Below are 52,472 nucleotides of genomic sequence, written 5' to 3'. Positions count from 1 at the left end.
GCGAGAACGATCATTGCGCCGACTCGCGCAGGCGATCCAGTCGCTGATCGTGCAACTGTATGATTGTCGCCGAAGCCTCTTCGATCGATTTACGAGTGACATCGACCACCGGCCATCCCAAACGGGTAAAGAGACGCCGAGCGCTTTGCACCTCTTCCTTGACCCGTTCGTACTGGGCGTAATCGGCTTCTTCGGTCTGATTAAGAAGACGCAGCCGCGCCCGCCTGATATCGGACAAGCTTTTGGGATCCTTGGTCAAACCGACCACCAAGGGATTGACCGCATGCTCTAGTTCATGAGGAATCGGAACGCCCGGAACCAGAGGATAGTTGGCACATTTCAAGCCACGGTTGGCGATATACATGCTGGTCGGCGTTTTCGAGGTGCGCGAGACTCCGACCAAAACCACATCGGCTTCCTCAAGCAGTTCGATCAACTGACCATCGTCATGAGCCAGGGTGAATTGCATCGCGTCGATACGGCGAAAATATTCGGCGTCGAGCTGATATTGCCGACCAGGCAGTGCATTGACGGTGGTACCGAGAAACGCCGACAGCGCTGCCATCACCGGATCGAGCACCGAAATACACGGAATCGAGCGACGGCGACAGGCGTCTTCGAGCTTCAAGCGGACAGTGCGATCGACCAGCGTGAAGAGGACAAGACCGGGATTTTCCTGAATTCCAGCAATAACCCGCTCGATCTGGCCCTGAGTACGGACCAGCGACCAATTATGCTGAACCGGATGCACCGATTCAAACTGCACCAGACAGGCGCGAGCCATCGAGGTGATGGTTTCGCCGGTGGCGTCGGAAACGAGATGAAGATGAAGGTCAGCCATGCCAGTGGAAAAGTTCCAATCATGGGGATAACCGGGGTCTGGACGAGACTCGCTGGATTCGCTCCCCGTTGGCTCATATTCCATGCGCCGACCGATGAGTCTGTCCATAACTTTTATGCCCTTAGGCGAGAATAACGTGAATTAGCCTTGCGGCAACGAGTTTTCCCCATTATCCACAGCTTTATCCGCAAGGCTTTGGACCGCTTGGAATCAAGGACTTGGCTTTGAGCATTCCCGAAATTCCCACGATCCGCCGGACCGAACCACGCCGACCGGACAAGCCTGGGGATAATTTGGGGAGAGAATCTAATCCCCATCATCCACAGGTATCCTCTACACACTGCCTTCTTTTCCTTAACTCCTAAAGAAGGTAAGAGAGGGGAGACCACTCGAACCAAGGCTGACCCAGTGTCCAACTCAACCAAACGCTTCCTCCGCGCCCTTTCCGGCGAAACCCTCACTCCTCCGCCATTCTGGCTGATGCGTCAGGCTGGTCGGTACCTTCCGGAATATCGTGCCACTCGCACGCAGGCCGGCAGCTTCCTCGATCTGTGTTACACGCCGGATCTGGCGGTCGAGGTGACGTTGCAGCCGCTGCGCCGCTATGGTTTCGATGCCGCCATCCTGTTCAGCGACATTTTGGTCGTTCCCGATGCGCTCGGACAGAAAGTCTCCTTCAAGGAAGGCGAAGGTCCGGTACTGCCGCCGATTCGCTCAGCAGCAGACCTTGACCGTCTCAACCTCTCGGGCTTCCACCAGCACCTCGCGCCGGTCTATGCCACGATGGCAGGTCTGGCCAAGTCGATCCCCTCCACGACCGCTCTGATCGGCTTTGCCGGTGCTCCGTGGACGGTGGCGACCTATATGATCGAAGGCAGTGGCTCGAAGGACTTCCCCAACGCCAAGGGGATGATGTTCTCGCAGCCGGAGCTGTTCGCCCGCCTGATGGCTCTGCTGACCCAGGCTACCGGCGATTATCTGATCCGTCAGATCGACAACGGTGCCGAAGTCATCCAGATTTTCGACACCTGGGCCGGCGCTTTGCCCGAAGAGCAGTTCGACGCGTGGGTTATCGCCCCCACCCGTGCTCTGGTCGAGCGTATCCGCGCCGAACGTCCCGGCGTTCCGGTGATCGGCTTCCCGCGTGGAGCCGGCGTTCTGTACAAGCGTTATGTCACCGAAACCAAGGTCAATGGCGTTTCGATCGATTCGTCGGTCCCGCTGGATTGGGCCGCCGCCGAATTGCAGCCGCATTGCACCGTTCAGGGCAATCTCGACCCGCTGTTGCTGGTCGCGGGCGGCGAAGCGCTTGATGCCGGTATCGATCGGGTCCTGACCAAGCTCGGCAAGGGTCCGTTCATCTTCAATCTCGGGCATGGTATCGTCCCCCCGACCCCGCCGGAAAATGTTGCCCGGCTGGCAGAGCGGGTTAAAAACTGGAAGGGATGATGACCGACGCAGCGGGCAGTAGAACAGCCGTCGTGCTGTTCAACCTCGGTGGTCCTGACAGTCCCGAGGCGGTCGAGCCGTTTTTGTTCAACCTGTTCAACGACAGGGCGATCATCGACGTCCCGGCCCCTCTGCGCTGGCTGATCGCCAAGATGATATCCAAGCGGCGGGCGCCCGCTGCGCGCGACATCTATGCCAATCTTGGGGGAAGGTCTCCTCTGGTCGCCCAGACGGAGGCCCAAGCCCGCGAGCTGGAGCAATTGCTTGGCCCCGGCTACCGTTGCTTTATTGCAATGCGGTATTGGCATCCGTTTACCAGTGAAACGGTTGAATCCGTTAAAGCCTGGAAAGCGGATAAGGTTGTTCTTCTGCCTCTATACCCGCAATTTTCGATGACCACGGCGGGATCTTCCTTGAAGGAATGGAAATCGCAGGCAAAAAGACTGCGGTTACGCATTCCGTCGCGGCTGTCCTGTTGCTATCCAACTCAGCGTTATATGGTCGAGGCTTTGGCCGATCTGGTTCGCCTCGGTTATGAAGAAGCAAAAGCGCAGGGCACGCCGCGGATTCTTTTTTCGGCTCACAGTCTGCCGAAAAAGATGATCGATAATGGCGACCCCTATCAGGCTCAGGTCGAGCAAACGACTCAGGCGGTGGCAAAAGCCACGGGAATTCCCGATCTCGATTGGGCGTTGTGCTACCAAAGCCGGGTCGGTTCGATGGAATGGATTGGGCCTTCAATCCAAAGCGAGCTTGAACGCGCCGGCCAGGATCACGTTCCAGTTGTGGTGGTTCCGGTTGCCTTCGTCTCTGAACATTCTGAAACGCTGGTCGAACTCGATATCGAATATCGTCAACAGGCTGAAGCGCTGGGGATTCCGGGATATATCCGGGTGCCTGCGTTGGGCTGTCATCCCTTTTTCATCAAAGCTCTGGCCGAAGTTGTGCGTGATCCAAAGTCTGGGTCTGGAAAAGGTGGATGCAGTTCTTTGGGCCAAACCTGTTTAGGAAGAGGCTGTCAATGCTGAGTGGTGAAGGCTATCTTTGGGTTAAATCCGTTCACGTCATCGCGGTTATTTCGTGGATGGCGGGAATGTTGTATTTACCGCGTCTGTTTGTCTATCACACTCAGGTCCAACCCGGTTCCGAATCCTCGGAAAAGTTCAAGGTGATGGAACGACGCCTGTTGAAGGCGATCATGACGCCAGCGATGATTCTCAGCTGGGTGCTGGGATTGTGGATCGCGATCGACATGGATATGTTTTCCCAGCCCTGGTTTCATGCGAAACTGGCTTTCGTGATTTTGATGACGGTCTCGCATCTGTTCCTGATACGCTGTAAGAACGATTTTGCCGCCGATCGCAATACACGGCCGGAAAAGTTCTTTCGCGTTCTGAACGAAGGGCCGACCCTTTTGATGATCGCAATCGTCATTTTGGTGATCGTAAAACCGTTCTGATCGACCGATCCCGGATCGGCCCCTCGGTCCGGGATGTTCTCTTTTATGCTAATCCCGTTTGACAGCAGACGACACTTTGGCTAAAGGTGAGCAAATATTCCGGGTTTGCTCTTTACCCCGGCTGAATTTACCCGTCCCGCCCCCTTGCCGGATCAATTCTGACCGGCCTTGCTTTGGCCCGTGGCCCGAGACCGTATCCGGTCAGCGCCCGTCGGACCGATGATCCGCTCCAAGGCATTTGAACGGATACCTACTCTATGCATCTTCAGGACCTGAAAAAGAAGTCTCCCGCCGAGCTATTGGCATTTGCCGAAGAGCTTGAGGTTGAGAACGCCAGCACGCTTCGGAAGCAGGACATGATGTTCGCTATCCTGAAGCAGCTTGCCGATAACGATACTCCGATCTACGGCGATGGCGTTCTTGAGATCCTTCAGGACGGTTTTGGTTTTCTGCGCAGTCCAGAAGCCAACTATCTTCCCGGTCCCGATGACATTTATGTCAGTCCGAGCCAGATGCGCCGTTTCGGTCTCCGTACCGGCGATACGGTCGAGGGGCAAATTCGGGCTCCGAAAGATGGTGAGCGTTATTTCGCGCTGTTGAAGGTCAATTCGATTAATTTCGAGCCGCCGGAAAATGTACGGCACCGTATTAATTTTGATAATTTGACCCCGCTTTATCCTGACGAAAAGCTTCGTCTTGAAATTGACGATCCGACCAAGAAAGATCTTACCACCCGCGTGATTGATCTGGTCGCGCCGATTGGCAAGGGCCAGCGCGCTTTGATTGTCGCGCCGCCGCGTACTGGTAAGACGGTGATGTTGCAGAACATGGCTCATGCCATTTCCGCTAATCATCCCGAAGTTTATTTGATCGTATTGCTGATTGATGAACGTCCCGAAGAAGTCACCGACATGGCGCGTTCGGTGAAGGGTGAAGTGATCAGCTCGACTTTTGACGAACCCGCATCACGTCACGTTCAGGTTACGGAAATGGTGCTGGAGAAGGCCAAGCGCCTTGTCGAGCATAAGCGCGATGTCGTGATTCTGTTGGATTCGATTACCCGTCTTGCCCGTGCCTACAACACGGTTGTTCCCAGCTCTGGAAAAGTGCTGACGGGTGGTGTCGATGCTAATGCCCTGCAACGTCCTAAGCGCTTTTTCGGTGCTGCTCGTAATATCGAGGAAGGCGGTTCATTGTCGATTATTGCTACCGCTTTGATCGATACTGGTTCTCGTATGGACGAAGTTATTTTCGAAGAGTTCAAGGGAACTGGTAACTCTGAGATTATTCTCGATCGTAAGTTGAGCGATAAGCGTACGTTCCCGGCGATTGACATCACGAAGTCGGGCACTCGTAAGGAAGAATTGCTGGTCGAAAAGGGTACCCTGTCTAAGATGTGGGTGCTTCGTCGTATTCTGATGCCGATGGGTGTTGTTGATGCGATGGAATTCCTTGTCGATAAGCTGAAACACTCGAAGAATAATGCTGACTTCTTCGATGCGATGAATTCGTAGAGATTCGTTTTTTCCGGCCCTCTCCCCGAAAAGCCATCGGCTTTTCGGGGAAGGATTGGAGGTCAAGGAGGCGAGCCTCCTTGCGGGTGCAGGGCGGAGCCCTGCTAATTTTATTCTCCGGTAAAGACCGGAGCGCGTTTTTCCCGAAAAGCGCGGACACCTTCAACATAATCGTGGCCGTCATAGACCTTGCGGCGTAGACCCTGGACCCGTTCGAACATCCGGGGGGTAATCGCGTGGGCCGAGGCGAGGACGCGCAGTTCTTCCTTCATCACCGCGATGGATAACGGCGCTAGTTTGGCGATTCCACGGGCCATTTCAGCGCAAAATTCGGTGATTTTGTCGGCCGGTTGCAGATGATTAACAATCCCCAAGGTTAGGGCACGATCGGCGTTGACCGGTTGAGCGCAAAAGGCCATTTCTTTGACCGCATGCAGATTTGTGGCGTTGATGAAGGTCAACAGGCCGACGATATTATAGGGAATACCCAGTTTTGCCGGGGTGATGGCAAAGCTGGATTCCGGTGTTGCCACCAGGATATCGCAGGCCAGCACCATTTCGAAGGCACCACCCCATACGCCGCCTTCAATCAGTGCAATAATCGGAGCAGGGAATTCTTCCAGTGCCCGGATCACGACCCGCAATGGATCGCTCCAGCCCAGCGGATCGCGGTGGCTGTGCGGCAGTTCCGAGATATCATGTCCGGCCGACCAGACCCGGACGCCAGGTTCGGCCCGCAAGATGACGGCGCGTGCTTTAGCGGTGCGCGCTTCCTCCAATCCGCTGAGAATTTCCTCAATCATCGCCTCGCTAAGGACGTTGCGCCGCTCCTGGTTGGTCAGGGTGATGGTCAGCACGTGTCCGGTTTGCTCGATTTTGGTCAAGCTCATCGTGGCCTTCTTTCCTGGCAGTGAAGGGGAGGGCTGGACCAAACGGAAATCAGGTCCAGAGGGAAAAGAATCAAGCCGCACGGAACTGACTGCATTTTCCGTCTGAACAGTGTCAGGGAGAAAAATGGCCTAGTCGTGGCGGCTTTTGCTGCGTCGATGATAGCGGCGACGGTAGGAAGACGAATCGGCCCATTCGTCGTCATCCGCGCTGTCGTCGTTGTCGCGCCGCCGTGACTGCAAATTCACTGCGCCGATCAGCAATAGCGGCGGCAGGACCACAATGACGATTCGCCCGACCATATTCAGAAAAGTCATCCGGTCGGTTTCAATGACGATGCTGTTTTTGCAATCGTAACGCTGCTGAAAGTTTCCGGCGCAGTCGCTCATCCGCTCCTTGACCGACAAAGAGCTGTGATTTTCGACTTCCCCGTTTGGCATCGTCAGAAATTGGGTCCACACCGCCCAGCAGATCCAAACGCCACAGGCGGTGAAAACCCCCGCTTTGCGCAGGGACGATCGCCTCACCTTTGACCTCCGTTCTCCAGTTGCAGCAGCGCTGCCTTGGTTTCTATTCCGTCGATACCGGAATAGCCGCCCAGACTGCCATTCGCGCCAAGAACGCGGTGACAGGGAACGATGATCGGGATGGGGTTGCGGCCACATGCTCCGCCAACGGCGCGCGGGCTACTCCCTAGGGCCAAAGCGATCTCTCGGTAGGTGGTGGTGACACCAAACGGAATCGCCGTCAGAGAGGCCCATACGCGCTTCTGGAACTCTGTTCCCGATGCAGCCAATGGCAAATCGAAGCCGCTCCGCAGGCGCCCGTCGAAATAGGCTTCCAATTGGTCGCGGGCGCGCAGCAGCAGCGGCGTTTCCTCTGCTTCGGGGAGCCAGCCCCAATCGAGCGCGACGATTGCGCCGTTCTGTTCGAACAGCGCTAGCGGACCAACGGGAGAGTTAAAAGACAAATGAGCCATATCAACAGAGTACCTCAGACCATCGGTGTTCTGAAAGACTCCTTTTTTCGACTGAGGGCAAATGCTTTTACCCTTGGTAGATGTAGAAATGGCCTTTAAAATTTAATGGTTCAAAATTTCCTCAAGCGCGCTCGGATTGTCGATCGGGGCAAGACAAAACGGCCCCCGACAAACGTGTGCTCTGGCAGAATCCGGACCGTGTTCACGGATGATCAGCGGATTTTGTCCACTGGTGATCGCGGTACGAAGCAGAATAGCCGCAGCGGGATCGTTGGCAGGGCCGAAAATCGTTACTTTTAGGGGATGGTCGAGCAGATGACGCGCATCGAGGAACACCGCCATTGTCGTTCCCTGGTCGGGCAGGGCGGCGGAGAAGGCGGATAAGGTCGCTTCAGCGCGGTCATGCCACTGGGCTTCGCCACTGACCAGATGCATCAACGCTAGAACTTCGGCCATCGCGCCGTTGCCGGAGGGGACAACGGAATCAAAGAAGGGTTTGGTTCGTATCGGTACGTCGGCGGCATCGTCTGCCGACAGGAAGTAGCCGTTACCATCCTGGTCCCAATGATGGTCATGGGCGCTGTTGAGCCATAATTGTGCCTGGTCGAGATAGCTTTTGTCTCCGTCAGTGGTATAGAGCGCGATTGCCGCCGCTGCCAGGTGGGCGTAATCGTCGATCACGCCGACCGGGCCAACCCGGCCCGCGCACCAGACATGAGCAAGACGGCCACCGGGAAGAGTGGCCCGTGCGGCGACGGAGGCAAAAGCAGCTCGCGCTGTTTCAATCCAGTCGGGCCGGTCGAAGGCCAATCCTGCCTCGGCCAGGGCGCGGATCGTCATTCCGTTCCAGTCGGTCAGGATTTTGTCGTCGCGGGCAGGGCGAGGGCGGATGGATCGTTTGGCCAGCAACAGCGCTCTTGCTTCGTTCAGGCCGGTTTCGTCGTCGTTCCCATGGGGATGATTGCGATGAAGAATCGAGCGGCTTTCCCAATTGCCGCCGGGGCGAATATCGTAAAGTGAACGGATGCGCCCCGCGAGAGCAGGGGGGAGCGCGGACTCGATCTCCTCGACGCTCCAGGTATAGAACGCTCCTTCCTCGCCATCGCTGTCGGCGTCGAGCGCGGCAGCGAAACCGCCGGTTTCGATCCTCATCTCGCGTTGGAGCCATTCTATGGCTTCGGCCACGGCCTGGCGATACCGCGGGCTGCCAGTCCGCCGCCACACCTCAGTCAGCAAACCGATCAACTGGGCATTGTCGTACAGCATCTTTTCGAAATGCGGGACGATCCAGGCGGAGTCGGTGGCATAGCGCATGAAACCGCCCCCCAACTGATCGCAGATGCCGCCCCCGCACAGACGGTCAAGAGTCAGGATCACCTGTTCTCCCAGACGTTGATCGGCTCCGGCCAAATGCGAACGCCATAAAAAACGCAAGAGCGCCGGTTGAGGAAATTTCGGCGCGGCTCCAAAGCCGCCATGGACCGGATCGGCCAGAGGCAGACACGCTTCCGCCACTTCGCGCCCCAGTCCGGGGGCGATCCCGTCGCCACCGGGAGATAAAGTCAGGGGGGCGAGGGCAGTTCGCATCCGTTCGGTCTGGGCGACAATCGCAGTGTCGTCCTGATTCCAGGCGGTGGCGATCCCGTCCAGCACTTCGGCGAAAGACGGACGGCCATAACGCCGCATCGGCGGAAAATAAGTTCCGCCCCAAAATGGTATTGTCTCAGGCGTCAAAAACAGCGTCAGCGGCCATCCGCCCGGCTGTCCCATCATCGCCAAGGCATGTTGATACACACTATCGAGATCGGGCCGTTCCTCGCGGTCAACTTTGATCGCAACAAATCCATCGTTGATCCGGGCGGCGATGGCGGGATCGCGAAAGCTTTCGTTGGCCATCACATGACACCAATGACAAGCCGAATAGCCGATTGACAGCAGGATTGGCCGGTTACGGGTTTTTGCCTCGGTCAGGGCTTCCGCTCCCCACGTCTGCCACGCGACCGGGTCGGTGGCATGATGGAGGAGATAAGGGCTGGTCTCTGCGGCGAGACGATTGACCGGCATATCCTGCTCTCCCTGGGACGTCTCTGGTGTTGGCGTGTCCGGCTTCCCATCTCATCGGTCTGGGCTGCGATTGCGCCGTTTGGGCTCTAGGCTTAGTTTGGGTGTCGGGCCGCCGGCGACAAGAGCGGCCATCCCTCGACCCGGCCGGATCGGAGCCAGCATGAAGATCACCGTCGACGTGGAGTGCACCCCGGAAGAATTGCGCACCTTTCTCGGTCTGCCCGATGTCAAACCGATGCAGCAAGCGCTGATGACTCAGATTCAAGAGAAGATGGAATCGAGTCTGAATGCCGTTGACCCGGAAACGATGTTCAAGGTCTGGCTTCCGGCCGGGGTTCAGGGGATGGAGCAATTACAAAAACTGTTCTGGTCGCATTTTGCTACGTCCAGCGGCCGTCCCAAGGAGAGTTGACCCGTGACTTCGTCCGCCGATTCAGAGCTTTATTTCCGTCTTCATGTTTTTATCTGCACCAATCGTCGCCCGGCTGACTCCGCCCGTGCGGGCTGTGGCGGCCATGGCGCCGAAGCTGCCCGCGATCATCTGAAAAGCCGGGCCAAGGCGCTCGGTCTCAAGGACGTTCGGGTCAATAGCGCCGGCTGTCTGGGGCGTTGCGAATTGGGGCCGGTGCTGGTGGTCTATCCCGACGGTGTGTGGTACCGCTTCGAGACCATTGCCGACATCGACGAAATTCTCGACACCCATCTCGGTCGTGGTGGCCGGGTCGAGCGCTTGTTGCTCGGACCCGATGCCCGCCCCGTGCTGACGGCGTAACCCCACGATGGCCGATACGATTTATGCCCTGGCCAGTGGGGCGGGCCGAGCCGGAATCGCCGTGTGGCGTCTGTCGGGGGAGGGCAGTGGTTCTGCCCTCTCGTCTTTGACCGGATGCCCGCTTCCCCCGGCGCGTCGAGCGGTACGAGCGGTGCTCCGCGATCACGACGGCGAGCCAATCGACGATGGGCTGGTACTGTGGTTTCCTGCTCCAGCCAGTTTTACCGGCGAGGATGTCGTCGAGCTTCATCTCCATGGCGGCCGCGCCGTCGCTCAGGCATTAGGGCAAGCTTTGGCCCGGCTTGGCTTGCGTCCGGCCGAACCGGGCGAGTTCAGCCGTCGCGCTTTTGCTGGTGGCAAGATCGATCTGACCCATGCCGAGGCGATTGCCGATCTGGTTGCGGCTGAAACTTCGGCGCAGCGACGGCAGGCGTTGCGGCAGATGGATGGCAGCCTCGCCGCTTTGATCGAGGAATGGCGGCGACGGCTGGTATCGATTCTTGCCCGGCTGGAAGCGGCCATCGACTTTGCCGAGGAAGACCTTCCCTCCAGTCTGATCGATCTGACCCGTACCGAAGCGGCGGCATTGTCCGCCGATCTGGCGCGGCATCTGGCCGATAATCGCCGGGGAGAAATTCTTCGCGATGGGCTGCACATCACGTTGCTGGGGGCACCGAATGCCGGCAAGTCCAGCTTGCTGAACCGCCTGGCTGGACGTGAGGCGGCGATTGTTTCGGCTGAGGCCGGGACGACCCGAGACGTGATCGAAATTCATCTCGATCTGGCGGGCTGGCCGGTGATCCTGGCCGATACCGCCGGTCTGCGCGAGGCGGCCGGGCAAATCGAGGCGGAAGGGGTGCGCCGCGCCCTGGCTCGGGCCGAAGCGGCCGATCTGAAACTCGCGGTGTTCGACGCCGCTTTGGTCCCGAATCTGGACGAAGCGACCTGCGAAGTGATAGACGACGCCACCCTGGTGGTGTTGAACAAGCGGGATCTGTCCTCTTCGCTTTTACCCGAGACCGTCGCTGGTCGTCCGGTCGTTGCGGTATCGGCGAAGACCGGTGACGGTCTCGACGATCTTTTGTCATGGATTGGCGAAGAGGTTCAGCAGCGGTTCGCGGTTGGGCCGGCGCCAGTTCTGACCCGAGCGCGACATCGGGCGGCGGCCGAAGCGGCGGAGCGGGCTTTGTCAGGCTTCGATCCCTCTGGCGATCTTGGCCTTGCCGCTGAATCGTTGCGGGCGGCGGCAACTGCTTTGGGGCGGATTACCGGCCGGGTCGAGACCGACGAGGTGTTGGAGGCGATCTTCCGCGAGTTCTGCATCGGGAAGTAATTTTTCAGAAAGGTGTGTTTCACGTGAAACAGACGCTCGAACGAGGCCGGGTTGATGTCGTGGTCGTCGGTGCAGGTCATGCCGGATGCGAGGCCGCTGCCGCTGCCGCTCGGGTCGGAGCCGCGACCGTGCTGGTGACGCAGCGGCTCGCCACTATCGGCGAAATGTCCTGTAATCCGGCGATTGGTGGGCTGGCCAAAGGTCAGTTGGTGCGCGAAATCGATGCGCTCGATGGGGTGATGGGGCGGGTGATCGACCGTGCCGGCATCCAATTTCGCATGCTCAATCAGGCTAAGGGACCGGCTGTTCGTGGTCCACGTGCCCAGGCTGACCGCGCTCTGTATCGTCGGGCGATGCGAGATGTGCTGAACGAGGTCGAAGGGCTAACCCTGCTCGAAGGATCGGTCGAGGATCTGATCGTCGAAAAGGGGAGGGTGGTCGGCGTCACTTTGGCCGATGGACAGGATATCGCGTGCGGTGCGGTGGTGATTACCACCGGGACTTTTTTACGCGGAATGATTCATATCGGGACCAAGATCTGGCCTGCCGGTCGGGTCGGAGAATCTCCGGCGGTCGGTTTGGCTACGGCGCTGGACCGTCTGTCTCTGCCGCTGGGGCGGTTAAAGACCGGGACACCGGCGCGGCTGGATGGGCGGACGATCGATTGGGCCTCGCTGGAAATGCAGGCGGGCGACACGCCGCCTCGACCGTTTTCCTTCCTGACCGAAGCGATTACCACCCCGCAAATTTGCTGCGGCATCACGGCCACCACGCCCGAGACCCATGCGATTATCCGGGCCAACCTTGACCGCGCACCAATCTATTCGGGCCAGATCACCGGGACCGGGCCGCGTTATTGTCCCAGTATCGAGGACAAGGTGATCCGCTTTGCCGACCGTGAGCGGCATCAGATATTCCTTGAACCCGAGGGACTCGACGACCCGACCGTCTATCCCAACGGCATTTCGACCTCTCTGCCCGAAGACGTTCAGAAAGCAATGGTCGCCAGCATCCCCGGTCTGGAACGCTGTGTGATGCTGCGGCCTGGCTATGCCATCGAGTACGATTACGTTGATCCCCGTGCGTTGCATCGGTCCTTGGAAACTCGGGATGTGCCGGGTTTGTATCTTGCCGGTCAGATTAATGGCACCACCGGCTACGAAGAGGCTGGCGCGCAAGGGTTGATAGCAGGTGTTAATGCAGCACGTAAATGTAGCGGTCAGGAGCCGCTGATCCTTGACCGTGCCGATGCGTATATCGGGGTGATGATTGACGATCTGGTCAGTTTGGGCACCAGCGAACCCTATCGGATGTTTACCTCTCGCGCCGAATACCGCCTGCTGCTGCGGGCCGACAATGCCGACCAGCGTCTGACTCCCAAGGGGCTAGAGGCTGGCTGTGTCGGGTCGGTACGGGCACAGTCGTTTGCGACTCGCTTTGCCGCGTTGGAACAGGGGCGGGCGCTGCTGAAGGGGCTATCGGCTTCGCCGACTCTGCTGGCGAGAGCTGGTCTTGAGATCAATCAGGACGGAGTGATCCGTTCGGCCTGGGATCTCCTGGCCTATCCCACGCTTGATTTAGCCCGTCTGGCGGAGGTGTGGCCGGTCCTGGCCGACCTTGATCCAGCCTTGGCCGAGGTTCTGGAATCCGAAGGAACCTATGCCGGGTATGTCGAGCGGCAAGACGCCGATATCCGTGCCTATCGTCGGGAAGAGGCGATGGAGCTGCCTGCCGATCTTGACTATGATTCGATCGGCTCGCTTTCGACCGAGGTGCGGTTAAAGCTAAAGGCGGCGCGTCCGGCCAGTCTGGCGGCCGCGGCCCGGATTTCCGGGGTTACTCCGGCGGCGGTGACGGCGTTGCTCGGTCACGTCAAGCGCCAGTCCGGTGAGAGGAAAAGCGCATGAGCGATCCCCGGAAGAGACTAAGCACTCTCGGCGTTTCACGTGAAACAATGGCGCGGCTGGAAATCTATGCCACATTGTTGACCCGTTGGCAGGCCCGAATCAATCTGGTCGGACCTGACACGCTGCCCGATTTATGGACCCGCCATATCCTCGATTCGGCGCAACTCTGGCCGATGATTCCATCCGAGGCCCGTCGCCTTGCCGATCTGGGGAGTGGAGCCGGATTCCCCGGATTGGTTCTCGCCATCCTGGGGGCACCCGACGTTCATCTGGTCGAGAGCGATGCCCGCAAATGTGCGTTCCTGCGCGAGGCGGCTCGACTGACTGAAACCCCGGTCACGATTTTGAACCGCCGGATCGAACAAGTGGAACCGCTATCGGCGGATATCGTCACCGCTCGTGCCTTGGCTCCGCTGTCGCGTTTGCTGGATTGGGCGGCACCGCACCTCGCTTCTGGGGGGCAATGCCTGTTTCTCAAGGGGCGAGGAGCGGAAGACGAATTGACCGCGACTGCGAAAGAATGGAAGATCGGCCACCGCCGGATTCCGTCGCTGACCGATTCGGAGGGGGTTGTCCTTCAGCTTCGAGAGGTATGTCGTGGCTCAGCCCAGCACTAGCAGCGCCGTCCCACCGGCGGCGCGGGTTCTCGCCATCGCCAACCAGAAGGGCGGAGTGGGCAAGACCACCACCGCCATCAATCTGGCAACGGCCTTAGCGGCAACGCGGCGCAATGTCATGGTGATCGATCTCGATCCCCAGGGGAATGCCAGCACCGGTCTCGGGATCGACCGGGCGGCGCGCACGACCAACATTTATCATGTCCTGATGGGCGAGGCCGCGTTGAAAGAAGCGGCGATTGTCACCGATATTCCCGGCCTTACCGTGGTGCCATCGGGAGTCGATCTGTCGGGGGCCGAGATTGAGCTGATCGATTTCGATCGCCGCGAACACCGGCTGCGCGAAGCTCTGGCTGGTTCGCTTGAAGCGTTCGATTACGTTCTGATCGATTGCCCGCCCTCACTGAACCTGCTGACGCTGAACGCCCTGGTCGGTGCCGACGCGGTCCTGGTGCCGTTGCAGTGCGAGTTTTTCGCGCTGGAAGGAATCACCCATCTGGTTAAGACAATCGAGCGGGTGCGCCAGGCGTTCAATCCCGATCTGGTGCTGCAAGGCATCATCTTGACGATGTTCGATAAGCGCAACAATCTGTCCGAGCAGGTTGCCACCGATGTTCGCGATTTTTTTGGCGACAAAGTCTACAACACCGTGATCCCGCGCAATGTCCGGGTGTCTGAAGCACCGAGCCATGGAAAGCCGGTTCTGCTGTATGATGTGAAGTGCAGCGGCTCGGAGGCTTATCTTCATCTGGCCTCGGAACTGTTGAAACGCGAGCGGGATTTGAGGACGTAAGAATCGTGGCCGAGGAAAGAAAAAAGGGTCTGGGACGCGGACTGTCTGCTCTTCTGGGAGACAATGCCGCTACTGCCGTCGCTGCGGTCAGCACTGCCGTTGCCTCTGGGATGGAAGCCGCCCCGGCGTCGATTGGCTTGCGTTCGATTCCTGTCGAGTGGTTGCAGCCGGGGCGGTTCCAGCCCCGTCGTCATTTTGACGAAGATCATATTGCCGATCTGGTCGAATCGATCCGGGACAAGGGAATTCTTCAGCCGCTGCTGGTGCGGCCGTTGCCGGATCATCCGGGCCGGTTCGAGATTATCGCGGGCGAACGACGGTGGCGTGCCGCTCAACGGGCGCGCTTGCATGAGGTTCCGGCGATTGTCAGCGAGTTATCCGACCGCGAGGCGCTGGAAGTCGCCTTGGTCGAAAACCTGCAACGTCAGGATTTGTCGGCGTTGGAAGAGGCCGATGGCTATCGCCGCCTGATGGAGGAATTTTCCCATACTCAGGAAGAGCTGGCCAAAGCGGTCGGCAAAAGCCGTTCACATGTCGCCAATATGCTTCGACTGCTTGCTTTGCCCGAGCCGGTGCGGATTCTGCTGGAGAAGGGCGAACTGACAGCGGGCCATGCGCGCGCGCTGTTGACTGCCGACGATCCGGTTGGATTGGCTCACGAGGTGGTCAGCAAGGGGCTGAATGTTCGTCAGACCGAAAAGTTGGTGGCGAGTCAGGGGAAGCCGAAATCGTCTGCGAAGGAGCGTCCGACTGAGGACGGCAAGGACGCCGATATCGTCGCGCTGGAACGTGATCTGACCGAGATGTTGGGCTGCCGCGTCGCGATGAAGCCGTTGGGCAAGGGGGGCGAGTTGACAATCGCCTATGGCTCGCTTGAGCAGTTGGACGATCTGTTGTCGCGTTTGGCTCATCGTCCTGAAAAAAAGCATCGATCCGATATCGAGTCCGAATCGTTCTTGGGTTAAGAGCCGCCGGGAGACTGTTCACAGCGGGGCGCTCTTTGTAAAATGACTGTCCGACCGATAAGGGGCATGTCCGATGAGGCCGAGCGAAGACGAAGTGCCGCTTGACGTATTACTGGCGAACGTGCCTGACGAGGTGATGAAATCTTTTACCTCTGAGCAGAGGGCGGCGTTGTGGAATGCGGCAAAGCCGATCAGTTGGCGCCACTATCCGATCAACATCCGCCTTTCCTTTTCCTTTTTTGGTCGCCGCCATTTTATTACCATCGTCGGCGGTAACGAACGCCGTTCTCCTGAGCGGATCCACCGCGAGCAGTCGCGCCACCCGATCCGAACGGCGGGCAATTTGCTGTTCATGCTGGGAGTTGGTGGTACGTTTTATCTGTTTGCCGTGCTTGGTATCTTTCTTTTCTCCAACCTGATCGAGTTTTGAGATTTCCATGACGTCTTGTCCCTGCGGCTCCGAGCGGAGCTATGACACCTGCTGTGAACCCTTCATCACCGGCGCGGCGTTGCCTCCGACCGCTGAAGCCTTGATGCGTTCGCGCTATAGCGCTTTTACGGTTCACGCGATCGATTATCTGGAAAAGACCCTGGCACCTGACCGGAAAAATCCGTTCAATCGCGCCGATACCGAAAAATGGGCTCGCGATTCCGAATGGCAGGGCCTTGATATTCTTGGTGTCGAAGCTGGCGGTCCGGAGGATCAAGAGGGCAGGGTGGCGTTCCGTGCCCGCTTCCATTACGACGGCAAGGATGAGGTTCATCTGGAATTGTCGCGTTTTCGTCGGATCGACGGCCGCTGGCTGTATGTCGATGGCGACGTCGGCAAGGTGATGCCTGTGACTCGCCACAACGATCTGCCCGGCCGGAATGATCCCTGTTCCTGCGGTTCTGGGAAGAAGTTCAAGAAGTGCTGCGGCGCCTGATGGCGGTTTCGGTTGGGTCCAAAGCCGTCCTGGGGCGGTCTTTGGCGTTTCAGACAGGCAGGTGGACCCCCGTTTCATGACCCGAACCCTTGATGTCTCTCTCCGTCCTCAAGCCGAGGCTCCCCGTCCTCTGATCGCTGTCGATCGGGCTATCGCCGAGTTGAGGCGAGGCCAGATCGTTATCATTGTCGATCAGGGGCGGGCAGTCGCATTGCTGGCCGCCGAAGCGGTCGCCGAGGAAAGCCTTGCCCGGTTGGCTGCGCTGTCGGCGACGCCTCCGGTCGTTCTGCTGACGGCGCGTCGTCTGGCCGCGTTGGGGCTGGCGGGACTAGAATCGGGGGTGGCCCGCCTTTTTTCTCCATCAAATTTCGATGCCGAAACGATTTCGATTTTGGCCAATCCCTGTGCAGAGATCGAACCGGGAACTCCACCCGCCGACTTTACTGTCGAAACCGGCGGGATACAGGAGGAATCGTGCATCGCTTTGGCGAAGCTTGCTCGTCTTCTGCCCGCAGCCGTTATCGTTCCGCTCTCTGAGTCGGTGCCGGATAACGCCGTCATCGTCGAGTCCGAAGATATCTTGCAGCACCAGATCGCCGTCGCCCGCTCGCTCAGTCCGGTGGCTGAGGCGCGGGTACCGCTGGATCAGGCAGAAAATGTTCGCATTATCGCGTTTCGTCCCTCCGATGGCGGAATCGAGCATCTTGCCATCGTGATCGGCGATCCTGATCCCGATCAGGCGGTGTTGTGCCGGTTGCACTCCGAATGCTTTACCGGAGACCTGCTCGGCTCGCTACGCTGCGATTGCGGGGATCAATTACGCGGTGCAATCGGTGAAATCGCTGCGGCGGGAAGCGGCGTCCTGCTTTATCTCGCCCAGGAGGGGCGGGGGATCGGGTTGGTTAACAAACTCCGCGCCTATCAGCTTCAGGATGCCGGTTTCGACACGCTCGACGCCAATCTTCAGCTTGGGTTCGATGATGACGAACGGATCTATCTGCCGGCCGCGCAGATGCTGGACCGGCTCGGCATCCATCGGGTGCGGCTGATGACCAATAATCCGGCCAAGGTCGCGGCCCTGGCCCGGCACGGGATCGATGTCGCCGAGCGCGTCCCTCATATTTTCCCGTCCAACGATCATAATCAGGGCTACCTGCTGACCAAGGCAACTCGCAGCGGTCATTTGTTTTAGGCGGCATTTCCGGGGGGCTTTGCCCCCGCGTTTCCGTATTCGATTCAGGGCAAGGGGCCACATGGCTCCTTGCTGGTGTGGGTTACGCCCGCGAAACGCCGCAAAGTCCGATCTTGCAACGGTTCTGGCCGACCGCTAGGCTGACTCCACCGAAATCCGTGTGTTTTTTCGAGGTATCACAGTGCTTGAGGGCCGGCGGATTCTGCTGATCGTCTCGGGTGGCATTGCCGCCTATAAATCTCTCGACCTGATTCGTCGCCTGAAAGAACGCGGCGCTCAGGTTCGATGCGTTCTGACACGGGGGGCGGAGAATTTCGTTACGCCCCTGTCGGTGGCGGCACTGTCCGGCGAACCGATCCGTAGCGATATGTTTTCGGCGGCGGATGAGGGCGAGATGGACCATATCCGCCTGACGCGGGAGTCCGATCTGGTGGTGGTGGCTCCGGCCACAGCTCATCTTCTGGCGCGGATGGCTGGCGGTTTGGCGGACGATCTTGCCACCACCCTGTTGCTGGCGACCTCGGTTCCGGTGCTGGTTGCGCCGTCGATGAATACCAGGATGTGGGAGCATCCCGCCACCCAGGCCAATATTGCGACGCTTGAGGCGCGCGGGCTCCAGCGGATTGGCCCGGAGGCGGGCAATCTGGCCTGTGGTGAAACCGGCAGCGGCCGGATGGCCGAGCCCGCCGAGATTCTGGCGCGGATCGAGCTGCTTTTGAGCGAAGGGCCTCTGGCCGGACGCCACGCTATCGTCACCTCCGGCCCGACCATCGAACAGATCGACCCGGTTCGCTATATCGCGAACCGCTCGTCCGGGCGTCAGGGGCACGCGATTGCCGCCGCTTTAGCCGAGCTCGGAGCCAAGGTGACTTTGATCAGTGGCCCTGTTGCGTTGGCCGATCCGTCCGGTTGCACCGTGGTTCGGGTCGAAAGCGCGATGCAGATGTTGAATGCGGCGCGTTCCGCGCTGCCCGCCGATATCGCGGTATGTGCCGCGGCCGTTGCCGATTGGTCGGTGGTCAATCGCAGCACGGAAAAGCGCAAGAAAAAGGTTGGTGAAGCCCCGCCGGTCATCGAGCTGGGGCCGAATCCTGATATTCTCGCAACATTGTCACGGGCCGAGGCGGCGCGTCCGCGTCTGGTGGTTGGCTTTGCTGCTGAAACCCAGTCGTTGATCGAGAATGCTCAGGACAAGCGACTGCGCAAGGGCTGCGACTGGATCGTCGCTAACGACGTGTCCGAGGGAAGCGAATCTTTCGGTGGCGAGTCCAATACGGTTCATCTGATCGATTCTGTCGGAGTCGAGGACTGGCCCCGGATGAGCAAGGCTGAGGTCGCCCGCCGACTGGCCCGCCGCATTGCCGCGACGTTCGAGACCTAGCCCCTTCAGGAGTTTCTTAAATGCCCGCTTCCGTCCTCGCCCCCCGGATCGAGGTGAAGGTTCTAGACTCGCGCCTTCACGAATGGGGTTTGCCCTGTTATCAGACCGAAATGGCGGCCGCATTGGACCTACACGCTTGCGTGGAGAATTCAATAATTCTACACCCCCAAGCGCCAGCTCAGTTGATCCCCTCTGGAATTGCAGTGTATATTGGTTGCGAACATATCGCGGCTTTGTTGATGCCGCGGTCGGGAATGGGCCACAAAAAGGGGCTGGTTCTGGGCAATACAGTCGGGCTGATCGATGCGGACTATACAGCTCAGGTGATGATAAGCGCCTGGAACCGTAATCCGATCGGGTCCGAACCTATTGTCATCACTCCGGGGGAGCGGATCGCACAATTGATGTTCGTTCCGGTGGTCCGCCCTGTTCTTGATGTCGTCGATACCTTTTCAGCCACGACCGCACGAGGCGAAGGGGGTTTCGGCTCTACCGGAACGGGAAGGGAGCCATAGGGCGATGCTGAGGCCGTCCAAGAAAATGCTGTTCGCGATCGAGGCTGTCCTCGATATCGCCTATCATGCCGGTGGTGAGCCGGTGCAGAGCCGTGAAATCACCCGCCGCCAAGGCATTCCCCGCCGTTATCTCGAACAGACCCTCCAGCAATTGGTGCGGGCGGGAATTCTGGTCGGCGTGCGTGGCCCTCGCGGCGGCTATCGGTTGGCCCGTGAGCGGCGGCGAATCTCGGTCGGCGAAATTGTCCGGGTCGTCCGCGCCCTGGAAACCGTCGAGGATACGGCGGAAGATAGCGGCGCATCGGCGCTGGGGCGTCAGGTGATCCGCCCGATGTGGGGCGATCTGGGCGAAGAAATCATGTCGCGCCTGGATGGGATCAGCATCGACGAATTGTGTATGCGAGCTTATCGCGACGGCGTGCCCAGCGAGGCAACCCAAAAGCTCGATTTCACCATTTGACCTAGCCGCGATTGAAACGATGACGCAACGAAGTCTTCGTTTTATAGCAACAGATCGACGCGGGGGCCTTTGTCGCCGCTTTCCTCGACCTCTCCCCGGCAGGTGAACAGACGTTCTGGAGCGATGCCCGCTTGTTCGCTGAGATAGTTCTTGGCAACGGCGGCTCGGCGGTTAGCCAGGGCGGTCAGAGCATCGCGGTCGGCCGGTTCCAGTCCCGAGGCCGCTGGCTCGGTTCCGATCAGGCGTTCCAGACGACTTAACAACGGCCGTTCTTCGGTGCGGCGCTGCAATGCTAGCGCCTGTCCTTCGGTTGAGATTGCCTTTCCGCATAGGGTCAGGCGGAGGCTGTCGCGACTGCGCATCAGTGTTGCGACCTGATCCAGCGTTTCTCGCTGCTCGTCGGTTAGGGTAACGCTGCCAGCGGCAAAGCCGAGTGGAGCCAAGGCGAGATGATTGCCTTCTCCCAGATCGGTAACCAGAGAGATAAGCGTGGTGAAAGGGAACGCGACCTTCAACGTCGTCATTACCGTCGAGGATACCGCTCCGGCGACGGCCTGAGCGACGGCATCGCTGACATCGAAATCAGGCGAATCAAGCCGTCCGCGCACAGGAATCGACAGGCGAATGCGCTCGTCGCCGCCGCGCAGCAGATCCAGCATGGTTTCGACCGGCATTCCAGTTTTACGCGCCAGTGGCGCGTTAGGATCGGGGGCGGCGATAAACAGGTTGGAAAGGGTCAACTCGATCTGACCGTCCAGTGCGCCGTTATTGGCCTCACCGCGTACGGTACCGTCAAAATGGCCGGTGCGGAGATGAACTCCCAGCGCTTCGGCCAGATAGGGCGATAAGGGAGGCAGTTCCAGGGCGGTAATTCGGGCGTCGATCGTGCCGCCGGGCGAGTCGGTGAACGGTCTCAGCATGCCGGATGCGGCTACTTTCGAATCGCCGATCATCGCCGAGAGATCGAACGGGCTGTCGCGGTCGGGATGAGCGTTATCAAGCCGCGAGACCGAGAGATCGACCGAACGCGCCACCAGCCGAACCGGTTCGTTGAGGCTGCGATCCTCGAACAGTAGTTTGCTGCCGTTGCCGATCGTCAGGCGGTCGAGGGAGATGCCCAGCGGATGCGATGTCGAAGCCGTGTGCGTCTTGCCCGAGGAGGGGAAGGAAAAGCCGAGCAGGCCGATTTCGGTTCGGGTCAGTCGCAAGGTAAGACCGGCAATATCGGCTCCAGCCGCCGATACGGCGTTGGCACCATCATAGGCCGGGCGATCAAGCCGCAGCGAGCGGGCTTCGACCCGCCAGGGATAACCGGCGGGGCCGCCCCGGCGCAATGCTGTTACCCCATCGATACCCAGACGGGTTGCTCCGATACCGCCTTTTCCGGTGATGGTCAGACCAGCGGCGTCAAGCTTGTCAACCGCGCCCCACTCGCGCGCGCCTCGGGTGGCCGAGGCGGCGATTTTCTCGGCGTTCAGCTTAACCTGGGCGCTGATCGGCCATGCGGCTTGGGCCGAAGTGGATTCAATTTTTCCTTCGCTACTGGCCTTGGCGATGGTGAGCGCATAGTCGCTGTCGGTGAGCCGCCCGGAATCCAGCTCCAACCGTCCTTCGGCGCGGGCCGAGCTGATTCCGTTGGCTTCGGCCTGTCCGGTCCAACGCAGGGCGGCGGCGGCGATCTCGGGACTGATTCCGGTCAGGGCCAGGGACGTGACCCCAAGGTTGCCCTGCCACGTCAGGCGTGCGCCGTCCAACCGTGCCGGGGAGGCATCAAGGCGTAGCGTGGCGGCGGTGATGTCAGGACCGCCTCCTTTGATCGCCAGGGTGTCGGCGGAAAGGCTGCCCTGCCATGCCACTTTGCGGCCTTCCCATCGCGCGGAAGCGGCATCTAGACGCAGGGTGGCGGCCGACACGCTTATCGGCTTGGCGGTAACGGTCAGTCCGGCGGCGGTCAATTCGGCGGAGAGGTCGAGACTCTTTCCGTCCCATGCCGCCTGTTTCAGATCAAGGGTCAGGCGCTCGCCCGCAAGAGTAACCGGCTCGGCCAGACGCGCGGCCCTGATCTCGGCCTGACCCGATCCGGTCAGTTTCGGCCCGGCGGCGGTCAGCCGTCCCTCGGCCGAAACGGCAGCGTCGAATCCACCCTTAAGACCTTTGAGTCCGATCTCGGCCAGAGCCTCCTGGAACAGGACGGGATCGAGATCTTTGGTGGTCAGCGACAGCGTAAAGGTAGGCTCGGACGCAAAAGGAAGGACGGTACCGTTCAAGGTTATCGGGGCGCCGTTCAACGTGCCATCCAGAGTGAAGGCAACCGGCAGGTCGGGAATCTGGCTGTGCAGATTTGTAACGATCAGATGCCGGATGGCGATGTCGGCTTTCAAAGCGCCGCTGACCAACTGAAGTCGGCTGTCGGTCAGTTCCAGTTCGGCAAGATCGATTCCCCACGATGTCTTGGCCGGAGCGGCTTCTGTCGGGTGCTCCTGGGAGGGGGGCTGTTCGCCCGATAAAGCCAGGGGCAGACCGTTGAGGACGAAGACATCACTGCCGCTTTCGCGACGCAGATCGATGGTGACACCAGTTAGCGACAGGTGATCGATCGCCAATCGTTTGTTGAACAACGGCTTCCATCGGAAGCGCAGAGCGAGGTCGCCGACCCCCAGCGCGGAACTGCCGAGTGGAGCACGAGCAACAACTTCGCGCACCATCAGGTGGCCGTCGAACAATGACAGGGCGCTGTCGGCGATGCTGACATCGACCATACCGAAATCGCGTAGGGTGCGGATCAATCCCCAGCGCAAGCCAGCATCGGGCAGAACAAGCCAGCCCGCACCCAATCCGCCCAATACGATGGCGGTGGCCAACGCCCATTTTCCCCGCCGTCCCAGTCTGACGCTTCGCCAGCCTGTCGCCACGTCGCCTCCGCTCGTATTCAATCGTTACAATATGATCGTGTAGCGGCAGAAAAAGGCAAGCCCGGATCGCGGCAGGCGCGATCCGGGCTTGTCCGGAAACGACGAAACAGGACGGATTATTCCCCGGTCATGATCCGATCCACCAACTGGCGGACGGTGGGGATGAATCCATTCGCGTAATAGGGGTCTTGGCCAAAGCGATAGGCATTGTGTCCGGCGAACATCAGTTCATGCTCGACATCGCCGCCATGGCCAATGTTCTGAAGCGTCTTCTGGATGCAAAAGCTGCGCGGATCGGCCTTTTTGCCGGTGGTCCCGGATTCGCCCTGAGCCCAGTTCGAGAACTGGCACTGTGACAGACATCCCATGCACTCGACCTGATCGCGACGAATCGCCTCGGCGCGTTCTGAGCGGACGAACACCAGGGTCGAGGACGGGGTTCGCAGACCTTCGGAAAAGCCCTGGGCAACCCAGCCCTCGGCCCGTTCCTTGTCATGCGGGGTGACCCACACGATCCGGCCCCGTGCTCCGATCGGCAGTTCGGCGATGTGATCGCCGACGCATTCGGGGGAATAGGGAATCTGATGGTCCAGCCGCTCGCACAACTCGCCGATAAAAGCATTCTTGACCGCCGAGGAATAGAACCCGGTCGGGCTGAAATGGTGCAACAGCACGTCGCCGGGTTTCAGCGTCAGCAGGCGCTTTTTCCAGGCGTCGGAGATCGGGCTTTCCTGGGTCAGCAGCGGGCGGGTGCCGTATTGAAAGGCAACCGGGCCAAGTTCAGGATTGCCGATAAAATCTTCCCACTCCTTTAGCCACCATACTCCACCGGCCATGAAGATCGGCACGTTGGCCAAACCGCATTCGGTCATTACCTGACGCAGTTCGCGGACACGGCCATAAGGCGGTTCGGGGGTCTGAGGGTCTTCGCTGTTGGACAGGCCGTTATGGCCGCCAGCCAGCCACGGATCCTCATAGACCACGCCTCCCAAAAAGTCGGGGAATTTGTGGTACGAGCGTTTCCACAAGGCACGGAAGGCACGGGCCGACGAGATGATCGGATAGTAATAGACGGTGTTGCGTGCCGCGATCTCGGCAACACGATAAGGCATCCCGGCACCGCAGGTGACGCCATGGATCAGGCCCTTGGCCCCTTCCAACACGCCTTCAAGGATCGGCTCGGCTCCGCCCATCTCCCACAGCACGTTCATGTGCAGGCGACCTTTGCCGCCAGAAACGTCGTGAGCAATCTGCGCCTGGGAAATGCCGCCTTTGATACCGAACGCGATCAGTTCCTGATGACGCTCGGCACGGGTCTTGCCCTGATAGCGCATGACGACAGGATTGCCATCCTCGTCGTAATGATCGGCATTGACGCCGGAAAAGGTCCCGACTCCTCCGGCGGCCGCCCAGGCTCCCGAGCTTTCGCCTGTGGAGATATTGACCCCCTTGCCGCCCTCCACGACGGGAAGGACCTCGCGACCGGAAATAATAATGGGATCGAGGGGTTTCAAGGCGACGATCACTCCTTGGCAGGCCATGGCCGCCGTCGCGGCCGGACGAGGGGGGACGACATATATAGAGCCATGGCGGGGGGGATCACCAGTGACATTACGAATTCATGACGAAGAAGGATAGTCGGTACAGATCGCGGCGATCCCGTCACGCCACAGCATCCGCATCCGTTCTCGATCGTTGAGTGTGTATACCAGCAAAGTCATCCCTGCCGCACCTATCGCTCCAATGATCGAGCGGTCTAACTCCGCTTGGTCGGCGACCAGCACGGCACAGCCCAGCTCTTGGGTTTGGGCGTGCCAATCAGACGGAACCGCTCCGACCAACAGACCGCGCGACCAGTCGGGGACGATTTCGCGCGCGGTCTTCAGTGCTTCGGAGGAAAAGCTGGTTACCAGCGGTGGCGGGCGGTCGTCGGGCCACAGTGACGCGGCCACGGACAGGGCGACGCGGGCGGTTTCCACTTCGTATCCCGCCGCGGGTTTGATCTCGATGTTCACCGCCAGCCCCAGTTCCAGGCACAGCGTCAGCGCCTGTTCCAGAGTCGGGATCGGTTCGCCGGCAAAGGCCGGACCGAACCACGATCCGGCGTCCAACATCGCCAACGCGGCACGGGTCAGGGCGGCGACCGGTCCGGTTCCATTGGTGGTTCGATCGAGATCGTCGTCATGGAACAGCACCGGACGGCCGTCTGCGGACAGGCGGACATCGATTTCAACCATCGCCGCGCCCGCCCGCGCCGCCGCGCGCAATGCGGCCAGGGTATTCTCGGGAGCAAGACCGGCCGCGCCACGATGTCCGATCTGGGGAGGAACGACGATCATTGGGCTAACTGAGCCACCACCGCTTCGACGGTGATGGCGGTCATGCAGCGGGCTTCGGTACAGGCCGACTTGCGATGATTGGAAGCCGACACGCAGGGCGAACAGGCCAGACCGGCAAAGACGAAGCGCGCATTGGGATTCAGCGCGCCGTACAGCGCCGGAGTTTCCGGCCCGAACAAGACAACGGTGCGCAGGCCGGACGGTGCGGCGAAATGAGCCGGGCCGCTATCGTTGGTCACCATTGCCTCCGACAGGGAATACAGCAACGGCAGTTCGGTCAGGCGGGTGAAGCCGCACAGCACGGCCACCCGTTCGGACCCTAATTGGGCGGCGATCGCCTCGGCCTCGGGACGCTCTGACGCGGTACCAGTCAGCACCAGCGCAACGCCGTCCTGTTCCAACAAGCGGCGGGCCAGCTCAAGGTAGCGTTCGACCGGCCAGCGGCGCAGCGGCATCAATTCGCTGCTGTTGGGGTTGAGGATGATCCAGCGCGGATGACGTGCCAGAACCGGATAGGCGTCCAACAGCCTGGAGCGGAACCCGGCCAGCAGGGTCGGGTCGGGTGCATGCGGCACCAGTCGGATATCGTCGTCGCTGAAGATGCTTTTGCTGAAGGGAACGGTGTCTTGCGGCTCGGACAACGCCTCGACCAGCGACAGGAAGTTCTTCGCGATGTGCATGTGGGGGTTATAGGCGACGCGATGAGTCAGTAATTCGCCCCGGTATAGTCCCTCATTGTGAAAGCGGTAAAAGCCAACCCGCTGTTTCGCGCCGGACAGGAAGGTCAGCAGGGCGCTATAGCGTGAAAATAGCTCCAAATCGATAGACGCCATCAGGTCGAGTCGGCGCATCGTCCAGATCGCCCGCAGCGAATCGAGCGCCAGCGACACGAAATTGTCGGCGCGGATGGTCAGAACCTGCTCCGGCGAAATGGTGCCGGTGATTTCGAGGCTGGGGCGGTTGGCGGCGAAGATCAGGAAATACAAACGCGCGTCGGGGAAGTTGTCCTGAACCCGACGCATCGCTGGATCGGCCAGGATGGTGCTGCCCATCTCGGACAGCTCGATGAACAGGATGTCGCGGCCGGTCTTGCGGGCAGTCGCCGGGCGAACCCGTCGCCACAGCCACGATACCGCAGTCAGCAGAGCACAGAGCGGCACGCCTACCCAGAAATCGATCCGGCGCATGTTATCGACCTTCACTGCTCTTCCCTCCGATCCTGGAACAGACCCGGCTGATAGGATTCACCCAACCAGATTTCATAGCGATCAACTGTCCGGCCGCCCCAACGCCGTTCGATCACATCCAGAAGGGTAACCCGGTCGAAATATTTCGAGACGTCCTCGATCGCATGTCTTCCGGTGCGGGACACAAACACGGCGTTACGGCCGGGCAGGGTGGCGATGTCGTCGCGGTTATAAGATGGAATCCGCGGCACCCCGTCCGATCCGGTTAGAAATACCACCGGATGATCGGGGAGATAATAGGACAGCAGTCCACTCAACTCATGTTTGGCAACGACAATAAAGGTATCCGGGTGCTCGGCCCGCTGCTTTTCCACTGCCTTAGCCAGTTGATCCCAGCCCCCCAGACGTCCCAACGGATCGATCTTGGGAGGAACCGGCAGGATCGCCGTTGCCATCTGGAGATACACCACCGCCAGCAGCACGCCGCCCAGAATCGGAGCGGCAGTATAAAGGCGCCGCAGCAAGTTCCAACGCGGCCCCAGCCGCTGCGATCCGCAGAGGGCAACCCAACCTCCGGCGGCAGCGGAGATCGCGCCGATCCATGCCGGTCCGGCCCAATGCGGTTGCACCAATCCGCCCCAGGAATGATGAATGAAAAAGGCAAGAACCGGGGCCGATGTCGCTCCCAGAAGGAACCATTCGGCCCGACCGCGCCGCCAACCGGCCCACAGCGCCCAGCCCATTCCCCACAGGCAGAACCCGAACAGCAACGGCGTCACCAATCCGATCTGGGTTCCGGCGAAGGTGGCGAGACTGAGCAGCGGATCGGATACGGGGCTGTCGAAGGAATGAGACAGCTGTTTGCGGAACGACACCCATTCGTGGCGCCAGTTCCAGATCAGCACCGGCGCGGTACAAGCCAGCGCCAGCAGCGCGGCGAGGACGAGGTGCTGGGCGCGTCTCCACCAGCGCCAGCCCTGGCGGAACAGCACGAACAGAGCCACGATACCGGGCAGGATCAGCACCATCGTGTATTTGCCGGTGAACCCCAACCCCAGCGCGATGGCGAGGACGTAAAGCCAGATCGCCTTGTTCTCGCGCATCAACCGAACCGCCGCCCACAGCGCCAGCGACCAGAACACCAGCAACGGCGCGTCTGGGGTGGCGATGACCGAGGCGGCCCCGAACAGAAGGGTCACATTGAGCCACAGTGCCGCGATCAGACCGGCGGCCGAACTGTCGAACGCACGCCGGGTGGTGTCATAGATCAGCAGGGTGACGATTGCCGAGGACAGGATCGAGGGCAGCCGTACCGCCAGTTCGGAGGTGCCGAACAAAGCGGTGGTGCCAGCCAGCCACCAGGCGGCCATGCCGGGATGATCGAAATAGGAAAGCTGAAGCTGGCGGGACCAGAGCCAGTAATAGGCTTCGTCACCGGATAGCAGGCCGATGCCCGCTGTCAGGGTGTGAACCAGTCCCATGACCACCACCAGGGCAGCCAGAGCGGCGATATGTCGCCAGGGTGCCGCTTTCCTGTCGGAAGCGGTGTTCGTCGCAATGTCCAAGTCCTGGCCTCCGGGGCGGTGTTATGCCGGGCGAGGTGAGGCGGGGCAATAGCACAAAACACGGCGGCAATGCCAGGGTGACGACGAAAAAACCGCCCGGACGCTGATGCCTCCGGACGGTTTCAGCTTGCAGTGAAGGATAAAAGGATCAGCCGTCGACGCGGACGATCACATCAACACGGCGAATGGTATGGCCAACGGGGGCGCAGGGGACTTTCGAGACTGCGATCATTTCAGCCAGAATATCACACAGCCGACCTGTTTTCTCGTAAAAGAAATGATGGTGGTCGGTGGTATTCGTATCGAAATAAGATCGACCGGATTCGACAACGATCTCGCGCAGCAATTCAACTTCGGTGAATTGGTGCAGTGTGTTGTACACCGTGGCCAACGAGACGCGGATATTGTTCGACAGAGCTTCGGAATGAAGCTGTTCGGCCGAAATGTGGCGATCGCCGCCATCGAATAGCAGGCGGGCCAGGGCAAGACGCTGGCGCGTCGGTCGCAATCCCACCGCGCGGAGTCGGTCAAGGGCTTGACTATAGGGACGGACGGTCATCATCGTCATCGCTGGCACCTTATGCCTGATCCAAACTGATCGAGACAGATAATAGCTGGAACCGTTCGAATAAGCCAGCGCTGATGCAGAAATCATTGCTATAAGGAAGACCTAGACCTTTGTCTTGGGCAAAGGAGGCGGTCGCTGTCCTGGACGTCCGGCTTCCTTTTCGCGACAATCGGGCCGCGTAATGCGCTGCTGGGTTCCGTAAAATCGCCACGGCATGCCTCTCGAAGGACTGCGCCCGGAGATTTGAGAGGCGCATGGATCGGTTCCGATCCAAGCCGGTTGGTGTGAGTCGGAAATGGGAAAGGATCGAGCAATGGCGATGTTGGTGTTAAGTGTAGTCGATGAGGCCGACGTCAACGGGCGCGATATCGTCAGCACTGGGATATCGATGCTGGGTCTGGAGGGCGATGACGTTGTTTGTGGCCGTTGTGGACGCGAAATGATGTCCCAGGTGCCGATTCGAACAATGCCGGTCGGTTTGCTGTATCGCTGTGAAGTCTGTGGAGCGTTGAACGAAGTCCCGGCCGATGTCCCGTGATGGTATCGGGGGGGCTTCTCAGGATTCAGGGAAGGCTGCCTCTCGTGATCGCTTGCAGAACGGCGCGCGCTTCGTGCCTGTCGATCTGGTGAATATCGGTCAAATGGGTTTCCCAGTTTCCGACATATTCATGAACCGCGACCAAAAGACATTCTCCAATGGTCTGCCCGGTTCTTGCCGCTAGCGTTTCCAGACGAGCCTTCAGGTCAGGGGGGAGTGTGACCATAAGGGTATTCATCGTCCGTCCTCATTGACAAAGACGGCCGCACTCTAGCGCCTTTCGTGTGCCCATGCCAGTTCCGACCGGCGGCGTCGGGCAAGCGAATTTGGGCCGCCGATAGGGGCGATGGGAAGATCCGGTTGCCATGTTACGAACTGGGGACGATAGAGAAATCCCTGGACCAGATCCGCTCCTTGCCGTTTAGCCCAGGCAAGGTCTTCCAGGGTTTCGATCCCCTCGAAGATCAACCGCTTGCCGGTATCGCGGGCGAATCCCGCCAGCGCGGACAGCAGCCGCTGGGCTACCGGATCGTCGCGGCGGTCGAGCCAGTCTCGCGCGATTTTCATATCGTCGATTCCTGCCAGGACCGCGAACGAGATCAGACTGTCGCCGCCGCCGATATCGTCGAGGGCAACGCGAACGCCAAGCCCCCGCAATCTCCGCAGCATTGCGAGGCTGAGGCGTGAATCCGTCACCGAGCAATTTTCGATGATCTCGACCCCGATATCGTTGCGGAGAGATAACAATCCCATCAGCGGATTGTCCGCCTCTTCGCCGCCGCCAGCAGCGAAAGCGTCGGGGTCGAGATTAACGAACAGGGGAATCCCCGCTGGGGCATGGGCGATCTGGTCGCGCTTGGCGCGGAACTCGATTTCGTACAGAGCGGGGGGCGAGGCATGCAACGCCTTGAACACCCGGTCTGGCGCGATCGGCTCGCCCTGACGGGTGCGAAAGCGGCTAAGACCCTCATAAGCGGCGATACGGCCGGTGTTGACCTCGATCAGCGGCTGGTATTCGGCACCGACCGAACTTTGAGACAGAATATCGGCGATGATCGATGCGGGCAGGTCTTCGACCGCGGTGCCGGGGAAGGACCGCGGTCTGATCTGGCTCACGTCCGCATCTCCGGCCCGCCGCGGGTCAGCAGCGCCAAGGTGCGAGCCAGCGTCTCACGCGAGAGACCCAGACCGTCCTCGGTGGCCATGTCGGTCAGTTCGTCCAGACTGGACGCTCTTTCCTCGTCCAGCATATGCCGGGCGACCCAAAGACGTGTGTGTGTGGGGATCAGTCCTGCCGCTCTCACCAGAGCGACGGCACCCGAGAATGCGCTATAATCGATCATTGCAGCCCCCTGGCTTGTCGTTCTGCAATTAATAACGATTATCAAAATGACGTCAAGCCCCGCATACGAAAGATATTAGAACAATCCTAATTAGCTGCGTAATGTGGCCTATTGTCAGGATAAAATTCTAAGAGCAATCTTGTGGGTATCGAAACCGAGGAGTTCACCATGAGCAAGGATAAAAACCGTGGGACCCATCACATCGATATCGGAATCGACGAGAAGGCGCGGGAGCAGATCGGTGCCGGTCTGTCGCGGATGTTGGCCGACACCTACACGCTGTATCTGAAGACCCATAACTTTCACTGGAACGTCACCGGGCCGATGTTCAATACGCTGCACCTGATGTTCGAGGCGCAGTATACTGAGCTGGCGCTTGCGGTTGACCTGATTGCCGAGCGTATCCGTGCCCTGGGCTTTCCGGCCCCCGGCAGCTATCGCCAGTTTGCCGATCTGACTTCGATTTCCGAAGAGACAACGGTTCCGTCGGCGGAAGACATGATCCGCCAGTTGGTCAAGGATCAGGAAGCGGTGGTCCGTACCGCCCGCTCGATCTTCCCGGTGGTTGACGAAGCCCATGACGAGCCGACGGCAGACCTGCTGACCCAGCGGATGCAGGTTCACGAGAAGACCGCGTGGATGCTGCGCAGCCTGCTCGACTGAACGGTCTCGCCTCTGTTGCCCAAAAAGAAGGGGCGTCGGGTTTCCCCGGCGCCCCTCACTTTTTTCCGAACCGCCCGAAGGCGGAAGAGGATCAGTGGATGGTTTCGCCATGCAGCGCGATGTCGAGACCTTCGCGTTCCTCTTCGGGGGTGACGCGCAGACCAATGGTCCAGTCAACCAGCTTCAGCAGGATGTAGGACGCGACCGCGGTATAGGCCGCCGTGATCAGCACACCCCACAACTGGGTCAGCACCTGGCCTGAATTGCCTTCCAGCGCACCGGCGGTGCCGCCGATCGCTTCGACCGCGAACACACCAGTCAGGATGGCACCGATGATGCCGCCGACGCCGTGAACGCCGAAGGCGTCAAGCGAGTCGTCGTACTTCAGGGCCTGCTTCAGCGTGGTCGAGGCCCAGTAGCAGCCGATGCCTGCGGCAAAGCCGATCACCAGGGCACCCTTCGGCCCGACAAAGCCAGAGGCGGGGGTGATGGCGACCAGCCCGGCGACAGCGCCGGAGATCAGGCCCAGCACCGACGGCTTCTTGCGCAGGATCCATTCCGCGAAGACCCACGACAGAGCGGCGGCGGCGGTGGCGAGATGAGTCACCAGGAAGGCCATGCCGGCACGACCGTCAGCGGCGACGGCGGAGCCGGCGTTGAAGCCGAACCAGCCCACCCACAGCAGCGACGCGCCGATGATCGACAGGGTCAGGTTGTGCGGGGCCATGTTGTCCACGCCATACCCCTTGCGCGGGCCGAGTACCAAAGCGGCGACCAGACCGGCGATACCGGCATTGATGTGGACGACGGTGCCGCCCGCGAAGTCAAGCACGCCCATCTTACCGAGGAAACCGACGGCGGCGGCGTTGGAGTCAACCGCCCACACCCAGTGAGCGATCGGGGCGTAGACGATGATCGACCACAAACCGATAAACACCAGCATTGCCGAGAACTTCATACGGTCGGCGAAAGCACCAGTGATAAGGGCCGGGGTGATGATCGCGAAGGTGCACTGGAAGGCCCAGAACACTGATTCCGGGATCGGACCGTTGAGCGATCCCTTTTCGAGGCCGTCGAGTAGGACTCGGCTGAACCCACCGATGTAGGGATTGTCGCCGGTGAAGGCGAGGCTGTAGCCGATCACGCCCCAGATCACCGTCACCAGGGCGGTGATGGCGAAACTCTGCGCGGTCATGGCCAGGACGTTCTTCTTGCGGACCATGCCGCCGTAGAACAGGGCGACGCCGGGAATGGTCATCAGCAGCACCAGGGCGCTGGAGATGAGCATCCAGGCGGTGGCGCCGCTATCGAGTGTCGGCGCGGCGACGGCGGCCACTGGTTGGGCGGCCTCTTCCGCACGGGCGGCGGTGGCAAGCAGGGCCGTGCCCAGCGCCGGGCCCGCGCCCAACAGGAAAGATTTGAAACGGTGAATCATGTTTACCCCCGAAGCGGCTCTGCGAGAGGACGTGCCGACGAGGGTTGGGATGATCCCGTAGCTCCGGTCGGCGCGCTTGGTCAGTAACAAGAACCGTGCCAACAGGCGCGGCAGCAGAAAATCCCGATCCCTGGGTCCGTTGCCACCGGCCTTTGACTGGGATTGCCCCAGTCTGTGGCGTTCAATTAGGCAACCCCTCTGCCTCGTGGCGTAAAATTATGCAGCAGAGAGTAGACCCCCCTTGGTCCCGGAGTGACGACAGCCTCTGTCGAACCAGCGGAGTGGCTCGGTTGGGGCGCGGCATCTGATCCGGTGCCAATCCTCATGACGAGACTCAGATCGCCTCGGCGTTGGTTTCGCCGGTACGGATGCGGAATGCCTGCTGGAGTTCGGTGACGAAAATCTTGCCGTCGCCGATCTTGCCGGTCCGGGCCGCGGCCTGGATCGCCTCGACCACGCGGTCGGCCAGCTCGTCATTGACGGCAACCTCGATCTTGACCTTGGGCAGGAAATTGACGACGTATTCAGCGCCGCGATAGATTTCGGTCTGCCCTTTCTGGCGTCCGAATCCCTTGACCTCGCTTACGGTCAGCCCCTGGACTCCCAGCGGCGTGAGGGCTTCACGAACTTCGTCCAACTTGAAGGGCTTGATGATGGCCATGATCAGCTTCATCGTGTGGTCCCCATGCAAATCCTGTGGACCTGCCGCCCCCAGTGCGGAACCCGTCGCGTCATGCGGCGGTGGGAGGGCAGATCACGGTTGATAGGTCGCAAACACGTTTTGCGATGTTCCGCACCCTCCCGCCTTTCAAACAGCGTGCCGAATTGATCGCTGCCGACCGCGGCGGGGATTTCCGCGGTCTTTTTTGTACAACGAGACAAAGGCGGCGGGACGGTTTGCCCGATTTGTGGGCTGTCGCCCGCCGCTTTGCTCGTTTTATGCGCTATAACCTTACCGTCGGTTCAGCCGTTGCTGCCGGATTCGAGTACGCGGGCCTCGTCGGCCAGCATGATCGGAATGCCGTCGCGAATCGGATAGGCCAGACCGGCTTTGTCATCGATCAGTTCCTGGCGACCCGCATCGTAGCGCAACGGCGCGTGCGTTCCCGGTGCGACCAGGATTTCCAGCAGCTTGGGATCGAAAGAGGACGAACGGTCGGGCATCTTTATACTCCTGTCAGTGAATCGAGGTGCTGACACACTCGGTCAGCAATTCCTTCTGGATCAGCGCGGTCATCAGGCGGCAGCGTTCGGCATTGTCGGGAGCTTCCAGTAACGCCTGCTTCTCGTCCGGGCTGAATGGGCAAGCCATGGCCAGCCGCACCGTCAATTCTGTATCGTCGGCTTTTTCCAGTTCAGCCAGATCCGCCCCCATCCCGTGCCCCGTCAGATAGCGCCGCAGTACCGCCAGAAGCGGTTGGCGGTCGATCGGGGCGCTGTCGCCGTCGGTCAGATCGCTGGAGAAAGAGGAATAGTCCGCCATCACCCGGCGATAGCCGGAACGGCCTTCGCTTTCGCCGCGCAAGTGAAAGCGCGCCATGCCGGTCACGGTGATCAGATAGCGCCCATCTCCGGTTTCGACGAAGGTCGTGATCCGTCCGACGCAGCCGGTCGCATACAATCCGCTGACCGGGCCGCCGGGTTCGGTGCGGGGCTGAACCAGGGCCAGCATCCGTCCTTCGCCCAGGCAATCGTCGATCAGGGCCAGATAGCGCGCCTCGAACACGATCAGCGGTAATGCGCCGCCGGGGAGCAGAATTGTCCCCGGCACCGCAAAGACCGGCACCACCGGGGGCAGGGGAGGGAGGCCGGCCCGCGCCATCACGAGAACATCAGCGACGATAGCCGTCGCCGTCCCGCCGACACCGCCGGGTGTGCCGACCCCAGAGCTTCGAACAGTTTGACCAATTCGGCGCGGGCAGCGCCGTCGTTCCAGGTGCGGTCGCGACGGAACAGCTCCAGCAATGCGTCGATCGCCGCTTCGGGCTGGTTCTCGGCGAAGCAGGCCAGGGCCAGATCGAACCGGGCCTGATGATCGTCGGGATTGGCTTCAACCTGCCGCAGCAACCCCTCGGTCTCGCCGATTTCCGACGCCCTGCGGGCCAATTCCAGCGCGGTGGCGACGGCGGTCAGCTCGGAATGGCGGGCCAGTTCGGGCGGCAGACTGGCGATCATTTCTTCGGCCTGGGCGCTTTCCCCGACCGCGATCAGACAACGCAGCAACCCGGCCAGGGCGGCGGGGTGCTCCGGCTCTGCCTGCAATACCTGCTGAAACAAGCCGGCGGCGGTGGTTGCGTCGCCATCGGTTAACAAGGTGCGGGCCTCGGTGACGATCTCGTCGATATTGGGGCCGACCGGGCCGATCAGAGCCTTGAGGAAGGCGCGCAACTCGCTTTCCGGCAAAGCGCCGGTGAAGGCATCGACCGGGCGTCCGTCCTTGAAGGCATAGACCATCGGTACCGACTGGACCCGAAGCTGTGCCGCCAGTTGCTGGTTGGCATCGACGTTGATTTTGACCAGCCGAGCCGCGCCTTTGGCCTCGCGCACGACCTTTTCCAGTGCCGGGCCAAGCTGTTTGCACGGGCCGCACCAGGGCGCCCAGAAATCGACCAGCACCACGGCCTTCATCGACGCCTCGATTACGTCGGCGCGGAAGCCTGCGGTGTTGCTCTCTTTGATGAGATCCTGGCCATCGGCCGCTCCGGTCCGTCCCGTTTTGGAACTGCCGGAAGAGAAAAGAAGATCCATGGTTTCTGCTCGTTCCTGATGCGCCGAAAGACCCTACAATAGATGGACTTTCGCCGCGCGGCTGGCAAGCATCTCTGATGTTTGCGACCGGAGCGGGTCACCAATCCGTCTCGGTGGTGAGGGTTGCAGCCTAATCTTGAGTTATAATCATTCCATATTGCGCGGCGCCGAAAGACCGTATAATCTGCACGGCATAAGATTTCATTCAGCCCAAACGAGGGAGACCCGAGAATGTCTGAAGCGATCGCCGTGCCGTCCGTCCTGGTCGGCCACCCCGCGCCTGATTTCACCGCCGCGGCAGTGCTGCCCGATAACGAGATCGATGAAGCGTTCACTCTGTCTTCGTATCTGAAGGGCTCTTACGGGGTGTTGTTCTTCTACCCGCTCGACTTCACCTTCGTCTGCCCGTCGGAAATCCTGGCCCACGATCACCGCGCCGCCGCCTTTGCCGAGCGCAACACTAAATTGATCGCGGTCAGCGTCGATTCGCAATTCACTCACCTCGCTTGGCGTAATACTCCGGTGGAAAAGGGCGGCCTGGGGCAGGTCCGCTTCCCGCTGGTCGCCGACTTGACCAAAGAGATCGCCCGCAATTATGGCGTGCTGTTGCCCGGCGGTGTCGCGCTGCGGGGGACCTTCCTGATCGATAAAAACGGCGTGGTGCAGTCCCAGCACGTTAACAACCTGCCGCTGGGCCGCAATGTCGATGAGGCGTTGCGTCTGGTCGATGCCCTTCAGTTCCACGAAGAGCATGGCGAGGTTTGCCCCGCCGGTTGGAGCAAGGGCAAGGCCGGGATGAAAGCCGACGCGAAGGGCGTGGCCGATTATCTCGCCTCGCACGGTGCCGAGCTGTAATCGGAGCCGGGCGCGCCGCTTGTCGGCGGCGCGCCCTCTTCGTATGCTGATACCATCAAACGAGCTCAAACGGTCGGGAACCAGACGTCCATGGCGCATCATCATAGCAAGGTTCTTATCCTCGGTTCTGGACCGGCGGGATGCACCGCCGCGATCTATGCGGCGCGAGCCAATCTCGAGCCGATGCTGGTGGCCGGATTGCAGCCGGGCGGGCAGCTGACCATCACCACCGATGTCGAAAACTTCCCTGGCTTCGCCCAGGCGGTTCAAGGCCCGTGGCTGATGGAGCAGATGCAGCAGCAGGCCGAGCACGTCGGAACCCGCTTCCTTGACGATTTGATCGTCTCGATCGATCTGACCAAGCGTCCGTTCCAGGCGGTCGGCGATTCCGGCGATACCTATTCCGGCGATACCGTCATCGTCTGCACCGGGGCGACGGCTCGGTGGCTGGGAATCGAAAGCGAGAAGAAATTCTCGGGCTTTGGCGTTTCCGCCTGCGCCACCTGCGACGGTTTCTTCTTCCGGGGGCGTGAGGTCGCGGTAATCGGCGGCGGCAATTCCGCGGTGGAAGAGGCGATTTATCTGTCCGGGATCGCGTCGAAAGTCACCCTGATCCATCGCCGCGACAGCCTTCGCGCCGAACGGATCGCTCAGGAGCGTCTGTTCGCTAATCCCAAGATCAACGTGGTGTGGGACAGCGTTGTCGATGAAATCGTCGGAAGCGATCAGCCGACCTCGGTCACTGGCGTTCGACTGAAGAATATCAAGACCGGCGCGATCAGCGATCTGGCGGTCGAAGGCGTGTTCGTTGCGATCGGCCACACCCCGAACACCGGTCTGTTCACCGGCGCGCTGTCGATGGACGACGAAGGTTATCTGGTCACCGTTCCCGGTTCGACCGCGACCAACATCCCTGGTGTGTTCGCTGCGGGTGACGTGCAGGACAAAATCTACCGTCAGGCGGTTACCGCCGCCGGAACTGGTTGCATGGCGGCGCTGGAAGCGGAACGCTTTCTCGCCCTGCATGGACATAATTGATTGGCTGCGGCACAGTAGGGAACGGGGATTGAGCGGGACGGAGGGTCGGGGGTGACCTTCCTCCACTGAATCGGCCCACAAAACCATCGCCTCGCGCCCCGATCCCGTCTTCCGGCCCCCTTAAGGTCCGCGCGGGAGTCGGGGGCGAGGCTCGGGGGCGTTGTCCAAGGCCCCCGCCGGGAGGAGTCGTCGCGTCGCCATGGACTGGGACAAGCTGAGGGTTTTTCATGCCGTCGCCGAAGCCGGTAGCTTCACGCATGCCGGGGAGGTGCTCAACCTGAGCCAGTCCGCCGTCAGCCGACAGATCAGCGCGCTTGAGGAAAGCCTCAATCTGCCGCTGTTTCACCGCCATGCGCGGGGATTGATCCTGACCGAGCAGGGGGAATTGCTCTACAAGACCGCTCGCGACGTCTTTTCAAAATTAGCGATGACCGAGGCGTTGCTGACCGAAAGTCGCGAGCGTGCCCAGGGGCCGCTGAAGATCACCACCACCGTCGCTTTCGGCTCGTTGTGGTTGACGCCCAGGATCAAGGATTTCCTGGACCTCTATCCCGATATCGCGGTTTCGCTGGTGCTGTATGACGGCGAACTGGATCTGGCGATGCGCGAAGCCGATGTCGCCATTCGGATGATGCCGCCGCGTCAGCCCGATCTGGTTCAGCGCCACCTGCTGACGATGAGCTACAGCGTTTTCGCGTCGCCCGAATACATCAACGAATACGGCAAGCCCGAGAGTGCCGCCGATCTCGATCACCATCGCATCATCGTCTTTGGCGACGATGCGCGGATGTCGGCCCCGGTGGCTAATGTCAATTGGCTTCTGGAGTCAGGGGCGACCCCGGATCGTCCGCGCTCTCCGGTGCTGGAGGTCAACAACCTCTATGGCATCTTCCGGGCCGTCAAAAGTGGCCTGGGCCTGGGGGCGATGCCAGACTACATGATCAGTCCGGCAGACAATCTGATCCAGGTTTTGCCCGATATCGCCGGTCCAAAGTTTGATGCGTACTTCGTCTATCCCGAAGAGCTACGTCATTCACGCAGGATTACCGCTTTCCGCGATTTTCTTTTAACTAAAATCGCGGAATCGCACTGAGGTCAGAGGGGGAATTTCTTCTTGTGTTTGAGTTATGCGTTAGCCGCATGCCCAGGCCGAGATATTTTGAATGGTTGGTCACATCGACTTGCCTTAGATAAGTCATCATGACTGGCTGCGGTGCAGTGAGTTTTCGAGTTTCGGCGGTTTTCCGCCGTCTCGTTCCCGGACTCAGGTTCGGGTAGGGGGTCTTAGGATCCCTACGTCTCCTAGACGTGAAGCCTCCCTGTTTGACTTTGCCCCCGGACTTGTTCCGGGGGTTTTTTTATCAATGGGTTAGCGGTTTTCCGGAAGGCGTCGAAGCAGACAGCGCGCAAGCTGTGGGCCGCTGTTGGGCCGTTTTTGATCGGTGGGCCGCGATCATGCGCGAACATCGGCGAGCAGAAATAGCCTCTCAGCAGGGGCGACCCCGGATTGAGCCGCCCCCGTCAGTGTCCGATTCACGATGTGAAATAGCAGCCGTTTAGAAAACGGCAGGTCTTGGCACCATGGTGGCGCGGGATCAGGTGGTGGTGACGCGAACAACCCGGGGCGGGTTGATGGCGCGGGCCAACCGCATCAGGGCGGCCGCAATGCTGGCTCGAACGCTCATCGCGCAGCCCTCCCGCTCTCGGTCGCCTTGGGGAATTGCGCTTCGGCCAGCGCCTCCAAATCCCGAACGCTGGCGGACAGACGGTCCAGCACCCATTCCAGACCGCGCCAGGGACCGAACGAGACGCTGCTGTTCGTCTCGGCGCTCCGGCAACTGTTCGCCACCAGTTCGGCCAGTCCTGCGGCGGCCTCGGTCATGCTCTTCAGGTCGATGGCGATCGCTTCCACCTGAAGGCGGAATTCGAGGGCGGCCGGATCGGTCGCCGTCACGGCCTGGGGATTGGTCTGTGCGCGGCTCATGCTGTGGCCCTCCGCTCATCGTTAGCGCGGTCCAGGTCGATATCGCAGCGGTCGGCCAACTCGTTGACCAGGGACCGCAGATTCCAACCAATGAACCCGAGGGCGCGAGGGTCCGGCGCGAAGTCGCCCTCGGCGGCAACAGCCAAACTGTCGATGATGTTGGACACGCCGAACAGGTCGTGAAGGATAGCCTCGATCGCGAGAATGTCCGAATGGGGGATAACTCTTTTCGTCGCCTTGGACGGGGCGTTGGCGGCGCTCATGCTGCGGCCCTCCCCTTGGCACCGGGGACCAACCCGAACCGCTTCAAATCGGCGACCAGAATGGACAGGCGGCGGCGGTCTTCGTCGTCAACCTCGAACGATTCGCCCGGAACGGTGTCGATCTCGCCGCCGATCTGGCGCAGCTTCCAGCACAGCACCAGTTCATTCGCGGCAGGGCGGTCGAGGATCGCCTTGATCCCGTGCCGCACAACGGTGGACAAGGCATCAAAGGCGCGGTGTTCGGTGCTGTTCGGCTTGATCTTGCCGACGATCGCGTCAAGCCCGATCAGGGTATCGAGGGTGATCGGCAGAGAAGCGGTGTGCAAGGGGGCGGCATTGCCGCCAGCATTATGGCAGTCCATGACGGTTGGCTCCTTACCAGCAATTGACGACGTAGCTTCCCAGCCGGGCCTTGCGGGCGGCGACGGCACGGGCGCGATAGGGGTTCTCGTCTTCCCACTTCCGGACGACGGGAGCAGGCTTCGGGGTGGGACGGCGGGCTTCCTCGGCAGCGAACGCCCGGACCAGTTCCCAGGTGGTGCGCAGCGCGGCGGCGAAGGCGGTCCGGAGGTTGCGGTACCGGCTGCGAATCCGGCGGGCTTGCTTCCAGGCTTCGAGGAACAGGGTGCGGCGGTCGATGAACATGGCTTGATGCCTCGGATGTCGTTCGTTATGTTTAATACATAACTTATGACGTTCCATGCGTCAAGTTTCAAACATCATACGTTATGGATGGAACATGATTTCCTCAACGCAGATCAAAGTGGCTCGCCTGTTCCTGGGGTGGGAGCAGAAAGACCTTGCCGCAGCATCCGAGCTTTCTCTTCCGACGATCCAACGTATGGAGAAGCTCGGCTTGGAGCGAAGCAGCGCCGGTAATGCCGAGAAGGTTCAGGCCGCTCTCGAAGCCGCTGGTGCCGTTTTCATCCCTGCCGGTGACTATCAAGGCAGCGGCGGTCCCGGCGTGCGGCTGAAGGGGGGCGAGTGACGTCATGCCTTTGACGTTCCATCCGCCCACGGGGACCATCGTCATTTGCGACTTTGGAACGGGCTTCGTGCCGCCGGAAATGGTGAAGGTCCGCCCTGTCGTGATCGTGTCACCACGCTTCAGAAATCGACTGGGCCTTTGCACGGTGGTCCCGTTGAGCAGTACCGAGCCCTCACCTTTGGAGCGTTACCACCACCTCTTATCATCCGGAGCCTACCCACCTGCTCGCAGTCCGATGTGGGCGAAATGCGATATGCTTTCCACCGTCAGCTTGGCCCGACTTGATCGGATCAAGGTTCGCGGCGAAGGGGGAAAACGGGGCTATTGCACATTTCAGATGCCTGCTGACGATCTGCAAGCCATCCAGCAATGTGTGCGTGTCGCCCTCGGATTAATGGACAATTAGTCCAGATTGGACGATATTAATCATGTTCCCGCGCTGCTTCGGCATCGGGCTTGGAAGACCGCTTCGGCGGCAGCCTCGGGGTCTAAGCGATGACAAGCTTCCTGAGGCTCAGATAGGCCCCGCTGGCAACGGTGGGGCCTTTGTCGTTTCCGACCCCGTGTGGCTGAAGCCCGGGTGTTCGGGTTCCTGTCGATAGCTGCAACCGGACCGACCGTCCCACTTTCGGGAGGCTTTACGCTCAGTAGAATTCAGGCAATCATTGCCCATTCCAAGCTGTCGCGGGGTGGCGTCATGGCCGGAAGCGAGTCTGAGGAGCGTGACCAGGGCGGCATTGCCAGCGGGCTTCGGTATTGGTGGAACATGCGGGGGGCTACGATCCGCCGCCCCCTCTGCCAACGCCCGAACCTCCCCGCCAAGAACCTGCTATAGATCCGGCCATCCCTGGGGGAATCGAAAGGTGGTTCTCTGGCCTGTTCCTGTCCTGGGCAACCAATACCCAGGTGCTGCCGACCTTGCATCCTGCCTGTACCAGATGCGAGTATGGGCATGAAGCCTCATGCGGGCTCGATTCCTGAATATTTGAGAGCGCTACGTTTCTTGCATGGATCGCTGTGATTTCGACCCATTCGGCGGCGGCCCGGCCGCAGACGTGAAGAAGGCGTTCTTGCGCTACCTAGTCGGGAGCCGCCACTGGAGGTCGGACCCCGTACCGGCGAGCGAAATGGTCGTCGATTCGTGGCGTGGACGGGTGGATATAGCGCTGTTCAACGGCCACCTGCATGCCTTCGAGATCAAGAGCGACGCCGACAAACTCGACCGGCTCCCCGACCAGATCCGGCGCATGATGCGCCACTTCGACAATGTCGGGGTAGTCTGCGGCGACCGCCACCTCGACAAGGTCGACGCTGTTGTCGATGAGGTTGGTGAAGGCCGCGTCGGCGTCTACCGGGTGGGCTCGGACGGCACTGTTCGGCAGAAGCGGTTAGGCCGGATCGTCACGGTCAAGGAGCCCTCGGCGCTCGCGTCGTTCCTGCTCAGGGAGGACATTGAAGCAGCGTTCGAGCGCGGTCGCGTGCCATTCCAGAAGGAGGAATACGCCTACATCCTCCGTCAGCGGATCGCAGCGATCCGGCCGTCTATCCTCCGCTCGGTGGCCATGGCCTCTTTGAAGGCGCGTTTTCGGGCGCGCGGTGAGAGGCTGGTCGCTGCGCTGGGCAACTGACTCAATCGTTGTCCGGCATCTCGTCATCGTAGGCGTTGGGCTGGGGGGTTTCTGCCAGAGCGGACACGCGATCTAGCTGGCGATAGAGGTGAATGTTCATCTTCACCGCTAGCCATTTCGCCGCATTGCCCATGTTGGCGATGTTACCTGCGGCCGCCGCGTCGATGCGATCAGAACCCCACAGCCCAGGAATGTTTGCCCATCCCGCCTTCTTGAGCTCATCGGCGCACGAAATGTACTCCTTCAGCGCCCCGATGTTCTGGCCGCGAGACTGTATCCACTCCCGATCTGTGGGGCCGACGATGCGGGGATAACCCATGCCACCACCCTTCTGCGGGCGCACTGGCATGCCCGCGTAGTCGCCGTACTGCGCCACCGCGAAGCCCCCGATTGCGTCAAAGACGTCCGCCTCCTCAATGTCCAGCGGCGTGACGCCTGCGGGCGGGGTCTCGAACGGGAAGCTGGTTCCGAGGCAGACGAGGGAAAGGAAGGGCCAATCCAACGGCAAGGCCGCGACCAACCGGCTGCGCGTTACCTCAAAGACCTGAACCGCCCGGGCGACCCGACCGCGCACGTCGCCGAGATCCACGATGAGGAGTACGTCCGTGACGTCGGGAACCGCCCGCAGCGCGGCGAGAACGTGCTCCATCTCGGCGTTGGAACCAGACGTCCGGATGGCAATCTTCCCCTTGCTGGCGAGGATGGCACGGACCTGGGAGATGAACTCCTTGACCGTCCCGCCGATGACGGCACACGGCACGGCGTTGGGGACGGCGTCGACAAAATCCCGCCACGCTGAGAACCCGCCCGTTGGCGCCGTGAGCGCATTCAGTGTCGAGTTGAACGCCCTCGCCGCGTCGATGATGTCTTGGTCGGCCGTGCGGGACACCTGTGCCTGAATACGGTCGATGTCAAGGATGAACGGGCGCCCACCGACCATGCGCGTCGCTTTGCTCAACGGCATCCCGAAATCCGTCCCGTTGCCGCTGCGGAAAAGGGTTACCAGCGGGAGCAGGCGGTTCTGGTAGCTTTCCGGCAGCGACTGGAAGGCCAGTTTCTCGGAATCCCGCGAGCGCAAGGCCGGGACGTAGGGAAACGACTTGAAGTCCAAGGTTCTCAAAGTTTTCTCCTTGCCAGTACGGCGATTAGGTTACCCATCATGGGCGCGCGCCTCGTCATTCAGCCCTTGGGCGGAAAGGGGTCGTTGCCGTGCGAGTCGCGTTCGCGGATCTGGCCGTTGCGCCCGTGGATGAGCAGTTCGCTGCCCTGGTTGCGGGAAATCTCGCGGCCACGGTCGATGGCCACCCGCTGGGTCTCGTGAACCGACGTCACGCGGGATGCTCCCGCGCCGCGGACGGCCCATTTCCCGTTGTGCGGCACCACATGTTGGTTGCGCTTAGACATTAAAACTGTTCCTTTCGTGGCAATAATGACTGGAGGTGCGGCCGCCCTCTCACGGCCTTCAACGGTTAATGCTCCATGCAGAACTAGTCGCGGACATGTCGTGGAAAAATTTCATGGCGCTGTCCGCGACCGATCCGCTTAGGGGCATTCCTGGTCAAATGGGCGTCGCCATGCGGGGGTGATGTTGCTAGAACGGTCTGAAATTATCGCGCGCTTGAAGGCGCTCAGTCAGGCGGACTTGTTCCGTCTCACCAGGGGTGCACGGCTCCGTTGTCTCGGGACCGATTACGGCCCGGACGACCTCCTCCAGGAGGCCATCCGGCGTATCCTGGACGGCCAGCGGACGGTACCATCCGACCAGCCGTTTGTAGCCTGCCTGATGCAGGTGATGCGCAGCATTGCCTGGGCGTCCCGAAAGCGCCTTCGTGCGGTCGCCAAAGAGGCTGAACTGGTGCAGATGGAAGACACCGTCCCGTCACCGACGCCAACACCAGAGCAGGAGGCCGCGTCCAACGACGCCTGTGCCCGCCTCAACGAGGTGATCGTAGACATGTTCGGAGACGACGACGAGGCGCAGGCGGTGCTGATGGGGCGCGTCGATGGCATGACTCCCGCCGAGATCAAAGCCGCTTTCGGGATGAACCAGACGACCTACGACACGGCCCTTCGGCGCATCCGTCGGCGGGTGGCCAAACATTTTCCAAAGGGATGGAAGCCATGACCAACACCAACGCGACGAACAGGCTTGAGGAACTGCTCGACGACTTGGTCTTCGACCTCATGGCGATCTCGGACGACGATCTGCTGGTCGAAGCGGAGCAGGAACTCGGCGGTGTCGCGGCTGCGGTCGCTGACGCCACCATAACCATCAACGCCGCCATCGTCGGCAGCGGACGTCGACTCCGCGAAAAGGTCCGGGCACGGGCAGCCGCGCGCGGCTCACGCGCTGCGACGGAGGCACCCGCCGAGGTAAAAATTCTGTCGTTTGCGGACAAGAAGCGGCTGTTCGACCAGTTGATCGCCGACCGCCGTGTGACGGACAAGCTGACGCTCGCCGCGCGGAAGGGAGAAGCGATTACGGAAGAGGAACTCGACGGCCTCCTCGACGACCTTGCACGCCTCGGCTTCGACTTCGACATGGATAAACACGCATGAGCTTCTCGCCCGCTGAGATGCTTCTCCTGGAACTCGGGATGCTCGCTCCCCGCGACATCGAACTCGAAGAGGTGGCAGCGTCCCGCGACGTCACCGTCCGCTATAGGAATCTAGTGAGCTGTGAGGCGAGGATTATTGGCCGCGGTGACACCGCAGTAGTCACTATCGACCGCAGACGCGGTTTGCACCGCGCCCGCTTCTCGCTGGCGCACGAACTGGGACATTGGCACCACCATCGTGGTCAGTCATTTGTATGCCGACCCGAGGACATCGGCGGCGGACCGCGCATTGCCAACCAAGTGGAGAAGGTCGCAGACGGCTACGCCGCAGACCTTGTGCTGCCCCCCTTCATGGTCAAGGCGCCGATCTCCGAGGTAAGGACGCCTTCTTTGGAGGCCGTCCGTACCGTGGCTAACGACTTCCGCGTCAGCATAACGGCGACCGCGCTTCGGTTCGTCCAGTACCACCCGACGCCGCTCGCTGTCATCTGCCACGCGCAGGGGCGCCGGAAATGGGCCAAGGCCAACCCCCGCATCGCCCGACGCCTACGCGATGAGCTCGACGACCGCTCTCCGGCCTTCGATGTCCTCTACGGTGAGGCGAAATCGTCCCGCCGCGTCCGGGTAAAGGCGGACTACTGGTTCGACGGGCACTGGGTGGACCGCTACGACGTGGTGGAGGAATCGTACCGCGTCACTGACGACGAGATCGTCGCGTTGCTGGTGGTTGAGGAGTCTGCACTTCTGAGCTGATCTTCCTCCAGCACCGCCAGCAACCGCTCGATCCGTTCCGCCTCGCTGGTCGCGTCCCCGCATTGGTCGGCCTCTGGTTCCTGATCGCCGGGCATTGTCACGCCCTCGGCCGCAGCCAGAGCCAGCACCAACCGGGCGCGGGCGATGGTCGCTACCGTCCGGGCGTTGCGATTGAAGATCGTGTCCAACTGGTCGATCCCTTCGGCGGGCAGATCGGCCGAGGCGGCGCGGTGGGCGTGGAAGGCGCGGAGCATCGCCACCCCTTCCAGCACCGCCGCCCGTTCGTCGGAAGGCAGGGCCAGGAACTCTTGCTCCCAGGCCCGCGCCGCAGCCCCCTTACCCCGCATCCCCTGAGCGGCCCAGCGTAGGAACCGTTCCGCGACATAGGCGCCGTGCCGCCAGTTGCCGTTCGCCTCGCCCTTGGGGGCACCGGGGGAGGTGCCGCCATGCATCCGGCACCGTCCGTTCGCCATCGCGGGAGACTGGCAGGGGGTTCCGGCCCGGGTCTTCGCGCCACAGCGGGGCGACAGATACATGGCCTTGTTCACCGCGCCGCGACCTTCTTCGGCGTCGGCGGCACCCCGAACGCCTCGTTGATACCCTCTTCCGCCGCGTCGAACATTTGCCGCAGATAGAACAGGTTCTGATAGGGCATCATCCGCTGGACCGCGTGGGTGTCGGTGGCCTTCCAATCGCCCCGGCCCGCCTCGCCCAGCACCTGGGACAGATCGGAGGGGGGATACGATTCGGTCATCGGTTCACCTCGTGATGATGGGAGTGGCGCTGTCCAAACTGGACATGGCCCTAGTTTCCCGTTTCAGGCCCTTTAACGGCATGTTCTGTTCCTTGCTACGTTGGCGGGCCGGGATGCTTCGCCCGCCCTGGGGCTGTTTCCGCTCAATTTGGCGGGGTGTCTGCGGATGGGGCGTCATCGGGTCAGGCTCCACAGCAGGATTGCGAGGGCGCGGGCTTCCTCGCGGGTGGTGGGGGATTGGCCGACTGAGCGCAGCGCGGCGACCAGGGCGGGGAGGTGGGCGTCCGGATTGCCCGTCAGGGCATGGGCCACTGTCGCGGCGGGCGCGGTCTCGATGGTGATGCCGTGGTGATCGGCCCAGGCGGCAGCGATCGCGAACAGCCCGGCATGGGTGATCGCGGTTCCGGGTGGTGCTTCGTCCACCAGCACCAGGGCCAGATCGCCGGCGGTCCGCTTGGTTTCGGTCAGCCAGCGGCGCAACGCCTGGAACGGAATGCCGGGGCGATCCGGCGTTGCCACCGGCAGGGATGCCCGGCCGCTGGTGATCCGACCGGATAGCGAGCCAACTGCCCAGCCGAAGCGTGGTGCCGACAGGGTGAGCGCAAGAACGGCGGTCATGCCGCACCTCGGACCTGTCGGCGCAGGTTGCCAACGGTGGTCGGCGACACCCCGGCCGCCTTCGCGAGGGCGCGATCCGACCAGCTTGCGGTTTCAACATTTTTCAACATGTCGAGGACGTGAGCACGGCGGGCGGCGGTGCTGGTCGGGTGTCCAGTCTGGACGGGCGGAACGGGTGGCGTGGCGCTGTCCAGATTGGACGATGCCCCGTTGATCACCAGCCGGTTGAAGGTGTCCAGAATGGACGGGGCGGCCAAATGGGCATCGTCATGCCCATCCGAATCGGCTGCGAATTCCAGCCGCACAAGCAGGTCATCGAGAGTGACAATCGGCATGTCCCGCTCGAACATCTTGCGGACAATCTCGCGGCGATAGGACGCGGGTAGATCGAGTTGTTCATCACCCCAGCATTCCACGGCGTGGCACAGTTCATCGTCCCGCTCGGCCCAATAGCGCGCTTCGTCTCGGGCCTCCCGAATCGTCTGAGGCATCGGTATCGCGGCCATGATCGCCGCCCGGCATTCGTCCACCGGGTGCTTGCCGAAATCGTACCGACTCCATCCGCCCATGCTGTCGTGCCAACGCCCGGCCAGATACTCGAAGCCGGGGCTCGGTTCGAACGAGCCTTCCAGCCAGGGCAAGGCGGCATCGTGCAACGCCTGTTCGCGCGGATCGCGGGCGATCGCCGCCGCCTCGCTGCCGTATTTTTCCAGAACCGCCGCTCGTTGCGGGGCGTACCGCTGGCGTTCGGCCTCTCGCTGGGCTTTCTGCCGGGCCATGTAGGCGTCATAGGCGGCCTTCGATTCCCAGGTGAAATTCCCCTTGGTGTAACCCTTCGGCTTCGGTGGCTGCTGCTGCGGCTCCCCGGTCCATGCCGAATAATCGAAGCTGGTGGTGCTGGCCTTGGGCGCGGCCATCCGTTCGGCCACGTCCTTGAAATCCATCCCGGCGGCGGCAAGCATCCCCTTCGCCTTGCGGAGCGCGGCCAAAGCCTCCGCGTCGTTGTCGCTCGACGCCAGGGCCAGCAGTTTGCCGAGTTTGTCGGCGTTCAGGGCGGCGGTCATTTCGTCACCTCGTCCAGATTGGACGCGGGGGATTCGGTCACCTCGGTGCGCTGAGCGCGGGCGTCGATGGCCCCGGAAAGGGCCTTTTGGATTTCAACATTTTTCAACAGGCGCTCGCCCTGCTGACGGGCCGTCTTCTCGCTGTACCCGGCGCGGATCGCCGCCTGGGTGGCGTTCTGGATGTCAGGTTTTGACAGGTTCTCTTCGCCCATCTGCCCACCGTGGAGAAGCTCGACCGGCCGGGGCGCAATGGGCGCTTGTGCAGCAGCGGCCACGGCCAGAAGGCGAGACGACGAACGTCGGTGCATGGGGTTGTTTCTCGGATTCATGCCGGTGCTCTCCAGCCTGCGGGGGTCTCGACGAACTGGTGGCCAAACCGATCATCGTGAGCGCTGCGGTACTGGTAGGTGGCTTGGTTGAACCAGAGGCCAATCTTCCCTTCCCAATCGCCATTGCGCTGTTTGGCGACGTTCAGCAGCACCGGGGGCTTGTCCGCCAACGGGGCGAGGGCGTTCTGATCGCCGCTGACTTCCGCCGCCTTGATCTCGTCTTCCAGCTTCCGATTGCGCCAGACGCCCAGGATGTTGAACGCATTCGCCCCGATCTCGCTGGCTCCCTTCACGTCTTCCAGTTCGGGAACTCCGCCGCTGGCCCGGTCGGCCTTGCGGGCATGGGCGACGAGGTGGACGTGAACCGCCTTTTCGACCGCCCAGGTGACGATCTCGAACACCGCCTTCTCCTGCCCCTCGTAATCCTCTGAACCGATCCCCAGCCGCATCAGGCTGTCGATCACGAACACGTCGCAGCCATACCGAGCGCGGGCGTATTCGAAGATTTCCAGCAGCTTCGCCACCGATACCTTGCCGACCAGGGCGAACACCCAGCACCAGCCGTCGAGCCAGTCCATCACGACGCGAAGGAAGGGTTCGGTCGGACGATCGACATTGCCCGCCTGTTTGACCATCCGCTTTAGCGACTGGCGCGGAGCCATTTCCAGCGAGGCGAGGCAGACCCGCGCGCCCTGATCGCCCATCGCCACCAGAGCGTGAGACAGCACTTGTGACTTACCGGCACCACTGGGGCCGGTCCAGATCGACAGTTCGCCCGGCCGGAACACCAGCTTGTCGCCGATCTTGGCGAACGGCAGGCGATAGCCCGGTTCCTGGTCATCGGTCGGCCAGAACAGGCGAAGGACATCCTCGGTGAATTCCCCGGCCCGGCGCAGTTCGGGCGGATCGAGGGTCCGGGCGGCGGCGAAGCACTCGCGGATTTCCTCCGCCGACAAACCGGCCTTGCGGCATTCGTTCAGATCCTTGCGCGGCAGGATCACCCGGCGGCAGCGGTGACGACCGAGGCGGTTGGCGATCTCCCCGGCGGCGAGTTCGCCTTCCCGGTCGTTGTCCAGCGCGAGATAGATCACCTCGAACTGGCCCAACCGCTCGAACTCGCTTTCGATCCATGCCTGTTTCGCGCCGATCCCGCCCCCGAACGGCACCGACAGGGCCGGAATGCCGAAATCCCAGGCGGTCAGGGCGTCGATCTCGCCTTCGGTGATGACGATTTCGCGAGCGTTGCGGTCGATCGCCTGCCAGCCGAACAGGACCGGCTCGCATCCAGCTTCAACCCGGGTGATCTTTTTGCCCTCGGGGCTGCGGTCGATCCCCAGGAATTTGACGAAAGCCAGGGTGCCATCCGGCAGCAGCGAGGGGAACACGATGGTCCGACCCTGTTCGCCGACCCGATAGGCGCGAACCGCATCCTCGGACAGACCGCGCTCGCCGGTCAGGTAGGCCAGAACGTCCGACTTCGGCGCAGCGCATTTCGGCCGGTCGGGACGACGCCACGCTTTGGCCGGTTTCTCGAACCGGGGCCGTTCGATCCCCAACCAATTGCGGATATCGTCCAACGCCTCGGGCAGGGGCTGGCGTTTGACCGCTCGCCACAGGTCGATCAGATCGCCGCCTTCGCCCCCTTCGGCGAAATCGCACCACGTTCCGGCCTTGGCACCCTGGACACAGACCTTGAGCGATTCGCCCGGCTCGCCGCCGACACTGCCCACGGTCCATTCCCGGCCCATCTTCCGGCCACGCGGCAACAGGTGTTCGGCAACTTCGGGCGCACGATCGACCAAGGCGCGCTTGATGGCGGTGATGTCGCTCACAGCAGCACCCCCAGTCGGCGATACAGGGCGTCGGTCTCGGCGATGACCGCTTCGGTCGATGCCCGGCGCTCGCCGTTGAGGATCGCCCCGACCCACTCGCGAGGATTCGACTTGCCAGCCGCGAATTCCAGGGTCCGCATAGTGGCGTCGAGGTCGCCGGAATGATGCTTGATTAAATTCGTTACCATGCCGCCGGTACGCGGTCCCAACACGCGGGTGCCCAGGTCGAATAGGGGCTTCTTCACGTCGATCGACGAGGCCGCGCCAGGAGGAGATTTATCTCCTACTGAATCTATAGACGGTGACGGTGAAGGTGAGGGGTTATTGTCATCGCATTGATTTTCAACGAAATCGCCTTGAGTTTCAGCTTCAGTTCCGGTCGAGTTCGCGTCGAGTTCAGCTCGAACTCGGGCGGAACGGGCCTTCCCGCCCTTGCGTCCAGCCTTGCTTCTGCCCTCGTATTTGGCGATTTCTTCGGCGGCTCGACCATTGATGACCAGCCCATCCACCAGCCTGAGCTTGCCCTTGTCGAGCAATTCAGCGAGCAGAGGCCGGAGGCTTCTGGCCGTGGCGCATCCGGTGATCCGGCACAACTCCCGCTCGTCGTTCGGGATGCCGCCGCCTCGGGCATAGATCGCGCACAAGATGTCGATAAAGACACCTTTGGCCGCGCAACTCAGGTCACGGGTGTCCAAGTGCCAATCCTTTGGATAGAAGTCGAAGCGAAAGAGGCCGGGCATCACATCGCCTCCCGCACTAGAAGGGCGGCGGCCGGGTATTCGGAAATACCCATCCGGACCATTTCCACCGCCTCTTCGTCCCAGTCGAATGTCTCGACGAGGTACGCCCGGAAATCGGCGCTGCTCTTGGGATTGAGCGCCGCGCGAAGCTCGGCTCGACCGGCATCCGTGCGGGGTAATTTCAGAATGCGAGCGCTCATCTCGTCTCCTTGCCGCCAGTAATGGCGGTCATCGGGGGTGACGCGAATCGGACACCGTTCAGAGCGGCCAGCATCTCGGGGGAGAGGCGGCCATAGCGTTCGAGGGTCGAGACAAGGTCATCGTCCGGGATGTCCCACTCTGTCGCGATCTCGGCGAGCAACTCGCCCATAGCCCTCGGGCCGAGGCGGTGCAGGTGCTCGACCAGACGGGGAAACCGGGGTCCGGACGGGATCATTTGCCACCCCCGTCGATCAGGGCCGCGATCGCCGCCAGTCGGGCCGGATCGCTTCCGGCAGCACGACGCAAGATGTCGAGGATTACCCCGCCGACCGGCCGCCAATTGGGCGGCACGGTGTCGGGCTGCTGGCTTGGGCGCGGGGTCATGGCGTCACTCCCGCCAGGACGATCCGCCGGAATGTGCGGTGAATCGTCCCTGCATCGCGATTATGAAGGGGTGTTCCGGCATCCCATTTCATGCTCAACCGCTCCAGTTGCCGCCGCTCGCTGGCCGACAGGTCGCCGTTCAGCCGACCGAGAAGCAGGCCCAGCAGGTCGCCGAGTTCAGGCCACCGGCCTTCCGGCGCGGAAGCTCGGTCTCGGGCGACCAGATGGAATGCGCCTTCCGTGACCAGTTCAGCCAGATCGGTCCAGGTCAATCCGGCCCGCCCCAGCGCCAGGGCCAAAGACGTCAGGGCGTCGGCAGTGGCTTGCCCATCGCGGCAATCAAGGGCCGGGAATTGATCGCGTATCAGCGGCAACAGGGCGAGGGATCGGGCGGGGGCGCTCATGCCGCACCGCCCGGCCAAGCCAGCGAGGCAACAGCCGCCGCCATCGAACCGCGAAGGCCGAGGGCCGCAAGGCGGCGCAGTTGCAGGTTGCGGGGAAATTCGCTATTTTCGAACCCGTCCAGACGCTCAGCTTGGATGGTTTCGAAGGTCCGCGCCCCCGCCAGGGCGCGGCCTTTTTCATGCGCGCCCATCTCAGGCGGCATCCTGTCTGATCGTGATCAGGGCGTTGAGGCTATCAGCCGTGATACGAGTTGATTTGCCCAGCTTGATGACCTGAAGCGACTTCTTGCCGATCAGGTCATAGAGCTTGGTCCGTCCGATCTTCAGAACGGCGCAGACTTCATTGGGCGTGTAAAGCTGGGGGGCGGTGTTCATGGGCAACCTCGTTCGTTCGAGACTGCCCGCTATTATTCACATACTGCGTCGGGTACCTAATTCACAAATTCACCAGTGAATTATTGATTATGTGAATTATCTGGTGAATATGTTGGGCGCCCTCTTTTCGGTTTATGGCCGCACATCTCCCTCACTTTGACAACATCGCATCTGGAAAGCCCCCGCTCTTTTCCCCAAGCCTCGGCGCTCTTTGTACCGGGCTTCAGGGTTTGGAGGGGTGGCTTCTTGCCAGTTTGCGCCAGAACGTCGGCCTCCCACGCCTTGTAGGCGTCCAGGTGGCTGGCAAAATCAGTTTTCGGAATCTCCTCTTCCGTAGCCTTCACCTCCCAA

At 61.2% G+C, this 52,472-nt stretch carries 68 protein-coding genes (2 of these 68 cut by a window edge); 28 read left to right on the top strand and 40 right to left on the bottom strand.

Annotation, left to right across the window (positions count from 1 at the left end; translation table 11 throughout):
* Both PHAMO_RS09840 and PHAMO_RS09835 read right to left on the bottom strand, forming a co-directional pair.
* Positions 1 to 14: the 5' end (the start) of a Maf family protein gene (locus PHAMO_RS09840; protein ID WP_002728910.1), read on the bottom strand. 577 nt of this gene lie to the left of the window's left edge; 14 of the gene's 591 nt are visible here — the first part of the coding sequence; its start codon is at positions 12 to 14; its stop codon lies off the left edge, out of view.
* A complete protein-coding gene (locus PHAMO_RS09835) occupies positions 11 to 841 on the bottom strand; it encodes a pyruvate, water dikinase regulatory protein (RefSeq protein WP_040566633.1) in 831 nt (276 codons plus the stop codon). Before PHAMO_RS09835 ends, PHAMO_RS09840 begins: the two co-directional genes overlap by 4 nt.
* Before the next feature lie 408 nt (positions 842 to 1,249).
* Between PHAMO_RS09835 and hemE the strand changes: the two genes are divergently transcribed.
* The 4 genes from hemE to rho all read left to right on the top strand — a co-directional run bounded on the left by hemE (position 1,250) and on the right by rho (position 5,263).
* Entirely contained in the window at positions 1,250 to 2,290 is a 1,041-nt protein-coding gene (hemE, locus tag PHAMO_RS09830; RefSeq protein WP_002728906.1) for a uroporphyrinogen decarboxylase, read from the top strand.
* The gene (gene hemH / locus PHAMO_RS09825) at positions 2,287 to 3,318 is read left to right on the top strand and encodes a ferrochelatase (protein ID WP_002728904.1); all 1,032 of its coding nucleotides are present in this window, start codon (positions 2,287 to 2,289) and stop codon (positions 3,316 to 3,318) included. Before hemE ends, hemH begins: the two co-directional genes overlap by 4 nt.
* Entirely contained in the window at positions 3,312 to 3,749 is a 438-nt protein-coding gene (gene hemJ / locus PHAMO_RS09820; RefSeq protein ID WP_040566629.1) for a protoporphyrinogen oxidase HemJ, read from the top strand. The genes hemH and hemJ overlap by 7 nt, the downstream gene beginning before the upstream one ends.
* A 257-nt stretch (positions 3,750 to 4,006) precedes the next feature.
* Positions 4,007 to 5,263: a transcription termination factor Rho gene (gene rho, locus PHAMO_RS09815; RefSeq protein ID WP_002728900.1), complete on the top strand. Its 1,257-nt coding sequence runs from the start codon at positions 4,007 to 4,009 to the stop codon at positions 5,261 to 5,263.
* A 110-nt stretch (positions 5,264 to 5,373) separates the two neighbouring features.
* Here rho and scpB read toward each other — a convergent pair whose 3' ends face one another.
* The 4 genes from scpB to PHAMO_RS09795 all read right to left on the bottom strand — a co-directional run bounded on the left by scpB (position 5,374) and on the right by PHAMO_RS09795 (position 9,194).
* Positions 5,374 to 6,153 (bottom strand): methylmalonyl-CoA decarboxylase, encoded by a 780-nt coding sequence (scpB, locus tag PHAMO_RS09810; protein WP_002728898.1) that lies wholly within the window; start codon positions 6,151 to 6,153, stop codon positions 5,374 to 5,376.
* Between the two features lie 129 nt (positions 6,154 to 6,282).
* Complete coding sequence (locus tag PHAMO_RS09805; RefSeq protein WP_002728896.1) at positions 6,283 to 6,678, bottom strand: hypothetical protein; 396 nt, start codon at positions 6,676 to 6,678, stop codon at positions 6,283 to 6,285.
* Positions 6,675 to 7,130: a methylated-DNA--[protein]-cysteine S-methyltransferase gene (locus tag PHAMO_RS09800; protein ID WP_002728894.1), complete on the bottom strand. Its 456-nt coding sequence runs from the start codon at positions 7,128 to 7,130 to the stop codon at positions 6,675 to 6,677. Before PHAMO_RS09800 ends, PHAMO_RS09805 begins: the two co-directional genes overlap by 4 nt.
* Positions 7,131 to 7,232: 102 nt before the next feature.
* On the bottom strand, positions 7,233 to 9,194 hold the full coding sequence (locus PHAMO_RS09795) for a thioredoxin domain-containing protein (protein WP_002728892.1): 1,962 nt from the start codon (positions 9,192 to 9,194) through the stop codon (positions 7,233 to 7,235).
* A 160-nt stretch (positions 9,195 to 9,354) separates the two neighbouring features.
* On the opposite strand from PHAMO_RS09795, the gene PHAMO_RS09790 reads away from it, so the two are divergent.
* The 13 genes from PHAMO_RS09790 (at position 9,355) to PHAMO_RS09730 (ending at position 20,055) form a co-directional block, all read left to right on the top strand.
* Positions 9,355 to 9,606 carry a DUF6489 family protein gene (locus tag PHAMO_RS09790; RefSeq protein ID WP_002728890.1) on the top strand — a complete coding sequence of 84 codons (252 nt, stop codon included), beginning with the start codon at positions 9,355 to 9,357 and terminating at the stop codon, positions 9,604 to 9,606.
* A gap of 3 nt (positions 9,607 to 9,609) precedes the next feature.
* Positions 9,610 to 9,966, top strand: coding sequence for a (2Fe-2S) ferredoxin domain-containing protein (locus PHAMO_RS09785; RefSeq protein WP_002728888.1), 357 nt, complete (start codon positions 9,610 to 9,612; stop codon positions 9,964 to 9,966).
* A gap of 7 nt (positions 9,967 to 9,973) precedes the next feature.
* Positions 9,974 to 11,299 carry a tRNA uridine-5-carboxymethylaminomethyl(34) synthesis GTPase MnmE gene (mnmE, locus tag PHAMO_RS09780; RefSeq protein WP_002728886.1) on the top strand — a complete coding sequence of 442 codons (1,326 nt, stop codon included), beginning with the start codon at positions 9,974 to 9,976 and terminating at the stop codon, positions 11,297 to 11,299.
* 23 nt (positions 11,300 to 11,322) lie between these two features.
* Positions 11,323 to 13,206 (top strand): tRNA uridine-5-carboxymethylaminomethyl(34) synthesis enzyme MnmG, encoded by a 1,884-nt coding sequence (gene mnmG / locus PHAMO_RS09775; RefSeq protein ID WP_002728884.1) that lies wholly within the window; start codon positions 11,323 to 11,325, stop codon positions 13,204 to 13,206.
* The gene (gene rsmG, locus PHAMO_RS09770; RefSeq protein WP_002728882.1) at positions 13,203 to 13,823 is read left to right on the top strand and encodes a 16S rRNA (guanine(527)-N(7))-methyltransferase RsmG; all 621 of its coding nucleotides are present in this window, start codon (positions 13,203 to 13,205) and stop codon (positions 13,821 to 13,823) included. Before mnmG ends, rsmG begins: the two co-directional genes overlap by 4 nt.
* The gene (locus PHAMO_RS09765; RefSeq protein ID WP_040566625.1) at positions 13,804 to 14,616 is read left to right on the top strand and encodes a ParA family protein; all 813 of its coding nucleotides are present in this window, start codon (positions 13,804 to 13,806) and stop codon (positions 14,614 to 14,616) included. The genes rsmG and PHAMO_RS09765 overlap by 20 nt, the downstream gene beginning before the upstream one ends.
* Before the next feature lie 5 nt (positions 14,617 to 14,621).
* On the top strand, positions 14,622 to 15,581 hold the full coding sequence (locus PHAMO_RS09760) for a ParB/RepB/Spo0J family partition protein (protein WP_002728878.1): 960 nt from the start codon (positions 14,622 to 14,624) through the stop codon (positions 15,579 to 15,581).
* 73 nt (positions 15,582 to 15,654) lie between these two features.
* Positions 15,655 to 16,011: a hypothetical protein gene (locus tag PHAMO_RS09755; RefSeq protein ID WP_002728876.1), complete on the top strand. Its 357-nt coding sequence runs from the start codon at positions 15,655 to 15,657 to the stop codon at positions 16,009 to 16,011.
* Between the two features lie 7 nt (positions 16,012 to 16,018).
* Positions 16,019 to 16,507: a YchJ family protein gene (locus PHAMO_RS09750; protein WP_002728874.1), complete on the top strand. Its 489-nt coding sequence runs from the start codon at positions 16,019 to 16,021 to the stop codon at positions 16,505 to 16,507.
* A 76-nt stretch (positions 16,508 to 16,583) separates the two neighbouring features.
* Positions 16,584 to 17,699 carry a GTP cyclohydrolase II gene (gene ribA, locus PHAMO_RS09745; protein ID WP_002728873.1) on the top strand — a complete coding sequence of 372 codons (1,116 nt, stop codon included), beginning with the start codon at positions 16,584 to 16,586 and terminating at the stop codon, positions 17,697 to 17,699.
* 181 nt (positions 17,700 to 17,880) lie between these two features.
* Positions 17,881 to 19,080 (top strand): bifunctional phosphopantothenoylcysteine decarboxylase/phosphopantothenate--cysteine ligase CoaBC, encoded by a 1,200-nt coding sequence (gene coaBC / locus PHAMO_RS09740; RefSeq protein ID WP_002728872.1) that lies wholly within the window; start codon positions 17,881 to 17,883, stop codon positions 19,078 to 19,080.
* Positions 19,081 to 19,100: 20 nt separating this feature from the next.
* On the top strand, positions 19,101 to 19,595 hold the full coding sequence (gene dut / locus PHAMO_RS09735; protein ID WP_002728871.1) for a dUTP diphosphatase: 495 nt from the start codon (positions 19,101 to 19,103) through the stop codon (positions 19,593 to 19,595).
* Positions 19,596 to 19,599: 4 nt separating this feature from the next.
* Positions 19,600 to 20,055 (top strand): RrF2 family transcriptional regulator, encoded by a 456-nt coding sequence (locus PHAMO_RS09730; protein WP_002728870.1) that lies wholly within the window; start codon positions 19,600 to 19,602, stop codon positions 20,053 to 20,055.
* Between the two features lie 41 nt (positions 20,056 to 20,096).
* Here the strand turns inward: PHAMO_RS09730 and PHAMO_RS09725 are convergent, their stop codons facing one another.
* The 6 genes from PHAMO_RS09725 to irrA all read right to left on the bottom strand — a co-directional run bounded on the left by PHAMO_RS09725 (position 20,097) and on the right by irrA (position 28,626).
* The gene (locus PHAMO_RS09725) at positions 20,097 to 22,967 is read right to left on the bottom strand and encodes a DUF748 domain-containing protein (protein WP_002728868.1); all 2,871 of its coding nucleotides are present in this window, start codon (positions 22,965 to 22,967) and stop codon (positions 20,097 to 20,099) included.
* A 116-nt stretch (positions 22,968 to 23,083) separates the two neighbouring features.
* Entirely contained in the window at positions 23,084 to 24,508 is a 1,425-nt protein-coding gene (locus tag PHAMO_RS09720; protein WP_002728866.1) for an NAD(P)H-dependent flavin oxidoreductase, read from the bottom strand.
* Positions 24,509 to 24,586: 78 nt separating this feature from the next.
* Positions 24,587 to 25,306 carry a glycerophosphodiester phosphodiesterase gene (gene ugpQ / locus PHAMO_RS09715; RefSeq protein ID WP_002728864.1) on the bottom strand — a complete coding sequence of 240 codons (720 nt, stop codon included), beginning with the start codon at positions 25,304 to 25,306 and terminating at the stop codon, positions 24,587 to 24,589.
* Positions 25,303 to 26,508 (bottom strand): glycosyltransferase family 9 protein, encoded by a 1,206-nt coding sequence (locus PHAMO_RS09710; RefSeq protein WP_002728862.1) that lies wholly within the window; start codon positions 26,506 to 26,508, stop codon positions 25,303 to 25,305. Before PHAMO_RS09710 ends, ugpQ begins: the two co-directional genes overlap by 4 nt.
* Positions 26,505 to 28,058: an ArnT family glycosyltransferase gene (locus tag PHAMO_RS09705; RefSeq protein WP_002728860.1), complete on the bottom strand. Its 1,554-nt coding sequence runs from the start codon at positions 28,056 to 28,058 to the stop codon at positions 26,505 to 26,507. The genes PHAMO_RS09710 and PHAMO_RS09705 overlap by 4 nt, the downstream gene beginning before the upstream one ends.
* A gap of 148 nt (positions 28,059 to 28,206) precedes the next feature.
* Positions 28,207 to 28,626, bottom strand: coding sequence for an iron response transcriptional regulator IrrA (gene irrA / locus PHAMO_RS09700; protein WP_002728859.1), 420 nt, complete (start codon positions 28,624 to 28,626; stop codon positions 28,207 to 28,209).
* Between the two features lie 313 nt (positions 28,627 to 28,939).
* Between irrA and PHAMO_RS09695 the strand changes: the two genes are divergently transcribed.
* Positions 28,940 to 29,164, top strand: coding sequence for a hypothetical protein (locus tag PHAMO_RS09695; protein ID WP_002728858.1), 225 nt, complete (start codon positions 28,940 to 28,942; stop codon positions 29,162 to 29,164).
* A gap of 25 nt (positions 29,165 to 29,189) precedes the next feature.
* On the opposite strand, the gene PHAMO_RS09690 is transcribed toward PHAMO_RS09695, so the two are convergent.
* Genes PHAMO_RS09690 through PHAMO_RS09680 form a run of 3 tightly spaced genes read right to left on the bottom strand, consistent with a single transcriptional unit; the run spans position 29,190 to position 30,507 of the window.
* The gene (locus tag PHAMO_RS09690) at positions 29,190 to 29,402 is read right to left on the bottom strand and encodes a ribbon-helix-helix protein, CopG family (RefSeq protein ID WP_002728857.1); all 213 of its coding nucleotides are present in this window, start codon (positions 29,400 to 29,402) and stop codon (positions 29,190 to 29,192) included.
* 32 nt (positions 29,403 to 29,434) lie between these two features.
* Positions 29,435 to 30,280, bottom strand: a complete 846-nt coding sequence (locus PHAMO_RS09685; protein WP_002728856.1) for an EAL domain-containing protein — start codon at positions 30,278 to 30,280, stop codon at positions 29,435 to 29,437.
* Entirely contained in the window at positions 30,277 to 30,507 is a 231-nt protein-coding gene (locus tag PHAMO_RS09680) for a hypothetical protein (RefSeq protein ID WP_002728855.1), read from the bottom strand. The genes PHAMO_RS09685 and PHAMO_RS09680 overlap by 4 nt, the downstream gene beginning before the upstream one ends.
* 168 nt (positions 30,508 to 30,675) lie before the next feature.
* Between PHAMO_RS09680 and PHAMO_RS09675 the strand changes: the two genes are divergently transcribed.
* Positions 30,676 to 31,170, top strand: a complete 495-nt coding sequence (locus tag PHAMO_RS09675) for a Dps family protein (RefSeq protein ID WP_002728854.1) — start codon at positions 30,676 to 30,678, stop codon at positions 31,168 to 31,170.
* A gap of 91 nt (positions 31,171 to 31,261) precedes the next feature.
* On the opposite strand, the gene PHAMO_RS09670 is transcribed toward PHAMO_RS09675, so the two are convergent.
* The 5 genes from PHAMO_RS09670 to PHAMO_RS09650 form a co-directional block, all read right to left on the bottom strand.
* Entirely contained in the window at positions 31,262 to 32,605 is a 1,344-nt protein-coding gene (locus tag PHAMO_RS09670; protein ID WP_002728852.1) for an ammonium transporter, read from the bottom strand.
* Between the two features lie 334 nt (positions 32,606 to 32,939).
* Complete coding sequence (locus PHAMO_RS09665) at positions 32,940 to 33,278, bottom strand: P-II family nitrogen regulator (RefSeq protein ID WP_002728850.1); 339 nt, start codon at positions 33,276 to 33,278, stop codon at positions 32,940 to 32,942.
* A gap of 290 nt (positions 33,279 to 33,568) precedes the next feature.
* A complete protein-coding gene (locus PHAMO_RS09660) occupies positions 33,569 to 33,769 on the bottom strand; it encodes a Trm112 family protein (protein WP_002728848.1) in 201 nt (66 codons plus the stop codon).
* Between the two features lie 13 nt (positions 33,770 to 33,782).
* A complete protein-coding gene (locus PHAMO_RS09655) occupies positions 33,783 to 34,427 on the bottom strand; it encodes an LON peptidase substrate-binding domain-containing protein (RefSeq protein ID WP_002728844.1) in 645 nt (214 codons plus the stop codon).
* Entirely contained in the window at positions 34,427 to 35,353 is a 927-nt protein-coding gene (locus tag PHAMO_RS09650; RefSeq protein ID WP_002728842.1) for a thioredoxin family protein, read from the bottom strand. Before PHAMO_RS09650 ends, PHAMO_RS09655 begins: the two co-directional genes overlap by 1 nt.
* A gap of 231 nt (positions 35,354 to 35,584) precedes the next feature.
* Between PHAMO_RS09650 and PHAMO_RS09645 the strand changes: the two genes are divergently transcribed.
* The 3 genes from PHAMO_RS09645 to PHAMO_RS09635 all read left to right on the top strand — a co-directional run bounded on the left by PHAMO_RS09645 (position 35,585) and on the right by PHAMO_RS09635 (position 38,339).
* Positions 35,585 to 36,208, top strand: coding sequence for a peroxiredoxin (locus PHAMO_RS09645; RefSeq protein WP_002728840.1), 624 nt, complete (start codon positions 35,585 to 35,587; stop codon positions 36,206 to 36,208).
* Positions 36,209 to 36,298: 90 nt separating this feature from the next.
* Positions 36,299 to 37,246, top strand: coding sequence for a thioredoxin-disulfide reductase (gene trxB / locus PHAMO_RS09640; RefSeq protein WP_002728838.1), 948 nt, complete (start codon positions 36,299 to 36,301; stop codon positions 37,244 to 37,246).
* Positions 37,247 to 37,445: 199 nt separating this feature from the next.
* On the top strand, positions 37,446 to 38,339 hold the full coding sequence (locus tag PHAMO_RS09635; protein WP_002728836.1) for a LysR family transcriptional regulator: 894 nt from the start codon (positions 37,446 to 37,448) through the stop codon (positions 38,337 to 38,339).
* A 588-nt stretch (positions 38,340 to 38,927) separates the two neighbouring features.
* Here PHAMO_RS09635 and PHAMO_RS09630 read toward each other — a convergent pair.
* From PHAMO_RS09630 to PHAMO_RS09615, 4 genes are read right to left on the bottom strand one after another with little or no spacing between them, the layout of a single operon-like run.
* A complete protein-coding gene (locus tag PHAMO_RS09630) occupies positions 38,928 to 39,230 on the bottom strand; it encodes a hypothetical protein (protein WP_002728833.1) in 303 nt (100 codons plus the stop codon).
* Positions 39,227 to 39,493, bottom strand: a complete 267-nt coding sequence (locus PHAMO_RS09625) for a hypothetical protein (RefSeq protein ID WP_002728831.1) — start codon at positions 39,491 to 39,493, stop codon at positions 39,227 to 39,229. The genes PHAMO_RS09630 and PHAMO_RS09625 overlap by 4 nt, the downstream gene beginning before the upstream one ends.
* Positions 39,490 to 39,855 (bottom strand): hypothetical protein, encoded by a 366-nt coding sequence (locus PHAMO_RS09620; protein ID WP_002728830.1) that lies wholly within the window; start codon positions 39,853 to 39,855, stop codon positions 39,490 to 39,492. Before PHAMO_RS09620 ends, PHAMO_RS09625 begins: the two co-directional genes overlap by 4 nt.
* Before the next feature lie 13 nt (positions 39,856 to 39,868).
* Positions 39,869 to 40,138: a hypothetical protein gene (locus PHAMO_RS09615; RefSeq protein ID WP_002728829.1), complete on the bottom strand. Its 270-nt coding sequence runs from the start codon at positions 40,136 to 40,138 to the stop codon at positions 39,869 to 39,871.
* A gap of 94 nt (positions 40,139 to 40,232) precedes the next feature.
* Between PHAMO_RS09615 and PHAMO_RS09610 the strand changes: the two genes are divergently transcribed.
* The 3 genes from PHAMO_RS09610 (at position 40,233) to PHAMO_RS18495 (ending at position 42,109) form a co-directional block, all read left to right on the top strand.
* Complete coding sequence (locus PHAMO_RS09610; RefSeq protein ID WP_002728828.1) at positions 40,233 to 40,481, top strand: helix-turn-helix domain-containing protein; 249 nt, start codon at positions 40,233 to 40,235, stop codon at positions 40,479 to 40,481.
* A gap of 4 nt (positions 40,482 to 40,485) precedes the next feature.
* Positions 40,486 to 40,887 (top strand): type II toxin-antitoxin system PemK/MazF family toxin, encoded by a 402-nt coding sequence (locus PHAMO_RS20395; RefSeq protein WP_002728827.1) that lies wholly within the window; start codon positions 40,486 to 40,488, stop codon positions 40,885 to 40,887.
* 601 nt (positions 40,888 to 41,488) lie between these two features.
* Positions 41,489 to 42,109: a sce7726 family protein gene (locus PHAMO_RS18495; protein ID WP_002728824.1), complete on the top strand. Its 621-nt coding sequence runs from the start codon at positions 41,489 to 41,491 to the stop codon at positions 42,107 to 42,109.
* Position 42,110: 1 nt separating this feature from the next.
* On the opposite strand, the gene PHAMO_RS09595 is transcribed toward PHAMO_RS18495, so the two are convergent.
* Both PHAMO_RS09595 and PHAMO_RS09590 read right to left on the bottom strand, forming a co-directional pair.
* Positions 42,111 to 43,229 carry a beta family protein gene (locus PHAMO_RS09595; RefSeq protein WP_002728823.1) on the bottom strand — a complete coding sequence of 373 codons (1,119 nt, stop codon included), beginning with the start codon at positions 43,227 to 43,229 and terminating at the stop codon, positions 42,111 to 42,113.
* A gap of 59 nt (positions 43,230 to 43,288) precedes the next feature.
* The gene (locus PHAMO_RS09590) at positions 43,289 to 43,513 is read right to left on the bottom strand and encodes a DUF2188 domain-containing protein (protein ID WP_002728822.1); all 225 of its coding nucleotides are present in this window, start codon (positions 43,511 to 43,513) and stop codon (positions 43,289 to 43,291) included.
* 238 nt (positions 43,514 to 43,751) lie between these two features.
* Here PHAMO_RS09590 and PHAMO_RS09585 point away from each other — a divergent pair, with 238 nt between their 5' ends.
* From PHAMO_RS09585 to PHAMO_RS18995, 3 genes are read left to right on the top strand one after another with little or no spacing between them, the layout of a single operon-like run.
* Positions 43,752 to 44,234 (top strand): RNA polymerase sigma factor, encoded by a 483-nt coding sequence (locus PHAMO_RS09585; RefSeq protein ID WP_162136955.1) that lies wholly within the window; start codon positions 43,752 to 43,754, stop codon positions 44,232 to 44,234.
* Positions 44,231 to 44,668 carry a hypothetical protein gene (locus PHAMO_RS09580; protein WP_002728820.1) on the top strand — a complete coding sequence of 146 codons (438 nt, stop codon included), beginning with the start codon at positions 44,231 to 44,233 and terminating at the stop codon, positions 44,666 to 44,668. The genes PHAMO_RS09585 and PHAMO_RS09580 overlap by 4 nt, the downstream gene beginning before the upstream one ends.
* Positions 44,665 to 45,420 carry an ImmA/IrrE family metallo-endopeptidase gene (locus PHAMO_RS18995; protein WP_002728819.1) on the top strand — a complete coding sequence of 252 codons (756 nt, stop codon included), beginning with the start codon at positions 44,665 to 44,667 and terminating at the stop codon, positions 45,418 to 45,420. Before PHAMO_RS09580 ends, PHAMO_RS18995 begins: the two co-directional genes overlap by 4 nt.
* Here PHAMO_RS18995 and PHAMO_RS09570 read toward each other — a convergent pair.
* The 14 genes from PHAMO_RS09570 to PHAMO_RS09510 form a co-directional block, all read right to left on the bottom strand.
* A complete protein-coding gene (locus PHAMO_RS09570; RefSeq protein ID WP_002728818.1) occupies positions 45,333 to 45,968 on the bottom strand; it encodes an HGGxSTG domain-containing protein in 636 nt (211 codons plus the stop codon). The two genes, PHAMO_RS18995 and PHAMO_RS09570, sit on opposite strands and share 88 nt — an antisense overlap.
* Positions 45,965 to 46,174 (bottom strand): hypothetical protein, encoded by a 210-nt coding sequence (locus PHAMO_RS09565; RefSeq protein ID WP_002728816.1) that lies wholly within the window; start codon positions 46,172 to 46,174, stop codon positions 45,965 to 45,967. The genes PHAMO_RS09570 and PHAMO_RS09565 overlap by 4 nt, the downstream gene beginning before the upstream one ends.
* Before the next feature lie 174 nt (positions 46,175 to 46,348).
* A complete protein-coding gene (locus PHAMO_RS09560; RefSeq protein ID WP_002728814.1) occupies positions 46,349 to 46,792 on the bottom strand; it encodes a hypothetical protein in 444 nt (147 codons plus the stop codon).
* The gene (locus PHAMO_RS09555) at positions 46,789 to 47,856 is read right to left on the bottom strand and encodes a DUF2786 domain-containing protein (protein ID WP_002728811.1); all 1,068 of its coding nucleotides are present in this window, start codon (positions 47,854 to 47,856) and stop codon (positions 46,789 to 46,791) included. Before PHAMO_RS09555 ends, PHAMO_RS09560 begins: the two co-directional genes overlap by 4 nt.
* Positions 47,853 to 48,185 (bottom strand): terminase small subunit, encoded by a 333-nt coding sequence (locus PHAMO_RS20045; RefSeq protein WP_002728809.1) that lies wholly within the window; start codon positions 48,183 to 48,185, stop codon positions 47,853 to 47,855. Before PHAMO_RS20045 ends, PHAMO_RS09555 begins: the two co-directional genes overlap by 4 nt.
* A complete protein-coding gene (locus PHAMO_RS09545; protein ID WP_002728807.1) occupies positions 48,182 to 50,017 on the bottom strand; it encodes an AAA family ATPase in 1,836 nt (611 codons plus the stop codon). Before PHAMO_RS09545 ends, PHAMO_RS20045 begins: the two co-directional genes overlap by 4 nt.
* Positions 50,014 to 50,757 (bottom strand): DUF1376 domain-containing protein, encoded by a 744-nt coding sequence (locus PHAMO_RS09540; protein ID WP_002728805.1) that lies wholly within the window; start codon positions 50,755 to 50,757, stop codon positions 50,014 to 50,016. Before PHAMO_RS09540 ends, PHAMO_RS09545 begins: the two co-directional genes overlap by 4 nt.
* Positions 50,757 to 50,957, bottom strand: coding sequence for a hypothetical protein (locus PHAMO_RS09535; RefSeq protein WP_002728803.1), 201 nt, complete (start codon positions 50,955 to 50,957; stop codon positions 50,757 to 50,759). Before PHAMO_RS09535 ends, PHAMO_RS09540 begins: the two co-directional genes overlap by 1 nt.
* Positions 50,954 to 51,193, bottom strand: a complete 240-nt coding sequence (locus tag PHAMO_RS09530; RefSeq protein ID WP_002728801.1) for a hypothetical protein — start codon at positions 51,191 to 51,193, stop codon at positions 50,954 to 50,956. Before PHAMO_RS09530 ends, PHAMO_RS09535 begins: the two co-directional genes overlap by 4 nt.
* Positions 51,190 to 51,342 carry a hypothetical protein gene (locus PHAMO_RS19415; protein ID WP_155801660.1) on the bottom strand — a complete coding sequence of 51 codons (153 nt, stop codon included), beginning with the start codon at positions 51,340 to 51,342 and terminating at the stop codon, positions 51,190 to 51,192. Before PHAMO_RS19415 ends, PHAMO_RS09530 begins: the two co-directional genes overlap by 4 nt.
* Positions 51,339 to 51,746 (bottom strand): hypothetical protein, encoded by a 408-nt coding sequence (locus tag PHAMO_RS09525; protein ID WP_002728799.1) that lies wholly within the window; start codon positions 51,744 to 51,746, stop codon positions 51,339 to 51,341. Before PHAMO_RS09525 ends, PHAMO_RS19415 begins: the two co-directional genes overlap by 4 nt.
* Entirely contained in the window at positions 51,743 to 51,937 is a 195-nt protein-coding gene (locus PHAMO_RS09520; protein WP_002728797.1) for a hypothetical protein, read from the bottom strand. Before PHAMO_RS09520 ends, PHAMO_RS09525 begins: the two co-directional genes overlap by 4 nt.
* A gap of 1 nt (position 51,938) precedes the next feature.
* On the bottom strand, positions 51,939 to 52,121 hold the full coding sequence (locus PHAMO_RS09515) for a helix-turn-helix domain-containing protein (protein WP_002728795.1): 183 nt from the start codon (positions 52,119 to 52,121) through the stop codon (positions 51,939 to 51,941).
* Between the two features lie 80 nt (positions 52,122 to 52,201).
* Positions 52,202 to 52,472, bottom strand: partial view of a hypothetical protein gene (locus tag PHAMO_RS09510; RefSeq protein WP_002728793.1) — the end only. The gene runs 488 nt beyond the window's last position; 271 of the gene's 759 nt are visible here — the last part of the coding sequence; its start codon lies off the right edge, out of view; the stop codon is at positions 52,202 to 52,204.

This window comes from Magnetospirillum molischianum DSM 120 (assembly GCF_000294655.1).
GTDB classification, from domain to species: domain Bacteria; phylum Pseudomonadota; class Alphaproteobacteria; order Rhodospirillales; family Magnetospirillaceae; genus Phaeospirillum; species Phaeospirillum molischianum.
Note: the sequence above shows the minus strand (reverse complement) of the source record. Positions and strands in the feature narration are given on the sequence as shown.

What these genes read in the sequence shown, in the direction of transcription:
- PHAMO_RS09835 (WP_040566633.1), bottom strand. Translation starts at nt 841, where the DNA reads ATGGCTGACCTTCATCTTCATCTCGTTTCCGACGCCACCGGCGAAACC.
- hemH (WP_002728904.1), top strand. Translation starts at nt 2,287, where the DNA reads ATGATGACCGACGCAGCGGGCAGTAGAACAGCCGTCGTGCTGTTCAAC.
- hemJ (WP_040566629.1), top strand. Translation starts at nt 3,312, where the DNA reads ATGCTGAGTGGTGAAGGCTATCTTTGGGTTAAATCCGTTCACGTCATC.
- rho (WP_002728900.1), top strand. Translation starts at nt 4,007, where the DNA reads ATGCATCTTCAGGACCTGAAAAAGAAGTCTCCCGCCGAGCTATTGGCA.
- scpB (WP_002728898.1), bottom strand. Translation starts at nt 6,153, where the DNA reads ATGAGCTTGACCAAAATCGAGCAAACCGGACACGTGCTGACCATCACC.
- PHAMO_RS09800 (WP_002728894.1), bottom strand. Translation starts at nt 7,130, where the DNA reads ATGGCTCATTTGTCTTTTAACTCTCCCGTTGGTCCGCTAGCGCTGTTC.
- PHAMO_RS09795 (WP_002728892.1), bottom strand. Translation starts at nt 9,194, where the DNA reads ATGCCGGTCAATCGTCTCGCCGCAGAGACCAGCCCTTATCTCCTCCAT.
- PHAMO_RS09790 (WP_002728890.1), top strand. Translation starts at nt 9,355, where the DNA reads ATGAAGATCACCGTCGACGTGGAGTGCACCCCGGAAGAATTGCGCACC.
- mnmE (WP_002728886.1), top strand. Translation starts at nt 9,974, where the DNA reads ATGGCCGATACGATTTATGCCCTGGCCAGTGGGGCGGGCCGAGCCGGA.
- rsmG (WP_002728882.1), top strand. Translation starts at nt 13,203, where the DNA reads ATGAGCGATCCCCGGAAGAGACTAAGCACTCTCGGCGTTTCACGTGAA.
- PHAMO_RS09755 (WP_002728876.1), top strand. Translation starts at nt 15,655, where the DNA reads ATGAGGCCGAGCGAAGACGAAGTGCCGCTTGACGTATTACTGGCGAAC.
- PHAMO_RS09750 (WP_002728874.1), top strand. Translation starts at nt 16,019, where the DNA reads ATGACGTCTTGTCCCTGCGGCTCCGAGCGGAGCTATGACACCTGCTGT.
- ribA (WP_002728873.1), top strand. Translation starts at nt 16,584, where the DNA reads ATGACCCGAACCCTTGATGTCTCTCTCCGTCCTCAAGCCGAGGCTCCC.
- dut (WP_002728871.1), top strand. Translation starts at nt 19,101, where the DNA reads ATGCCCGCTTCCGTCCTCGCCCCCCGGATCGAGGTGAAGGTTCTAGAC.
- PHAMO_RS09730 (WP_002728870.1), top strand. Translation starts at nt 19,600, where the DNA reads ATGCTGAGGCCGTCCAAGAAAATGCTGTTCGCGATCGAGGCTGTCCTC.
- PHAMO_RS09720 (WP_002728866.1), bottom strand. Translation starts at nt 24,508, where the DNA reads ATGGCCTGCCAAGGAGTGATCGTCGCCTTGAAACCCCTCGATCCCATT.
- ugpQ (WP_002728864.1), bottom strand. Translation starts at nt 25,306, where the DNA reads ATGATCGTCGTTCCTCCCCAGATCGGACATCGTGGCGCGGCCGGTCTT.
- irrA (WP_002728859.1), bottom strand. Translation starts at nt 28,626, where the DNA reads ATGACGATGATGACCGTCCGTCCCTATAGTCAAGCCCTTGACCGACTC.
- PHAMO_RS09695 (WP_002728858.1), top strand. Translation starts at nt 28,940, where the DNA reads ATGGCGATGTTGGTGTTAAGTGTAGTCGATGAGGCCGACGTCAACGGG.
- PHAMO_RS09690 (WP_002728857.1), bottom strand. Translation starts at nt 29,402, where the DNA reads ATGAATACCCTTATGGTCACACTCCCCCCTGACCTGAAGGCTCGTCTG.
- PHAMO_RS09680 (WP_002728855.1), bottom strand. Translation starts at nt 30,507, where the DNA reads ATGATCGATTATAGCGCATTCTCGGGTGCCGTCGCTCTGGTGAGAGCG.
- PHAMO_RS09675 (WP_002728854.1), top strand. Translation starts at nt 30,676, where the DNA reads ATGAGCAAGGATAAAAACCGTGGGACCCATCACATCGATATCGGAATC.
- PHAMO_RS09670 (WP_002728852.1), bottom strand. Translation starts at nt 32,605, where the DNA reads ATGATTCACCGTTTCAAATCTTTCCTGTTGGGCGCGGGCCCGGCGCTG.
- PHAMO_RS09665 (WP_002728850.1), bottom strand. Translation starts at nt 33,278, where the DNA reads ATGAAGCTGATCATGGCCATCATCAAGCCCTTCAAGTTGGACGAAGTT.
- PHAMO_RS09660 (WP_002728848.1), bottom strand. Translation starts at nt 33,769, where the DNA reads ATGCCCGACCGTTCGTCCTCTTTCGATCCCAAGCTGCTGGAAATCCTG.
- PHAMO_RS09655 (WP_002728844.1), bottom strand. Translation starts at nt 34,427, where the DNA reads ATGGCGCGGGCCGGCCTCCCTCCCCTGCCCCCGGTGGTGCCGGTCTTT.
- PHAMO_RS09650 (WP_002728842.1), bottom strand. Translation starts at nt 35,353, where the DNA reads ATGGATCTTCTTTTCTCTTCCGGCAGTTCCAAAACGGGACGGACCGGA.
- PHAMO_RS09645 (WP_002728840.1), top strand. Translation starts at nt 35,585, where the DNA reads ATGTCTGAAGCGATCGCCGTGCCGTCCGTCCTGGTCGGCCACCCCGCG.
- trxB (WP_002728838.1), top strand. Translation starts at nt 36,299, where the DNA reads ATGGCGCATCATCATAGCAAGGTTCTTATCCTCGGTTCTGGACCGGCG.
- PHAMO_RS09635 (WP_002728836.1), top strand. Translation starts at nt 37,446, where the DNA reads ATGGACTGGGACAAGCTGAGGGTTTTTCATGCCGTCGCCGAAGCCGGT.
- PHAMO_RS09630 (WP_002728833.1), bottom strand. Translation starts at nt 39,230, where the DNA reads ATGAGCCGCGCACAGACCAATCCCCAGGCCGTGACGGCGACCGATCCG.
- PHAMO_RS09625 (WP_002728831.1), bottom strand. Translation starts at nt 39,493, where the DNA reads ATGAGCGCCGCCAACGCCCCGTCCAAGGCGACGAAAAGAGTTATCCCC.
- PHAMO_RS09620 (WP_002728830.1), bottom strand. Translation starts at nt 39,855, where the DNA reads ATGGACTGCCATAATGCTGGCGGCAATGCCGCCCCCTTGCACACCGCT.
- PHAMO_RS09615 (WP_002728829.1), bottom strand. Translation starts at nt 40,138, where the DNA reads ATGTTCATCGACCGCCGCACCCTGTTCCTCGAAGCCTGGAAGCAAGCC.
- PHAMO_RS09610 (WP_002728828.1), top strand. Translation starts at nt 40,233, where the DNA reads ATGATTTCCTCAACGCAGATCAAAGTGGCTCGCCTGTTCCTGGGGTGG.
- PHAMO_RS20395 (WP_002728827.1), top strand. Translation starts at nt 40,486, where the DNA reads ATGCCTTTGACGTTCCATCCGCCCACGGGGACCATCGTCATTTGCGAC.
- PHAMO_RS18495 (WP_002728824.1), top strand. Translation starts at nt 41,489, where the DNA reads ATGGATCGCTGTGATTTCGACCCATTCGGCGGCGGCCCGGCCGCAGAC.
- PHAMO_RS09590 (WP_002728822.1), bottom strand. Translation starts at nt 43,513, where the DNA reads ATGTCTAAGCGCAACCAACATGTGGTGCCGCACAACGGGAAATGGGCC.
- PHAMO_RS09580 (WP_002728820.1), top strand. Translation starts at nt 44,231, where the DNA reads ATGACCAACACCAACGCGACGAACAGGCTTGAGGAACTGCTCGACGAC.
- PHAMO_RS18995 (WP_002728819.1), top strand. Translation starts at nt 44,665, where the DNA reads ATGAGCTTCTCGCCCGCTGAGATGCTTCTCCTGGAACTCGGGATGCTC.
- PHAMO_RS09565 (WP_002728816.1), bottom strand. Translation starts at nt 46,174, where the DNA reads ATGACCGAATCGTATCCCCCCTCCGATCTGTCCCAGGTGCTGGGCGAG.
- PHAMO_RS09560 (WP_002728814.1), bottom strand. Translation starts at nt 46,792, where the DNA reads ATGACCGCCGTTCTTGCGCTCACCCTGTCGGCACCACGCTTCGGCTGG.
- PHAMO_RS09555 (WP_002728811.1), bottom strand. Translation starts at nt 47,856, where the DNA reads ATGACCGCCGCCCTGAACGCCGACAAACTCGGCAAACTGCTGGCCCTG.
- PHAMO_RS20045 (WP_002728809.1), bottom strand. Translation starts at nt 48,185, where the DNA reads ATGAATCCGAGAAACAACCCCATGCACCGACGTTCGTCGTCTCGCCTT.
- PHAMO_RS09540 (WP_002728805.1), bottom strand. Translation starts at nt 50,757, where the DNA reads ATGCCCGGCCTCTTTCGCTTCGACTTCTATCCAAAGGATTGGCACTTG.
- PHAMO_RS09535 (WP_002728803.1), bottom strand. Translation starts at nt 50,957, where the DNA reads ATGAGCGCTCGCATTCTGAAATTACCCCGCACGGATGCCGGTCGAGCC.
- PHAMO_RS09530 (WP_002728801.1), bottom strand. Translation starts at nt 51,193, where the DNA reads ATGATCCCGTCCGGACCCCGGTTTCCCCGTCTGGTCGAGCACCTGCAC.
- PHAMO_RS19415 (WP_155801660.1), bottom strand. Translation starts at nt 51,342, where the DNA reads ATGACCCCGCGCCCAAGCCAGCAGCCCGACACCGTGCCGCCCAATTGG.
- PHAMO_RS09525 (WP_002728799.1), bottom strand. Translation starts at nt 51,746, where the DNA reads ATGAGCGCCCCCGCCCGATCCCTCGCCCTGTTGCCGCTGATACGCGAT.
- PHAMO_RS09520 (WP_002728797.1), bottom strand. Translation starts at nt 51,937, where the DNA reads ATGGGCGCGCATGAAAAAGGCCGCGCCCTGGCGGGGGCGCGGACCTTC.
- PHAMO_RS09515 (WP_002728795.1), bottom strand. Translation starts at nt 52,121, where the DNA reads ATGAACACCGCCCCCCAGCTTTACACGCCCAATGAAGTCTGCGCCGTT.